Genomic DNA, 57,671 nt, shown 5'->3' on the forward strand with positions numbered 1-57,671 from the left:
AAGAATGTCTGTCATTTTCCTTCTTTTATCGCCTTTCTAATTTTTTACCAAAATTAAATTATGTAAAATAATTACTAGAATAAAAACCCTTTAATCAAATTAACTACTTGTTCATTTTGCGGCAAGGAAGAATGATGGGCGTCTTTGCCTACGATGACGACCTCTCTGTGTGAAGCAATCTTTCCTTTGTAAATCAAGCTCCCAGCCTCTACACTGCTTTTATGAACAATTCCGTCACCATCTCGGAAAAAAATTCCCAAAATCGACAAATGCTGAAGCTTTTTAGGGAGTTTTCCCTGGTTAGATACAAAGTCATCTAACATCGCAACTCGATGATTGAGATTCTTCTTGTTTAGATTATAAGGACTGCCAATAGTCAGGAGCTTTTCCATCTCCAACTCAGAATGGTTTGCCAGGTATTGCTGCAGGAATACTGTATAAATTAGACCACCGTTAGAATGCCCCAACGCCTTGAAGCTGTTAAAAGAGTACTTCTCTCGCAAGACAGTCAAGGCAGCATCAAACATGGCCGCCTGCTGCTTGATGTTTTCATAACCATCGCGATTATTTTGAAAGCCAACCACAAAAATAGGATTTCTATCCTTCCGCTTCAAATGCCCTCGGTAAGTCATGTGTCCGTCATTCCAGACTTTAATACGAACCAGACTATGACATGGATGCTGATTTCGGTTAATTTTTTTAACCATTCGATTAAAACGATTCTCAGTCGCCGAACTACCTGGAATCATGATAATAGGACATATTTCGACCTTGCTGGCAGGAAGATGAGAAATAGGGTGGGAAGGCAGCTTATTTAATAAATTTTGAAAGGTTTTAGCAAGTCGATGAATCAATTGAGTCAAAAAAGGCTTCATTCTAGTCTCCGTATCTGAATCTGATATTTCCAGAAACAAGCCACATAACGGATTTATGTAGCTTGTTATTTTCTCTTTGAAAGAAATATGCTAAATTACTTTATTTCTTAATTACATTATTTAACTTAAATTGCTTTCTATCTGAAACATTTTTTCTTTAGGTTTATCTTCCCCTAATAATTGATTATTAAAAAAATTAGCCATTGGAAGAAAAAAGTCTAAATCTAAATGCTTTCCATTAACGACTGGTATTTTTAACTCAATATTTCCAATTTTAATAGAAGAGTTTTTTCCTTGAAGGGATTTTATAGTTACTATTTCATCTAAATTAATTTCTGGTATATTCTTAATAGTTGAAAATACCATTGATTGACGAACTATATCGTAAACATTTACTTTACGCATACTCTTTAGAAGATGAGTTCGAGCGTTATAAGCGTATCCTGAAACAAGTAAAGCAGTAAAAAATTCAAATGGATTCTCTTGGTAACCTTTTTCTAATACATCAATTGCTGCTTCAACAGCTAATTTTGAATGATAAAGTTGCCATCCTAACGCATCTGAATAACCTGCGTTCCCTGCAAATTCGTTTTTTATTTGAGCTATTTCCTTTTTTACTCGTTGAATATAGTCTTCGCTATTTTTCATATAAGCAGAAATAGCACGTTTGTTACCAAAGTTTCCTGCTCTTCTAAATCCGTAGCGTCTAACTTTTAGAGAAGTTTCTGCATTATCATTATTTTCTTGATATATAGCTGAAAAATCTGTAAAAACACTTAACGAACTATTTATATCAATTAAACTATAAAGCTTTTCAGTAGGGACTAATAATCCAAAAGAAGCTAAAGTAAGTTCTTGAAACCATTTCTCATTTTGGTAACCAGCTTGTACAGCAATTGAATTCCAGTAATGAACATCACGATGCGTATGTCCACTAATTAACCAATATCTGTTATCTGGCTCAGGCTTATAAATACTAGGATAGGGGGGTTCTTCTTTTGGGAATAAAGCAAGAGTCTGCCACCAAGAATCTATTGCGTTTTCAGCGAGTGAATCCATCGGCCAGTGTGTTACTATGAATAGTGATTCGTTTTTATTTAATCTAGTAATTCTCTTATTTGCAAAATCACACCAGTCTTTATTAAGTTTTTTAAGAGTTTCTATATCGAAATTTTTAACTTGAGTGCAATCTGGTACGCGGTTTTCTAAGTCTTTGATTGTTGCAGTTAATAACCAATTTGAATCATTTTCATCAATGTATTCAAATAAGTCATAAACATCTGCTATGCGATTCAGGTCTAGGACTGTATAATTTAAATTAGTGAAGCCAGTATCTCCGATAAATACCAAATCACCTATCTTGTACTCTCTACCAGTAAGGAGAAGGCGACAGAATTTATTTCTCTCTGTTGCCATTGAAGCTTGCTCAATACATTCAACCCATGTTCTCTTTTTATCTGAATAAGTCCAATAATCGTGATTTCCTAAAACTACAAAAGATGTAATCTGAGCTTTTTCAAGAATTTGTATGAAATCAAGCGTCTCAAAGAAATCATCAAAAAAATCTCCAGCTAAAACAAAAATATTTCCTTCTCTGTTTGAATATAGTAAATCAATAAAAAATTTTATATTTTGTTTAATTTTATTTTTAGAATATTGATAATCTCCACTTTTCAATACTTCTTCCATATATTTGAAATGAGCAATAGGATCATTCTCTAATTTTATTAATTTCTGTTTTACATACCCTGGAAGTGCTTTTTTATCAAAATGTAAATCACTCAATACATAAATATCAGGTTTTTCATTCATAATAATCTCCTAAATTTATAAAACTAAATCCTAACTAAGTTAATAAAGAAATTCTTCTCCTACTTCCGCTTCTTCTTGTTTTTCTTCATTTGCTTGGCCATCTTGTTCATACTGCGGCGCATTAGAAATTCTCCAGCCTTCCCTTTGAGGCCGCCACCAAACATTTGGCTCATATCCGGCATGCCGGCTCCTCCTAAGCCTGACATATCTGGTATACCGCCTTGGCCCATCATGCCTTCAAGAGCTGACATGTCGGGCATTCCTCCGCCACCAGGCATGTTCTTAGGCATATTGTTTGGATTGAGCCCCATTTGCTTCATCATCTTGCTCATATCGCCTGACAGAACGCCCTGCATCATCTGCTTAGCTTGATTGAAGTCTTTGATAAATTTATTGACATCGACGAAGCTGTTACCTGAACCATTGGCAATGCGACGGCGGCGGCTAGGACTCAGTAAGTCAGGATTTTCCCGCTCAGCCGGTGTCATAGAGGATACGATAGCACGCTTGCGGGCAATTTCTTTCTCATCCACTTTGATATTCTTGAGGGCGGGATTATTGGCCATGCCTGGAATCAGCTTGAGCAAATCCTCCATAGGTCCCATACCTTGCACCTGATCCAGCTGATCAATAAAATCATTGAAATCAAAGGTGTTTTCCCGCATCTTTTCAGCCATTTCAAGCGATTTTTTCTCATCGTATTCTTGAGAGGCTTTTTCGATCAAAGTCAGCATGTCCCCCATGCCCAAAATCCGGCTGGACATACGATCTGGGTGGAAGGTTTCGATATCAGTAATCTTTTCACCGGTACCAGTAAATTTAATGGGCTTACCAGTAATCTGACGGACAGACAAGGCTGCACCGCCACGGGTATCACCATCAATCTTAGTCAGGATAACCCCAGTCACTTCCAGTTGGCTGTTAAATTCGCGAGCAACATTAGCCGCTTCCTGACCAATCATGGCATCTACAACCAAGAGGATTTCATTCGGATTAGCCAGCGATTTGACATCAGATAGCTCCTGCATGAGCTTTTCGTCAATCTGAAGGCGCCCAGCCGTATCAATCAGGACATAATCGTTGTGGTTGGCTTTTGCCTGCTCCAAACCTTGACGGACAATCTCAACAGCTGGAACTTCCGTACCCAAAGCAAAAACTGGTACATCAATTTGCTGTCCAAGTGTTTTCAGCTGATCAATAGCCGCCGGACGGTAAATATCCGCCGCAATCATGAGCGGACGAGCATTTTCTTCTTTCTTGAGCTTATTAGCAAGCTTACCAGCAAAGGTAGTCTTACCAGCCCCTTGCAGACCAACCATCATAATAATAGTCGGAATCTTTGGTGACTTGATAATCTCAGCAGTATCAGAGCCTAGGATAGTTGTCAGTTCTTCGTCAACAATCTTGATAATCTGTTGCGCTGGATTGAGGGTGTCGATAACTTCATGACCGACAGCGCGCTCACGGACTTTCTTGATAAAGTCTTTGACAACTGGCAGGGCAACGTCGGCTTCTAAAAGGGCCAGACGAATCTCTTTGGTCGCTTCTTGGACATCACTCTCTGAGATTTTTCCTTTTCTGCGCAGATTTTTAAAGACGTTCTGCAAACGTTCCGTTAAACTTTCAAATGCCATTTTTTATTTCTCCTAGTTTCTATTTCAATCAATTCAGTGGAAATTTTCCAAAACGTGTTAAACAAGCAAATTCCTCAGCAGAGACTTCTTTCATAATCTCATTTGGGTAGCCCCAGCAGCTGAAGCCTTCTTGCATTGCCTTAGAAAGATCGTCAGGGGAGATGATTTGTACCCTGGCAGGAAAAGGTTCTTCCGACTCCAACAACCAGCAAGACATTCCCTTGTAGATAACTTGTTTAGCCATAGTCACTCCCTATTGTCAATACCAGACAGAATCCCGATCTGCTCCTGCAGATAGCTGTCGTCAGGGTATTTCTCTGTAATCTGGTCAAATATCTGACTTCTAACAATATAGTCCGAGTACATGTGCAGCTTTTTCTCATAGTCTTCCAGAATCTTCTCCGTCCGTTTAATATTATCATAAACGGCCTGACGGCTAACACCAAACTCCTCAGCAATCTCAGCCAGACTGTAGTCATCCGCATAATAGAGCTCGATATAGTTCATCTGCTTGTCAGTCAAAAGCGCCGCATAAAACTCAAAGAGAGCATTCATTCGGTTTGTTTTTTCAATTTCCATAAGAAACATTATACCAGAAAAGCGTGATAAACTCTAGTCCGACAAGGGAAATAAACACTCGAAATATGAGATTGCAAAACTTCAATCAGCTTTTTCTTCTGTGTAAAAAACAAGTAAAAAACTCTTAGTGATAACCAAGAGTTTTGCAATAATTAATTGTTTTCCAAATAAAATTCAAAACGATCGCCAACATACTGACTTTTTACATATTCAAAAGCTGTTCCGTCGTCAAAGAAAGAAATCTGAGTCAGTCCTAATATAGCATGGCCACGGGGAATATCAAGGTAATTGGCGATTTTCTCCTTTGCCAGCCGAGCATAGATAGTCTGCTGGGACTTGCCGATCTTATAGCCATGTTCCTGCAAGGTCTGGAAGAAATGACTAGTCACCTCTTCTTTTTTGAAATTCTTAATGAACTTCTCTGGAATTGAAGCCACCTCGTAGACCACCGGCAAATCGTCAGCGTAGCGAACCCGCTCCATCCGAATGACATTTTCCGTCTTATGGATGCCTAGCTTCTCCACTTCCTGCTCACTCGGCAGGGTACGCCGATAAGAAATAAGCTGGCTGGATGGCGTTTTGCCTTGCGCCTTCATGATTTCTGTGAAGCTGGTGGTGCCGCGCATTTTCTCCTGAACACGTGTACTGGCAACGAAGGTGCCACTCCCGACTCGACGCTCCAGCACTCCCTCCTCAACCAAGAGTGTGATGGCTTGACGCAGCGTCATACGGCTGACTTTAAAAGTTTCGGCTAGATCTCGCTCGCTGGGCAAGCGCTCCCCAATCTCCCAAACGGCATCGTCGATGTCCTTCTTAATCTGATCATGAATTTTGATATATGCGGGTAACATGTTGGCTCTTCTTTCTTATTTGGTACCTTCCTTTATTTTAGTACCAAATACTTCAAATGTCAAACTAAATGATAAAGATCAGCTCTCAAATGCTTGCTTTTCTCACGATTCTAGCTGTTTAGCCAAATAAAGACTCATATTCGTTTTTTCATCACTCTTGCTCCTTATTACCTTGGAAAAATTCCTTTTTTGTGATAAAATGAGGGGAAAAGATTACTTCTTTTAAGAAAGGGAACTGATGACAACTAGAACTGAATTGCAAGATGTCGAAAAGATCATCGTGCTTGATTACGGCAGCCAGTACAACCAGCTGATTTCACGCCGCATTCGTGAAATAGGTGTTTTTTCTGAGCTTAAAAGCCACAAGATTACCGCTGATGAAGTCCGTGCTATCCAGCCTGTCGGGATTATCCTTTCAGGAGGTCCAAATTCTGTATATGAAGACGGCTCTTTTGATATTGATCCGGAAATTTTCGAGTTGGAAATCCCGATTTTGGGGATCTGCTATGGTATGCAGCTTTTAACTCACAAGCTAGGCGGCAAGGTTGTCCCTGCTGGTCATGCTGGAAATCGAGAATATGGTCAGTCGACTCTGTCACATACTGCTAATTCCTGCCTTTTCAACGGTACGCCTGAAAGCCAGTTAGTTCTTATGAGCCACGGAGATGCAGTAACAGAAATTCCTGCTGACTTTGTCCGTACTGGTACTTCTGCTGACTGTCCTTTTGCAGCAATTGAAAATCCTGCTAAGAAAATCTACGGCATTCAGTTCCACCCTGAGGTTCGTCATTCGGAGTTTGGCTATGATATCCTGCGCAACTTTGCTCTGAATATTTGTGGAGCCAAAGGCGACTGGTCTATGGATAACTTCATTGACATGGAAATTCAAAAAATCCGCCAAACCGTTAGTGACAAGAAGGTGTTGTTGGGGCTTTCTGGTGGTGTAGACTCTTCTGTCGTCGGTGTTCTCTTGCAGAAAGCAATCGGTGATCAACTAATCTGTATCTTTGTGGATCATGGTCTTTTGCGTAAAGGCGAAGCAGATCAGGTCATGAATATGCTGGGCGGCAAATTTGGGTTGAATATCATTAAGGCAGACGCTGCTAAACGTTTCCTTGACAAACTAGCCGGTGTCTCAGATCCAGAACAAAAACGTAAAATCATCGGAAACGAGTTTGTCTATGTCTTTGACGACGAAGCCAGCAAACTGAAAGATGTGAAATTCTTGGCTCAAGGGACTCTCTATACAGACGTTATCGAGTCCGGAACTGACACCGCTCAGACTATCAAGTCTCACCATAACGTTGGTGGTCTGCCGGAAGACATGCAGTTTGAGCTGATTGAGCCACTGAACACGCTCTACAAGGATGAAGTGCGTGCCTTGGGTACCGAGCTTGGTATGCCTGATGAAATTGTCTGGCGCCAGCCATTCCCAGGACCAGGACTTGCTATTCGTGTTATGGGAGAAATCACTGAGGAGAAATTAGAAACTGTCCGCGAATCTGATGCTATTCTCCGCGAAGAAATTGCAAAAGCTGGTCTTGACCGCGACATCTGGCAATACTTTACTGTTAATACTGGCGTCCGATCTGTTGGGGTCATGGGAGACGGCCGGACTTACGACTACACAATTGCGATTCGCGCTATCACTTCTATCGATGGTATGACAGCTGATTTTGCCAAGATTCCTTGGGAGGTTCTGCAAAAAATCTCTGTTCGTATCGTCAACGAAGTAGACCATGTCAACCGCATCGTCTACGACATCACCAGCAAACCACCTGCAACTGTAGAGTGGGAGTAACAAACAAATCTTATTTTAAATGATAACTGTAGAAACAAACAAGGCTAGAACTAAAATGTTCTAGCCTTGTTTTAATACAGTCTTGGAATTAACCGCCAAACAATCCTTTAAAGAAGTTGACGATGGCATTCCAGATATTAGAAAAGAAATTACCGCCTTCTTGAATGAGGCCGTTTGCATCAAAGTTGAGGTTAATATTGTTAAAGGTATCCCCTGCCTTTGAAACAATACTGTCTTTCAAGTCACTAAGGGTCTTCGTAAAGTCAGAATCTGTAATGACTCCACTGTTTGAAAGATTAACAGCGAAATTCACGATGAGGTTGATTTGGTCACTGGTCACTGACTGAGTCAGACCGTAGTTTTTCAAGGTTTCTTCAACAATTTTACGGACATCATCTGCTGTCAGATTGCTGTTGTTCTTCTTAGCATTGGCGATAGCCGCTTTGATATCAGCCAGAGCCACGTTGAGCTTGTCTGCGTCATAGCCTTCCTTACCTGTGTTTTCAGCATTGATACCAGAAAGGGCAGCCAGTTCTTCCTGTGCTAGGTTTTTATTTTCCTGAGGAATGGTCGCTCCATTATCTTCCAGAGAGTAGTAAATCCCTGCCAAGGCGCTCTCACCTGTTACCGGAATTGGTGCCGCAACGGTAATCTGCGCGTGCTGAACACCCAGAGTAACAGCTGCATTGCGATACATATCTTCTGTAACCTTAGTGATGTTTTGCGGAGTGACAATTTTCACCTCTAACGGCTTATTGCTGCCTAACTTCTGGATTTTTACAGAAGAATAAAGCTGTAGGCTAGGGTCGTTGGCAACATCCATAATCTTAGAGTAGACTTCCGGTGTCATGGTCTTAAGTGGCTTGCTGTCGCTAGATGAATTGTAGCCCAGCATCTGCAAGGTCTGCTGTTTTTGGCTTTCATCTAAGGAGTAACCCAGCACATACTCTGGCTGCACGTATGTCTCATCAATGACTTTTTGAACATTTGAATCGGCAGCTGCGGTCGATACAGTAAACAGAGTAGCCAGCAAGGCTCCTGCTGTCATTAAAGTTTTTTTGAATTTCATATTTTTTCCTCTTTTCCCCCCGCTATAGTTTCCCAAATTCTATAGCTTTTTTATAGAGCAAACTTTTTATCTGAGTGCCTCGAATTTCTGTTTCTTGAGCTTGTGAATTCCGCTCCTTTTGATGTTCAGAGGGCTTCAGTTGAGTTGCTGCAATGATGGAGTTATTATTATCTCATCCATTGAGGGCTTGAGATAATAGATACATTTTACAACATTTCTCAAAGAAGTTCAAAGAAAAAACAGTCACTGAATTTATGTGCCAGTAACTGCTCTTTTCTACTTTTTCCAAAGGAAGTCAATTAGTAATTCGTCTACTTCTGGATTCTCATGCAATTGGCTGTGCTGAGCCAACTGACCTGTGATTTTCTTTTCCTGGTAAGATTTAGCATTTTCAATCAGAAGGTATTTGAGACTGCGAGAAGAAATATTGAGGACAGAACCGTCGGATTCATTTTTAAAATCACCGTAAATGTTCAGAACATCTACCTGATCTTGCGGGTAAACTTCTCGTAATCCCAGTAGATTTTGATAAGTCTGGCTCATAGCACTAGGCTGGCCAGTTTGGTCATCTAAGATACTCAAATCTTCAGGCAAGTCCCTTCCTTCCAGACCATTAACATGGTTGGCAATATTGACCTGCTTTTGCAGCTCGGGCAGCTTTTCATCCTGACCGTTCTCCAGCATATAAAAGAGGATGGACATATTCCCCATCGAATGACCTACCAGATTCATCTTATCAAAGCCATAAGTTTCTTGTAGCTTGCGAATCACAGCTGCTGCATACCTACCATCTTGAGCGTAGTCGGCATTGCGGTTATCTTCATAGTTTACCTTAATAATGGGATTGATAGCACCTTTCGGTATCTCTCCTAATAAGCTTACTTGCCCATTTTTACTGACATTTGCTGTGATAATTGTCTGAGTGACTCCAGCCTTTTTGGCAGCCTCTGTCATATGGTTTTCAGCATTAGAGCTGGATCCAAAACCGTGGAAAAACAAGGTTGGCGTTGTTGACTGCACATATTGTTTTGTATTGAGGCTAGTGGCTTCTTTATGGTTGTAAAAAGCTGTTAGACCGGCAATTGTCACCAAAACCAGAATGAGGAGCTTAAAACCAAGTTTCTTGTTCATTTTTCATTCCTTTTTATGATAGATGTACAAAATTATATCATGTATCTATCATGGTTACAAATATCTGGATTATTACTTCACCATCAAAAAAAGAAAGAAGCTTGAAAACTTCTTTCTAAAACCATTTTAAGAGGCGCATGATGTGCATGTTCATCTTGACCTGACGGGAATAATAATAATTACCGCCGTTGATATAGAGTTCTGGACCGTGGAAAATTGAAATCAGGTTATAGTAGCCGTAGGTCTTGCCAGTTACATTTCCTAAGCTTGGTGCTACTACATCTTTGGAATATTTTTTAGCCAGCTCCAGCGTATTTTCGCCACCGTTTTTAGCAACGTAGTCGATATAAGCCTGACCGAAATTATAGGCTTGTACTGCTGTCCAAACATCCACCTTTTTCTCGCTGGCCAACTCTAGGTTATCAGATAAGGTCTGAACTCCTTGGCGAATACTTTCTTTGTTGTCCGTGATGGCATTAGTCTGACCAGTCGCGCTTTCACTGGACTGCATGACATCGGTGTCTTTTCCCTTGGTCTCTGTATAAATCATGGCCAGTACCAATTCCTCATTGGCCGCCGTATCCTGTTCGTCCAGCACTTCTCTGACCAACGTCTGATACTTCATGACCTGCTTGACATCATGATGAACCTGATAAATCTTGTAGCCGGCAAAGAGCACGAAAAGGACTAAAATCAGTCTTCTTAGAAATTTAAACATTATTTATTTTGGATATCCTCGATGTTCTTAATCAAAATAGAATAGGTTCCGTTATCGTTCTGGATAAATTCTACCGACTCTGCGTCCTGATAGATATTATTAGGAACGATGAGTTCAATTCCATTTGAAAGGGAGAGTTTCTGATTTTCGAACTTTTTCTTCTGGCGGCTGCTATCAATCTCATCAAACTTGACTGGCTCAGGAATAGCTTCCTTGACTTGGTCAATAAAGGTAAGTCGGGCAGTTAGATTGCTGTCAAAAAGATCATCGGCTAACTTTTCAGGCGACAGTTCGTCATTTTCTTCCAAATTTTTGAAAATACTGGATTTGACCTTGGACTGGAACTGAAAATCGTCTTTATTAAAACTTTCGGCAACCTTCTGAGCTGTCTTCTCAAGCGCTTTAATTGATTTCTTGGCTGAGATTGTCGGATTGACCTGCAAGAGATTATCTGACATATAATTGAGAAAGGCACCGTTATACTTGATGCGCTTTTCAATCAGATGGTACTTGCGAGATTTGAGATTGATGACCAAAGCCTCGTCTGCTCCCGTACCAAAGCCAGGCAGATTGTTCTGCGTCAGCTTGATAGGATTGTCTACCTCACCACCCAAGTGGGTCAGAGTTTCCCGCAGAGCGATTCGCAGAAAAGCAAAGTGCTCCACACCTTCTTTGTCAAACTGAACAAAAATCAGATCGTTGGTTTTCTGGTTTTCACTGACAGAAAACTCCTCCTGCCAGAGCTTGGCCACTGTCACTGATGTTTCCAGTAGGTCGTCTGAAAGCTGGGCTAAAAAGACGTTTTCGGGATCGAAAACACCTGTTTTAGCATCGTCAGAATAGACCCGCTCAATCTTCTTGCGCAGGTATTCTTCAATCTTGGGAGTAATGTTGAGAAACTTATCCGCCAGCAGTAGTTCGGTATCAGCTGGGCTGAATTGATGAATAATCGCTTTTTTTACGTAAATATCCATCTTAGTTCAAGCCCTCATAGAGTGGAAAAGCGTCCGTCAATTCGCGAACTTCTGCCCGCACCTGATTCAGCACCGCTTCGTTTTCAGCGTTTTCCAGAGCCTTGATAATAAGCTCGGCTACCTTGATACTTTCTGTTACACCAAAGCCTCGAGCTGCAATAGCTGCTGTACCGATACGAATTCCGCTAGTCTTAAACGGTGACAAAGTCTCGTAAGGAATGGAGTTTTTATTAAGGGTTATATTGACTTCATCCAAGAGATTTTGAGCTACTTTCCCATTTTCTACAACCTTAGTGACATCCACTAAGAAAAGGTGATTTTCAGTACCATCAGAAATCACACGGAACTTGTCATGCTGACGGAAGACTTGGGTCATGGCTTGGGCATTATCCAAAATCTGCTGGGCATAAACCTTGAAAGCTGGGTCAAGCACTTCTTTAAAGGCAACTGCTTTGGCTGCAATGACATGCTCCAATGGCCCGCCTTGAATGCCTGGGAAGATGGCTGAGTTGATTTTCTTAGCCAATTCTTCATCATTGGTCAAAATCAAGCCACCTCGAGGTCCGCGCAAGGTCTTGTGGGTCGTTGTTGTCGTGATATCTGCATAAGGAACAGGGCTTGGATGGAGGCCTGCCGCGACTAGTCCAGCGATGTGGGCCATATCGACCATGAGCTTGGCGCCTACAGCGTCAGCGATTTCACGGAATTTTGAAAAGTCAATGATATGAGAGTAGGCTGAAGCACCCGCCACAATCAACTTAGGCTGTACTTCCTTGGCTTGCTGGAGGATAGCATCAAAGTCCAGCAATTCTGTTTCTGGATCAACGCTATAAGATACAAAATTATAGGTTTGGCCAGAGAAGCTGACTGATGCACCATGAGTCAAGTGGCCGCCGGCAGACAGATCCATCCCCATAACTGTATCACCTGGCTCAATCAAAGCCATATAAGCTGCACAATTTGCCTGGCTGCCTGAGTGAGGCTGAACATTAGCAAACTTGGCACCAAAAATTTCCTTGGCGCGTTCAATTGCCAGACTCTCAATCACATCCACTACATCTGTTCCACCATAGTAACGGCGACCTGGATAACCTTCGGCATATTTATTGGTCAAAATAGAACCTTGAGCAGCCATGACAGCTTTAGAAACGACATTTTCTGAAGCAATCAGCTCAATATTATGCTGTTGACGTTCTTCTTCTTTAGCAATAGCTTCCCAAATCTCTGGGTCAAATACTTTGTAGTCTTCTTGGTCAAAAATCATAAGGTGTCTCCCTTCTTTTGCGAAAATAGGACCTTAGGTCCTAAAAGTTAAAATTTTATATCATTTACTTGGGCGAGAATATCCTCGCGAGTAATCGCTCCCTGGCGTAGAATAAGTGCCTTTTCTCCAGACAAGTCCAAAATTGTTGAATCCTGACCTGTCAAAGCGGCATCATCTTCTACTCCTGAGACCTCCTCTTGAAAATCCATCATAATCTGCTGGAAAGAAGTTCCACTAGCTTTTCCAGAAAGATTAGCGGATGGACCAATCAAGGGACCATACTTACGAATCAAGTTCAACGTAACTGGATGTTTAGGAATCCGAAAGCCCACGGTTTCCATACCTGAGTTTATCCAAGTCGGCACTCGGTCGTTGGCTTGAAGGATAATAGTCAGCGGTCCAGGTAGAAAGGTTTGATAGAGTTGCTTCAGATAACTGGGCTGATTCTTGGAAAAGGCATAAATCTCTTCCAAGCTAGCCACATTGAGATTAAGAGCCTTGTCACGAGGTCTTCGTTTTAATTCGTATACTCGTTCCACCGCCTCTTGATTCAAAGCCTGGGCAAAGAGGCCATAAACAGTTTCTGTCGGCAGGACAACTGCTCCACCTGCTGCCAGAGTCTTTTCTATCTTATCCATTGTCCATCGCCACCATTCTATCTTTGCCAAATTGATCTTTCAGAACTCGGATTTGTTTTTGAGGGAAGGACTTCTTCAGCAATTCTCTGACGCTATCTCCTTGTTTGTAACCAATTTCCAGATAGATTTTTCCTTTTTCTGTCAGATAGTCCCCCGCCTGCTCTGCTATTTTCCGATAGACGGCACAGCCATCCTCCTCTGCGAAGAGGGCCATGTGAGGTTCTGAGGTCAAAACATTAAGTCCAACTTCATTCTTATTCGCTTCTGAAATATAGGGTGGGTTGGAGACGATGATGTCAAATTTTCCTTGGATTGAATCCAAGCAATCAGATTGGACAAAAGTGAGGCTGAGTCCGCAGGACTGAGCATTATCCGCTGCCAAGGAAAGAGCATCTTTCGAAAGATCTGAAGCAGTAATCTGCCAGTCTGGACGGCTATTTACCAATGCAAGAGCTATGGCTCCGCTACCCGTTCCTATATCCAAGACAGAAAGAGAACTTTCGGGATTTTCTGACAAAATCAGCTCCACCAGCTCCTCCGTCTCAGGCCTTGGAATCAGAACCCGCTCATCAACCTTGAGAGTCAGGCCGTGAAAGTCACTGCTCCCAATGATATACTGGGCTGGCTTATGAGCAAGAACCTGCCCTTGAATTGCTTTTAGCTGTTCACGGTCTTCCAGACTGACTTCTGTCCGAAGTTTGAGAACGAAGTCGGTAAAGGAGAGCTTATTGAGAGCTCGATAAACGAAAGACAGGCTTTCTGCTTCTTCTCCTGCTGCTACTAGCTCCTGCTCTAGATCTGCCAAATATTGAGCCAATGTCATTATTTATTCAACTCTTCTAGTTTTTGCGTTTGGTCATAGAGAACCAGAGCGTCAACGACTTCATCCAGTTTGCCAGCTAAAATCGTGTCTAGCTTTTGCAGAGTCAATCCGATACGGTGGTCTGTCACCCGGTTTTGCGGGAAATTATAGGTGCGAATCCGCTCCGAGCGATCGCCAGTACCAATCGTTGACTTGCGCTCTGCATCTTGCTCATCTTGAGCAATTTGAGCAAAGTGGTCTGCCACGCGAGCTCGGATGATTTTCATAGCCTTATCCCGGTTCTTCTGCTGGGTACGCTCTTCCTGCATTTCAACCTTGATATTGGTTGGCAGATGGACGATACGAACCGCAGTCGCAACCTTATTGACGTTCTGTCCGCCAGCACCAGACGCGTGGTAGATATCCACCCGCAAATCTTTAGGATCAATGTCATATTCTACTTCTTCGATTTCTGGCATCACCAAGACAGTAGCTGTTGAGGTATGAACGCGGCCTTGGCTTTCGGTTACAGGAACCCGCTGTACGCGGTGAGCGCCAGATTCATACTTAAGCTTTGAGTAGACCGACTGCCCCGAAACCATAGCAACCACTTCCTTGATCCCACCTACACCATTGTAAGAAGCTTCCATAACTTCGAAGCGCCAACCTTGGCTTTCAGCATATTTTTGATACATCTGCAAGAGGTCTCCTGCAAACAATTGCGCCTCATCTCCTCCCGCTGCACCCCGGATTTCAAGGATAATATTCTTATCATCGTTTGGATCTTTTGGTAAAAGGAGGATTTTTAGTTTTTCTTCGTATTCTTCTTTTTCAGCCTTGGCATCCTTGAGTTCCTGCTTAGCCATTTCCTCCAAGTCCGCATCACCAGAGGCGTCTTTAATCATTTCTTCAGCGTCTGTGATGTTTTGCAGGACTTTTTTATACTCGCGGTAAGCCGTCACTGTATCGCGAGTGCTGGCTTCTTCCTTAGAAAGCTCCATAAAACGCTTGGTATCGCTGACCACATCTGGGTCGCTTAGGAGTTCACCAAGCTCTTCGTAGCGATCTTCAACCGCTTGTAACTGTTCATAGATGTTCATAGATTTTTCATCATCTCCTTTGTTTCTATCGTTGGATTACTTAATATCGGGGTTAAAATAGTGCTTGCGGCAGACTGAGATATAGGTCTCATGACCACCAATTTTAATCTGCTCTCCGTCATAAACCGGCTTTCCGTTATCAGTCCGTAAAACCATGGTGGCCTTACGAGAGCAATATTGGCAAATGGTTTTAATCTCCTCAATCTTGTCAGCTAAGAGCAAGAGGTGTTTGGAGCCTTCAAAGAGTTCATTGCGAAAATCATTTTTCAGACCAAAAGCCATAACCGGAACATCCAGCTCATCCACCACTCTAGCCAAATCATAGACATGATGGCGTTTCAAGAACTGAGCCTCATCAATCAAAACGCAATAAGGCTTCTCAGGCAGCTGCTGGATATAGCCAAAAATATCCGTCTGGTCTTCAATAGCTATTGCATTCCGCTTCATGCCAATACGACTGGAAACAACCCCAAAGCCGTCTCTTGTATCGATAGCCGAGGTCATGATGACTACGCTCTTGCCTTGTTCTTCATAATTGTGGGCCACTTTTAAAATTTCAATGGTCTTGCCCGAATTCATCGTGCCATATTTGTAGTATAACTGAGCCATAATTTAAATCTTTGCTAATTCACTATCTCCATTTTTACTTCACATTATTTTACCATAATTCACTACTCTTTAAAACCTCATTTGTGATAAAATAATAATAACGAAATAAAGGAGGCAGAAAATATGCCATTTGTTAGAATTGATTTATTTGAAGGTCGTACTCTGGAGCAGAAAAAAGCTCTTGCCAAGGAAGTAACTGAAGCCGTTGTCAGAAATACAGGCGCACCTCAGTCTGCTGTCCATGTCATTATTAACGATATGCCAGAAGGAACCTACTTCCCACAAGGTCAAATGCGGGAAAAATAAAAAAGACAAGCCAGCAGTTTGTGAAGATATAAACTGCTGGCTTTTTTCTATGAATGAATTCTACTGTTATCTCTTTTATTCTCAAATTCTTTAATTAATTTTTGATACCAATAAAAACTATCTTTTCGAATCCGCTCTAGACTACCACCTTCTTCCTCATCACGGTCTACATAAACAAATCCATAACGCTTGCCATAGCCGTTGAGCCATGAAAGTAAATCTGTGAAAGACCATGTACAATAGCCGATGACTTGGCAACCATCTTCTATGGCGTCTTGTACAGCTGTAATATGCTTATCAAGATATTCAATCCGATATGGGTCATGGATCTTTCTATCTTCTGTCAAGGTGTCATACTCTCCTAGCCCATTTTCAGTTATCATAATCGGAATGTCATATCTACTGGTAATCCGTCGTAAAGCAATTCGCAAACCAATTGGATCTATTTCCCACTCCCAGCTAGTACGCTCTAAGTGTTCATTTGGCACATGCTTAAACTGGTCCGGCTCTCCAGCCTCAGCATTCGGTACATTAGCAGCAAAAGTATGGGATTGGTAATAGTTGACGCCTATGAAATCTGGACGGCCTGCTTTTAAAATATCTAAATCTCCTTCTCGGATATCTAATTCTATACCGAATTGATTTTTCAAATAAGCTAGAGCTGTCTTTGGATAACGTCCCAATAGATAAGCATCCATCCAGTACCAAACATTAACATCCAAGGATTTCTCCATGGCTAGAACATTTTCTGGCTGATTATCCAGAGCATAGAGGACAGGAAAAGCAAAGCTTGGACCGATTTGACCTTTTATTTTTAAATCATGGAATCGTTTGATAATCGTCGCATTAGCTAAGTTGACAATGTGATTGACTTGATGCATTCGCTTGATGTCTTTAATCCCTGGCGGGAAATAGCCATCTCTGTAGCCTAGTCCAACAAAGACATTTTGCTCATTGAGTCCAATCCAATATTTCACTCGATCTCCAAAGTTTTTGAAGAGAATCTCTGCATAATACAGGAAATCGTCGATTATCTTTCTGGATTCCCAACCGCCGTACTCATCTTGCAGTACTTGAGGCAAATCCCAGTGATAGATCGTGATAATGGGTTCGATATTATATTTGAGAAGTTCATCAATCAGATTTGAATAAAACTCAATCCCTTTCTGATTGACCTCTCCTCGTCCCTCAGGCAAAATACGGGTCCAAGCAATAGAAAATCGATAAGCTTTCAGACCCATTTCTGCCATCAGTTTAACATCTTCTTTATAGTGATGATAATGGTCCACAGCCACATCGCCTGTAGTGTTTTTAAAGGTCCTATTAGGCTGGCGAACAAAGACGTCCCAGATAGATAGACTCTTACCATCTTCATCCCAAGCTCCTTCAACTTGATAGGCAGCTGAAGCCGATCCCCAGAGAAAGTCTCTGGAAAATTTTGTTACATCAATCAAGCTGCTGCACCTCCTTTGGCTTCTATTGCTTCCGCTTCAGCTTCTTGCTTAACCAATTGCTCTTCGTATTTCTTGAAGAATGGATAGTAGATTAACATAGCTGGTAAAATCAAGATATAGTCCCAAACAAAGTTTTGCCAACGAAGGGTGGTTAGATAGTTACTAAAGCCCATTGGCAACTGAGCGCTGACAACAATCCAAGCTGGAATGATAAAGCCTGTTTTGTAAGCAAAATAAGTCAAAATCATCATAATAGGCACATTGAGTACATAAGGGATACAAAGAATTGGGTTGAACATAATTGGCATACCAAATGTTACTGGCTCGTTGATACCAAACCACCCAGGAATGAGTGAAATCTTTGATACGGCACTGATTTGTTTAGATTTTGATCGTAAGCCCATCAGGACCAGGGCCCATGTATTTCCTGTACCACCAACCAAGGCCATAGAAGTATAAAGCAAGACTGGGAAGAATTGCATTGGCTGACCGTTCGCATGAAGAGCAGCATTGGTTGTTGCCGCTTGAATCCCAAGCGGAGAAATGATTGGAATAATGATGAGGGTACCATGAATACCGAAGCACCAAAGAATCAGCGCTAACATACAAAGCATCACAATACCTGGAACAGATGATACAGCGCCAAGCGGTGCACGCAAGAGAGCCATAAAACCAGACGGAACATTATAAGCTCCTGCTGTCAATGCTCCAATTCCAACATTCAGCAAGAGGAAGAGAGTGATGGAGAAGAATACCGGCAGAATAGAGCCGAAACTATCTTGCAGGAACTGCGGCACAACATCAGGCATCTTTATTTTAATATCTTTTTCATAACAGAATTTTTCAATCTGTACAACGACAAAGACAATAAAGAAGCTGATAAACATACCTTGTGAGCCAAGGTAGTCTAATTGCAGGCCGGAGAATTCTTCAGTATCAACAAAAGCTCCTGCCACAAGCATGAAAGTAACTGCTGTATCAACAGCTGCCATAATAGGGGATTTTAATTTCAAATTCTTAGCATAATGATAAGCAAAGAAGATAGCAACCCAGATAGAAATAAAATCCATTGAATAACGGAAAGGCAAGGTCAATGTATTATACACTGCATCCCCTGTTTTGAACCAACCTAGAGCTGTTTCATTTCCAATCGCAGCTAAGACTTGAAATAAGGAACCCACGGTAATCAATCCCAAGAGAGAGCCCAATCCAGCTTGTAAAGACTGTATAAACACATTGTTGGCCAGTTTATAACCAATTTCCTGGAGCTTGGTCATGAATTTACTGTTAAAGAATTTTTCCATCAGAAAAACCTCCTTAAGATATTGCTTTAATTAATTGAAAGATATTCTTACAATCTCCCATTGCATAATCCATAGCTGGGATGGTGGCAACAGGTTTTGAAACTGTCTCTTTGACAGAATCAAGTTTATAAGAAACCTGAGGACCTAATAAAATTACGTCATAGTCCTGAGCATAATCTTGATAGTCCATCAATCCGACCGCTTTGATATCGAGGTCAATACCTTGTTCACTTGCATATTGCTCCATTTTTTTCATCAGGATGCTCGTGGACATTCCGGCTGCACATATTAATAAGATTTTCATTGTTTTTCTCCTTCTCGATTGGAATACAGCTCAATCATCTCAGTGATAAGGTCAATGGCCAAGAGACTCGTCATAAAATGATCTTGTGCATGAACAAGCAGTATACTCAACTGATGACCGTTTCCTTGTGCTTCTTCCTGCAATAAATCCGTTTGGGAATGATGGGCCTTTAAAATTACACTATTTGCCTCATCCATTAATTCCTTAGCTGCATCAAATTCTGCTAGTTTTGCTTTTTTAAGTGCTTCAAAAGCTAAGGATCGGGCTGCACCAGAATTGGCAATTAAGGACATGGCAATAATCTCCGCTGAACTATTCCATTCTTCCATACAAACTCCTCCTTTCAATTTGACTTCTTACCCAAAGTTTACTATAGCTCTATTCTACTGTCAAAAGCGTTTATATTGTCTTAATATACAGTTTTCTAGCTTAGTGTATCCATTTTCAAATGCCATTCATACTCAATTTATTATAAAAAATTTAAAGCAATAGTTTCTTACGTGCTTTACCTCTGCTACTCTGCTATTTTCAAGTAGGTCCCTTAATATATTTTAGAACCTATCGTAAAATTAGTGTATAAAAATTAATCGTTTTTTATGATAATGTATAACACAAAGCTAAAGAGTATAAAAATTCATTAAAATCCGTCTCTTTTTCCTCAGGGGGTTACTTTCCGCAAGGGCTTATTATATACTTAATTTATGAAGATTATTAGAGAACTTCAAGTCACTTCAGATGAATTTTATGACTTCTTGGAAAGCGAGTTTATGAATCAAATCAATCAAACTGACAATCAAACAAAAAAGATAGATAGGTTAAAGAAAGGACTTCGTTGCTCAAAATTGTCAGACAATGTCTATACCAAGACTGATTATGAGATTCTGGACTATCGTCGCCATGAAACCTACGTCATTCAAATCTCGTCCCACAGTGAAAAAACGATTACTTCCTACAAGACCAAGCCTTGCTCAAAAGGGCTTGAGGTTACGCTAGAACAAGAACAAAATAAATTGACAAAAAATTCAAAAAGCAAGCTCATCAAGTGGATGGGAGAGCTTCTCTACTTTGGTCGCCTTTCGGAAAATCTTTATAAGATTCAAGGGGAAATTGAGAAGGCTAGAAAAGTGAAAACTCAGTAAAAAGCAAATCCGATCCATACCTTCTTTTCTGCGCCCAGATTTTTTATGACTCGCAGATATCCAGATAGTTCAAGGAGTAGATTATGAAACAAGGCATCACACCTCAATATTGGAAACAAGAAAACAACGGTCGCTATTTCACTAAAGAAACTCAAATATTCAGCCCTCTACCTATTTTGACCGACACCTTACTGGCTCATCCAAAAGTAAGAAATGATGGCCAGCTGGCTTTCCCTGCCATTCATTTCATAGAAGGGATTTCCCGAGAAGTCGGACAAGAGGTTATGCAGTCCTTTTCACTTCCCTATCCATCCAACCCTGAAGCGCACATCGTAAAGGTTGCTCAAAACGGTATTTTCGTTTATGCCTTATCCCAGCGTGGCTTATTTTATGGGGCTATTTCAATTATCCAAATGTTGAAGGATGGCTACTTGCCTTATGGCTTGGCCTACGATGAACCCGTCTGTTCCGAGCGTGGCCTCAAGGTATTTTTACCGTCTCGTAAGAATATGGATTTCTTCAAGCAATTTGTGGATATGCTTGCTTTCTTCAAGTACAATATCCTCATGATTGAAATCGGCGGTGCTATGGAATATAAAAAACACCCTGAAATTAATCAAGAGTGGATTAAATATTGTGCTGATATGGCTGAATACTCTGGCAAGACCAAAGAAATCCAAGACTATACCTTCCCTTGGTACAAGAATGCCATTCACATGGAAAATGGTGACGGGGAGTTTCTAAGTCAAAACGATGTGAAAGATCTGCTCCTCTACTGTAAGGAACGATTTTTTGAAGTGATTCCTGAGGTTCCCTCTCTTGGCCACTGTGACTACCTGATGCTTGGCCACCCTGAAATCGCAGAAATCCCTGAAGATCCTTATCCGGACACTTACTGCCCATCAAATCCCGCCTCTTATGAACTCCTCTTTGATGTTCTGGATGAAATCATTGAGGTCTTTGAACCTGAAGTCATCAATATCGGACATGATGAATACTATTCAATTGTTATGTGTGAGCGCTGCAAAGGAAAGGCTGGAGCAGACATCTTTGCAGAGGACATTATCAAGATTTATGACCACCTCAAGCAGAAAAATATCCGAACCATGATTTGGGGAGACAAGTTACTGAAAAACGCTATCGTTCCTGATGCAGGGCCTTTTGGTGGAGCAGAAATCATCATGTACACTCCCCAGTTCAAAAAAGATACAGGCACAAAAGTTGGCATTATGCCGGCAACCTGGCAGGCCATTCACCAGATTCCCAAAGATGTCGAAATTCTCCATTGGCTCTGGAGTTTGGATGAAAAACTGGAAGATGAAGTTTTAGAAGAAGGCTTTAGCATCCGTTATGGTAATTTTGAAGGCTATCTCTTTCCGCATTGGGCTGAGCATTTGAAGAAGGGGAGCAAGGGAGCTATCATCTCCAACTGGAGCACTTTAAATGAGGTAATCCTGCAGAGAAATGTCATTTTCTTCGGCTTGGCCTATGCTTACGAGATGTTTTGGAATCATGACTATCGCGATGAAGACTATGCGACTATCCGTGATAAAACCTTATCATATCTCTTCCATTACCACTATCCTGACCTGCAAAACCACTCGCGCAGCCTTGAAGCACTGGCGCATCCTAGCTGGATTGAAATTGGCTATGCTACTGACTATTTTGTGGAATACCAATGGTTTGTGGACGGTGTCTTCCCTGAAATGGAAACCTATCAAATCGGCAATATCCTTCTAACCTATACCGATCAGACAGAGGTTGCTGTTCCAATTATCTTTGGAGAAAACATTGGCAAAACAAGTGTTGAATGGGATCGGACTACCAATACCAACCCTCTACCTGGCGAACCCATCTATAAGGTAGATGAGCAATTATTTGAAGTCTCGCTTAGCACCAAACCTTATCAAAAAGAGCAACAAACTTTCTTCGCATTTCCTATTCAAAACCCTTATCCTGAAAAGGAATTGAAGAATGCAGAGGTTCAAACAGAAGCTGACAAAGATTGTCAAATTTTTGTTGATCAAATTGCCTATTATCACTAAACTTGAGGCTTATTTCAAGCTATCAGATAGAAATAGCGAAATTTATGAGGAATCAGAATCATCCAATTCAAAAAAAGCAGAAACTTTCTAGATATCAGGTTACTAGACATACTGATTGCTTATCCTATTTGAAAAAAAGGGAGGTGGGAGAGTGAGTGAAAAGAAAACATTTCTGAAACAATTCTTACGTCTCAGCCTACCGTTTTCTCTTCAATTTCTACTGGCTAGCGCTGTCAATCTAGCTGATGTTGTCATGATTGGACAGCTAGGGGAAAAACAAATCGCAGCTGCTGGCGCTGCCAACCAGATTTTCTTCCTCTTGACTATTGTACAGTTTGGTATTGGTAGCGGAGCTTCTGTCTTCATGGCCCAATATTGGGGAGCCCAGCGAATTGCTGATATGAGAAAAACCTTGGGATTAGTTTATATGCTGAGTGGAATCATCTCCGTTTCCTTTACCTTAGTCGCTTTACTCTTTCCCAAGCAACTGATTGGCTTTTATATCCATGATACCGAAGCTATTCAGTTGGGTGCCCAGTACCTATCTATCGTCTCCTGGACCTACCTGATGACAGCTATCACAACCTCCTTGGCCACCATGTGTCGTTGTAGTAACGAAGTTTTCTTACCAACTCTTGCAAGTCTCCTATCCATGGCGACCAATATCATTGGCAATGCCGTCCTTATTTTTGGACTGATTGGATTTCCTAAACTTGGACTGGTTGGTGCTGCTATTGCTACCTTTATTGCTCGATTGCTGGAGCTTTGCTGGTTAGTATTTGGTGTCTATCGAACAAGGATGGCTGGAGCAGCTAGCATAGCTGAACTCTTTGCTTTCCACAAAGACTTCGTTTATCAATTTTTGAAAAAAACCTTGCCAGTCGTCTTCAATGAAGGAGCCTGGTCTCTTGGAACATCAATTGGCTTGGCCATTATCGGGCTATTAGGTACTGAAGTGGTGGCCTCCACCCAGATTGCTAGCGCCATTGCCCAAATTGGATTTGTCTTCGTACGCGGTGCGGGAAATGCCGTAGCTGTTATGCTAGGCAATACTATCGGAGAGAATCAAATAGAAAAAGCCTTACAAGATGCCAAGCGCTTCTTACTTCTATTACCTCTCATCGGACTCATCGTCAGCGTCCTACTCATCTGGGCCATGCCTTTAGCGCTGAAACTCTACAACTTAAGCAATCAGACAGAACAGCTAACCATCTTGATGATTCAGTTAAATGCCCTGTTGTTTATCCCAAAAGCTTTTAGTGTTGTTTTAATCGTCGGGATTTTACGTAGCGGAGGCGATACCAACTATGCCTGCCTGCTAGATATTTTACCTGTTTGGCTCTTCAGCATTCCACTTGGCTATGTCCTAGTTAGCCTGCAGGCTCCCATTTGGCTAATCTTTCTTGTGATAAATGGCGAAGATATTCTCAAACCAATCTGGGGCATCCCTCGTGTCTTCTCAGGGAAATGGCTGCATAATCTTGTGCAAGAGCACATGTAAAAAAGCATCTAAATCACAACATTACCACAGAAATCGGAAATGTAAATCCCGACTAAAAAGGTATTGAGAGTTAGGTGCTTTTTATTAGTTTGCGACTCCAACTTACAATTTTATAATTTGCGCAACATCTGAATTAAAACACTGACCTCTACGTCATCTATAAGAATCTTAAAGTTTCGCTCCACTGTTCGGATGATTTTCCTAATGTGCTTATAGTCATCAGGGAATTTTTCGATAACACCAGCAATTTCTTTACTGCTCTTCTTCAGGCATTCTCCTGAAAGGGTTCGCTCCACCAGACACGCAATATGAACAAACAAGCCTATTGTTTGCTCCTCTGTCAGCTGATAATAAAAATCAAATTCATCTAAAATAGCAGGAAGAATCTTTTTAATCTTAGCTAAGGAAGTATAGACAAATTGCTCTTCTAAAAATTGGTAAACTTTCTCATAATCGTAGCTATTTACAGAGGTCGGTACAAACATCAATAATTTATCTAGGTGCTCCTTGGGCTGCTCAAAAACATCTTTAATAGAAATGAAAGGGATACCCATAATTTGGGGGTCGAAAGTTCCAACAAAAGCATGGACTTGATAGGTCTTTCTTAAAGCCATCACTTCCTCAATCAACATCTCCTTATTGGCAACTGACAAAGCAATGACACGGTAACCCAACTTTGAATACTGATCAAGATAGTGCTTTAGCTGAAGAGAACCGCCCTCGCTAGTATAACAGAGTGTAATGATGATTTTTTCCTGGTCCCTATTTTTATACAGCTGATTCATTTCCATATGAAAAGCGTGAAAGACACTGTCAATATCATTTTCTATCAAACAGCGCCGTGCAATCCCCATGCCAATCATAGTAATGGGAATTTCAAATTCTCTGATTTTAATCAGAGTTTCTTCTCGAATTTTATCCAGCATTTCCTTAATCGATCCCATATCATAGAGGACGATGACCCCTAAACCTTGGTCTAGCTCCTCAATTTGCTCTTTTAATTTACAATAGCTTTCCTCTAGAGATTCTTCTAATAGAATATCAAAGCCATACACTTGGCTATTTTTAGTCAGCATCTTGGTTGACTCAGCCAAGGACTTGGCAACCCCTTTACCATGCAGAACGTAGAGCAAGATAGGTCGTAGACTATCTTGTTTCTTTTCGGATTCAATAATAAACATAGTTAGGATGACGATTTCATCTATCGGAACAGCTAGTTGAAATCTTGTTTCTAGCTGCCTAGCAAATTTAGAACATTGTGCATACTCTATTGGATAATCCCGAATCACTTTCACAATAGCATCATTATCCAACTGCCGATTTAAAGACCCTTTCTGCTTAAGCATCGCATTGACATGAAGGCTGATGCCGTAATATGCCGTCGAATTAAGCTCTATATTGAGTTCTTTTTGAACAGATAGAACAAAGGCTTGTACCAACTGGATTACTTCAGCAGAAACAATCGTCTCAAGCTGATTAAGATTTTCCAACTCATCTTCTTTCTTAACAAAAGGTTTGTATTCAATATAGCTTTGAATATAGTTTCTCACTGCCTCAAAAACATCATCCTGCTCAATGCCTCTTTTTGATAACTGAGAATATTCTGATTTAATTTTGTTATATAAATCATCCGACTCTTGCTCTGGAAAATCCAGCAATCCCAACTCCTTATCATAAATCAGCACCTTACGTTTGCCAATCAATTCATCGATTTTAACTACATTATGACCACCTAAATGCCGAATTCCTTGATAAGGAATGGGCAAATCGTCATTACTGAGTGTTAAATCTTTTAGCTCTGACCTCAGACTTCTTACAAAAGCATTGGCGCAAGCTGTTCGAACTGCATATTCTAATTCTTTTATATTGCTAATATTCGCTGATAGGATGAAGGAATGAATGACATCACGCGGCACTTGAATATCATGCGCAGAATTCTTTGATTCGATAGCTAAAAAGTAATTTAGTAACTCTAGCTTTTCACTAATCGGTCGATTCGGATAAGAAGGCAGCTGGATTACAACAGGAAGTTTATTGGATAAATGTTCAGATAGCTTAGCATTACTTCCGATAATTACCAAACCTTTCTTCTGACGTCTCTTTTGTTCTCCTTCTCTGTGATTCAGCCAGGAAATCAATCTATTTTGATCCGCCGAAGATAGAACTTGTATGTTATCTATAAATAAAATTCCTTCTGCCACTTTCTCAAATACAGACTTCGTCACCTCTGAGCCAAATAACAACTTCAGCAAATCATCCAGAACATCAATATAGTCTAAGCAGTTAATTTTTTCAAACAACTGAGGCTTACTAATCGCTTGATTGTGAATGGCAAACTCCATCATTTTATTAACGAAGTGAGTTCTACCAGCACCGACCTCGGATAAAATAAGTACAGGAAGGGCATAATTGGGGTATAAAATAGCTGCCTGTGCTAACTGGATGGCTGTTCGCAGGCTGCCATTTTCACCTATAATGCTTGGAAAATCCAAAGGATTTTCTACAAATACCTCTTTTAACTTGTATTGAACTGGCCGTGTATTTCCTTTAACGAGTATCCCTTCTTTTACCAATTGATTCAAAATAGTGCTCACATTTGAGCGTTGCATTCCTAAAGCAGCAGCAATTACTTTCGTTTCAAGTCCTTGCTTATTATTCTTTAGTAATTCTTGCTCTAGATATTCTAAGACTAGTGTTTTGGCAACCTTCATATTCTACCTCACTGATATTTTTCTCCCATTATCGTCATTCAATTTATCTTATACCGCAGCTTTATTCACCCACTTAGAGCCTTAGAAGTTACTCCCTATCATCCTGTCATTTCCTTATCAAACCTTTATAAATTTGAAGCAAGAGGATAACAGAATACATAAAGGCCAACTGTTAATGAATGATATAAACAGCTGGCCTTTTTCTTTATCATTCAGGAATGAAATTCACCATTCATTCTTCTATCAGAAAACCAAGTCGTAAGGAGACTCCAACTTGTCCGCTAGACTGGCTAGAAATTCCGCTGCGGGCTGACCATCTACGACTTGATGGTCAAAAGTCAAGCTGAGCGGCAGGAATTTCTGCTCGTAGACCTGTCCTTGGCTGTCAAGAGCCAGCGACGTTTGCAAGGCACCAACTCCTAAAATGGCTACTTCTGGTGTATTTAGGATAGGAGTGAAATATTCAATGCCTGCTCCCCCGAGATTGGTAATACTGAAGGTTGAACCTGAGTAAAGAGCTGGATCCAAAGTTCCTTTACGAGCTTGATTGGCTTCCGTTTTGATAGCTAAGCCCAAGTCAGCCAGCGTTAGCTTATCCACGTGACGAATGACCGGAACCACCAAACCATCACTAAGCGCCGTCGCGATACCAATATGAATATCTTCTACTTCCTGATATTGACCATTGAAATACCAAGCATTGAGCTGAGGGTGATCTTTCAACGCCTTGGCAACAGCCTTTGTAAGCAGAGTCGTGATGCTGATTTCGCCATTTTCTAGTGGAGAAGCGACCTTATCCTTCATATCCTGTCTAAAGGCTATCAGTCGACTGATATCCACCTTACGATGCAAGGTCACCTGAGCAGATGCCTGGAGACTATTCATCATCCGCTCTGCAATAGTCTTGCGCATACCTATCAATCCTGCACCATAGTCAACTTGAGCAGCATGCTGAAGGACTGCTGAGCTACTTTCAGGTGTTTGGTTTGGAAGCGCCTCTGGTTTATAATTTTCCACATCTCGTCGGGTAATACGGCCATTGCCTCCCGTTCCTGAAATCAAGGAAATATCATATCCTTTTTCCTTAGCAATCTTGCGGGCAAGAGGAGTGATGAAAATACGTCCATGTTCACTGTTTCCGACAGAGTTGGAACTTGCTGCCACAGTTTTTTCAGCTAGCTCTGGCTCTGAACCAACTGCTCCCTTATCACTTTCTGATTTATTCGCAGAGACTTCTTCTGTCTCCATACCTAGAACAGATTCTCCCGCTTCACCAATCCATGCAATTACTTTCTTGCAAGGGACAGTATCGCCCGCCTGACTGATAATTTTTAAAATCACTCCTGCACTTGGCGCCTCTACATCGCTGGTCAATTTTTCAGAACTGATTTCCAAGACAGGCTGACCAGCAGCTACGGTGTCGCCTTCCTTGACCAGCCAGTTATTTATCAGACCTTCGGTCATTGTTAAGCCTAGCTTAGGCATTACAATTTCTGTAGCCATACTTGCCTCCCTTCTATCTCTTCAGATCGTCAATCAATTCTGCAGCAACAGTCAGAACCTTATCAGCATTAGGGATATAGAGCTGCTCCAGATTCACAGCAAATGGCACTGGCACATTTGGTGCGCAGACGCATTTTACCGGACCATCAAGATAATCAAAGCATTTATCAGTCACTACAGCTGCTATATCCGTCGCTGTATTATTGTGAGGGTTGGATTCATCAACGATAATCAGTCGTCCAGTTTTCTTGACTGATTCAAAGACAGTCTCCTCATCCCAAGGAGCTACTGTTCTCAAGTCAATCACTTCGACCGAAACACCATCTTTTTCCAAGCGATCCGCTACCTCATAAGCAACATAAAGCATTTTACCGATAGTAACGATAGTGAGGTCTGTTCCTTCACGGCGGACAGCAGCCTTTCCGATTGGAACTGTATAATATTCTTCTGGTACCTCTCCCTTGATACCATAGAGAGTCTTATCTTCTGAATAAATCACGATATTGTCGTCTTCAATGGAAGCCAGCAGTAACCCTTTAGCATCATACGGAGTTGCTGGAACAACTACCTTTATGCCAGGTATAGATCCAAAGAGACCGTAATATGAACCCGAGTGCTGAGCTGCAGCCGAAGCTCCTGCCCCATGCATGGTCCGCATTGTCATCGGAACCTTGGCCTTACCGCCAAACATATAGCGCATTTTTGAGCCTTGCCCCAGAATGGCGTCAAAGCAGAAACCGATAAAGTCATTGAACATCAGCTCCGGTACTGGACGCAAGCCAGTCAGAGCCATTCCAACAGAAGCTGACACGTATCCGTGCTCTGAAATCGGAGTATCAATCACCCGTTCTCGGCCATATTTTGGCATAAGCCCTTTGGTTACACCCATTACACCGCCCCAAGCATCTTCGTTTTCTTCTTCCAAGTGCTTGATTGTTACACCGCCAGCAATATCTTCTCCCAGAAGGATTACGGTGTCATCTTTTGCCATTGCCTGATCCAGCGCTTCATTGATTGCTTTCATAAATAACAGTTGTCTAGCCATTTGATCAACCTCCTTCTATCAATCAGCAAATACATCTTCCAGCAGAGAGTCGGGACGAGGAATCGGACTGTCTTGAGCAAATTTGATAGCTTCTTCCACATCCTTTCGAGACTCTTCTAAGATGGCATCAAGTTCCTCTTCAGTCAAGAGGCCATGCTCGATAGCGTAGTCACGGAAGACGTCCAGAGCATCCACATCAGCCCAGTCTTTTTCTTCACCTTCCAAAGCCTTATACTTCTGCTCATCCCCTTCAAAGTGACCATGATCGCGATATGTTACAGCCTCAATCAAGGTAGGACCTTCCCCTCTACGAGCCCGCTCTACAGCTTCCTTGGCTACTTGGTAGACAGCGAATAAATCCTTACCATTAACCCGAACGCCGGGCATATTATAAGCAGCCGCTCTCTCAGCAATGGTGCCAGACGCTGAAGAATACCATTGCGGTGTCGATTCTGCAAAGAAGTTGTTTTCATTGACAAAGATAACTGGCAGTTTCCAAATTGATGCCATATTGAGACATTCGTGGAAATTCCCTTCATTGGCCGCACCATCACCGAAGAAGCAGACAGCTACACTGTCGGTTTTCAAGTACTTGTTGCGCATTGCTGCACCGGTAGCTAGACCAAAGCCTCCACCAACCATACCATTGGCACCGAGGATTCCCTTGTCCAAGTCAGCGATGTGCATAGATCCGCCTTTTCCTTTTCCAAGTCCAGTCTCCTTGCCAAAAATTTCTGCCATCATTCCCTTTAAATCACCGCCCTTAGCAACACAGTGACCGTGTCCTCGGTGAGTACTGGTAATATAGTCCTGGTCTGTCAGATTGGCACAGACACCCGTAGCGATCGCTTCCTCTCCAGCATAAAGGTGAACAAAGCCAGGAATCTGTCCTGCAGCAAAGAAACGCCGTGTATTTTCCTCAAAATTTCGGATATCCCACATGGTTTTATACATGGTTTTGGCTTTTTCTTTGGAAATCTGCTCCACCTCAACTTCGGTAGCATCATGGACTTTTAAATCGACTAGCTCTGATACAGCCCCTTGGCTTCTTGTTTTGGTCAATCGTTGTGGTAAATCTTTATAATTTGACATATTTTTACCTCCTCATTAATCGTCCTGAACGAGTCTTTTAGCGACTTCTTGTATTAGTTCTGATGTGGTCGGATGAGCAAAGACCGTTTCAAGAACTTGATCCAGCGTTGCTTCAGCCTGCCTCAGCAAAATCAAATTCTGCAGAAGATCTGTACCGTTCGGACCGACGATGACTGCACCTAGCAGAAGATGGTATTGCTTTTCTGAGATTAGCTTGACATAGCCCTCCGTCTCACCTATAGCAATAGCCCGCCCATTATAAGAGAAAGGCAGCTGCTCGACCAGAACATCATAGCCGGCCTGCTCAGCCTCTTCCTTGCTGAGACCAAAAGAAGCCACTTCAGGATTGGTGTAGAGTGAACGGGGAACACCTAGCGGATCAACTGCTTCTTCAGCTCTCCGGCAGATAGCTCGCACAGCTTTTATCCCTTCTGAACTAGCTACGTGAGCCAGCATATAAGATTCCAAGAGATCACCGATAGCATAAACATGCTCTTTGGATGTTTCGTAGTATTGATCTACCTTGACAAAATTCCGATCTGTCAAGGCTAATCCAATATCCTTGGCTAGCTCTAGGTTTGGTTTGCGGCCAGTAGCGACCAAAAGATGGTCGAAAGCAACCTGCTCGTTCTCAAGTAAGACAGAATTAGCAGTTACTTCCTTTATCTGCGCTCCCTGATAAATCATCACCCCCATTTTCTTTAGTTTCTTTTGAATCACATGTCGCGCTTCTGCTTCTTCAGTCAAAAGGATTTCCGGCGCAACCTCAATAACAGTGACAGCGACACCCAGAGGAGCCATAGCGAAAGCTAGCTCAATTGCGATAACGCCACCTCCGATAATGACTAACTTCTCAGGAAGCTCCCTCAAGTCAAAAAACGTATCCGTCGTTAGATAGTCAACCTGTTCCAATCCCTTGATAGGAGGCACAAAAGGATAACTGCCAGTAGCCAAAATCACATCTTTGCCACTGATTTCTTTACCATTGACGGAGAAAGTTCGGTCTTTGACAAACTTGGCCTGCCCTTGGATATATTCAATACCTAAAGACTTAAAGCTAGCATGAATTCCAGATTGCAAACTGGCAACAACCTGATTCTTTCGGTCTACCAATTTCTCAAAATCAATCCTTTCAAGCTTGCTCTCAATGCCATAACGCCTAGCCTCCTCCATTGTCAGCAACCAATGACCGTGCTGGAGATAAGCCTTAGACGGTATACATCCCACATTCAGGCAGGTTCCGCCGATAGACTTCTTTTCTACTACGGCCACCTTCTTGCCCAAACGAGCTGCTTCTTCAGCAGCCACATAACCACCCGGTCCAGCACCGATAATCAAAACATCATAAACAGACAAAACACTCCTCCTTTCATAAAATGCAAAGGGTGCTCCAACAATCAAAATGATTGCTGTCGGCTATAGATACAAAAAGCATCTTATTATTTTTCGTATACCTAAGACTCATTTCAAAATCTCAGGATACAGTCTGCTCAGAAACTATGAACCTCCTTTCATCATTTTCTTTGCCTACAAATAGTAAGCGCTTACTTTTTAGAAGAAACTTATACCAAATAATTAAACTCCTGTTGCCTATCCTTCAAACTGACTTGAACTGTCATTTCAGTTGTTTCCTTATTTTCGACCAAATAACGAGCCAAAGGCGTTTCTAGATAGCGCATAATGCTTCTTTGAATAGGACGAGCACCAAACTCTGGTTGGTAGCCTTTCTGGGCTAAAAAAGCGTAAACTTCTTCGCTCAGATGAAGCTGAATCTTCTGATGTTTCAACCTTTCCTGAAGTTGCCGAACCATAATTTTTACGATATTGATCATATCTTCTGTCCTCAGAGGATTGAAAATAACCGTTTCGTCAATCCGATTTAAAAACTCTGGTCTAAAGCTATGTTGAAGCAAAGATAGAACTTCATCTTGCGTTTCAGCAGTCAGTCCCTGTTTACTTTTGAGACTTTCCAAAATCTGCTGGGAGCCAATATTGCTTGTCATAATCAAAATAGTATTTTTAAAGTCAATAGTACGGCCTTTAGAGTCTGTCAAGCGTCCTTCGTCCAAGACTTGCAGTAGTGTGTTGAATACATCCGGATGGGCTTTCTCAATCTCATCCAGCAAGACAATCGAATAAAGCCTCCTACGAACAGCTTCTGTCAGCTGTCCTCCCTCTTCAAATCCTACGTAACCTGGTGGCGGACCAACTAAACGAGCTACGGCATGTTTTTCCATGTACTCAGACATATCCAGCCGGACCATTTCCAGCTCATTACCAAACAGCCGCTCAGCAAGGGATTTTGCCAGAGCAGTCTTCCCGACTCCAGTCGGCCCCAGAAATAGAAAGGACCCAATAGGACGCTTGGGATTTTGAATTCCTGCTCTCGAGCGCAAAATAGCCTCCGAAACCTTTTGAACAGCTTGGTCTTGCCCTACAATTCTCTGGCGCAGGAGCTTGTCTAGATTTAGCAGGTGTTCGCGTTCATTGTCCATGATTCCCTGCACTTTGATTCCTGTTATACGCTCTACGATACTAGCTATATCTTCACGACTGACGTCTGGTCGTTCAGTTTGCGCTTGACCTAGCTGGATTTTCTTAACAGCACACGCCTCATCAATCAAGTCCAGTGCCTTATCAGGCAAATAACGATCTGACAGATAACGAATTGAAAGACTGATTGCTGCCTGCAAAGCTTCGTCCGTCAGCCTAACTCTGTGAAAGTCCTGATAATTCTCCCGCAGTCCTTGCAGAATTGCCAATGCCTTATCTTGATCGGGCTCCTCAATGCGAACCCGCTGGAAACGCCCTTCCAGAGCTTGATCCAGCTCGAAGCTTTCTCGATAAGCAGCAAAAGTCGTTGTGCCAATGATATTAATCTGACCCTGAGCCAAGAGTGGCTTTAAAAGATTGCCTGCATCAAGAGAACCCTCTGTCCGCCCTGCCGTCACGATTTGGTGGATATCCTCAATATAAAGAATAATCTTCCCCTTAGCAGCCAGCACCTCATCCAAAACAGCCTTAAAGCGCTCTTCAAACTCTCCTCTATATTTAGTCCCGGCAATCAGTCCGCCTAGATTTAACTTAAAAACTTCCTTGCCCAGTAAATGTTCCGGAACATCATCAGCAAGCAGTCTGCAAACAAACCCCTCCATTACTTTAGATTTCCCAACACCTGGAAAACCTAAGAGAATGGCATTGCTTTTCTCTTTCCTACACAGCACACGGATAATATCGTCAATTTCGTCTTTTCGACCAATTACCTGTCTATCGGTCTGGTCAGCCAACCACTGATTAAAGTTAGTTGCATATTTGCTCAGGGCTTGATAGCGACTCTCCTGACTGGAAGAGACTGCTCGTTTGCCTTGGCGAACCTTATTCAACTTTGCTGCAACTAGCTCCTTATCAATTCCTGCCTGTTTTAAAAAGACAGTTATCGGATTTCTCTGCTGATGAAATAGACTGAGAATCAGGTGCTCTACTGTTACCACCTCGTCCCTCAGTTCCGCCCTCTCAGCCTCTGCATCATCCAAAAGATTCTTGAGACGTTGACTATACTGACGTCCGTAGTGACTCGTGTCCGTATGTGAAAACACAGGAATCTTGGCTAGTTCCTGATTGATGACACTGATAAATTCATTAATATCAAGGTCCAGATCGGCATAGAATTCCAAGGCAAAAGCCTGGGGCTGGGTCAGCACTGTCCAGACATGCGGAATGTCCACTTGATAATTGTGTTTTTGAATAGCTAATTCCTTTGCAGCATTTAGTACTTCTTGCAAAAGATGGGTATAGTGTTCGGTCATATAGTTTCCTCGCTTTTCTACTGAAAACCAAAGTCAACTGCAAACAATATTTTAAAAATTAACCTATTTTAACAAAAACTTAACTTGATAATCTTATGTCTATTATATCATTTTCACAATCAATATACTAGAAAATATGTAAGCGTTTTAACGTTTTAATCTAATTTTAACAAAAGATTGTGAAAAAAAGAGTATTGACTTATCCTAAAGGGACAAACCAACACTCTTTAATTTGTAATATTTTTAGCCAAATGATTAAGCCGCCACTGAAAGAGAATACCGCTCATCACCAAGCTGGCAATGAGACCAATCCAATATCCATAAGGGCCTAAACTAGTATAGTGATCTAAGAAGAACCCCATGGGCAGCGAAACTCCCCAATAGGCAATCAAACCTAAGTAAAATGGCACCTGAGTATCCTTATAGCCCCGAAGAATGCCCTGCAAAGGAGCCGCAAAAGTATCTGCCAACTGGAAAAAGAGGCTGTAGGTCAGAAAAACAGATGTCATACGGATAAACTCGGCATCCGATCCATAGAGAGCAGCCACACGGTCACGTAAGATATAGAGAAAGAGAAAGGTAAATCCAGCAATTCCCAAGGCCGTCAGCCGCCCAAGTTTACAGAATTTCTTAACATCGTCAGGACGATTGGCTCCAATTTCATAAGAAACAATGATGGACATTGAGGTTGAAATACTCATAGGAAAGGCATACATTAAGTTTGAAAAATTCATGGCCGCCTGATGGCTGGCAATGATTAGTGACGAAAACTTAGCCATGATCAGGCCAACAACCGAGAAAATCACGACTTCAGCAAAAAACGTTCCGCCAATAGGCAGTCCAAGTTGAATGCCTTCGATTAAGCCTTTTTTGTCTAGCGGTCGAATCTTCCATAGCTCATAGGCTCGAACTTTTGGATGTTTGGCTGCTACTAACAAGGATATGAGGAGCAAACCCCAATAAGCCAAAGAAGTCCCAAGTCCAGCTCCAGCTCCGCCCATTTCTGGAAAACCAAATGCTCCGTAGATTAGGGCATAATTAAAAGTGCCATTCAAAGGTAAAAGTAAGAGCATGAGATACATGGAAAGCTTGGTCAACCCCAGAGCATCAAACAGAGAACGAATGGTGCTAAAGAGTAAAAGAGGAATAATACCAAGCGCCAGATACCAGAGATAGTTCTTAGCTACTCCTTCTACCAAGGGCTCTAAGCCAAGGTGGGCCAAAACCAGAGGAGCGCCCATAAATACCAAGGCAAATAAAATTAGCGATAACCCCAAAGAAAGATAAATAAATTGATAAAAGTCTGAAGCAATCTTTTCTTTTTTTCCCTGTCCTAAATGATGCCCGATTATGGGTACCAAGGCCGAAACAATCCCTATCAGCAGGTCGAAAAATGGAATCCAAAGACTAGTTGCCATGGAAACACCAGCTAGATGCAGAGTGTCATACTGGCCAGTCATGGTCGTATCGACAAATGAGGCTGAAAAATTGGCCAGTTGGTAGATCAAAATTGGCAAAAAAATAGAAATAAAGAGCCGCATCCGCTGATTTAAATTATGAGTTTGGTGCATAGAAATCCCTCAAAAACTTTTTCTAGCCAAGTAAAATCAATGAGCTTAGATTTTTAAAATATCAACTATCTTTACTATACTATAAGCCAGACAGATAGTCAAAAGGAAAAGGAAATCATATATCTGCCTCAGTAAAGACAACCTGCCCCTTCTCAAAACCTGCGATTCGCGCCAAAGAAAGGACACGATAACCGGATGTTTCCAAAAGTTGACGGCCATCCTGAAACGATTTTTCAATGACAATGCCAACTGCTTCAACCTGCGCTCCTGCTTGCTCAATAATGGTAATCAATCCCTTGGCGGCCTGACCATTAGCCAAGAAATCGTCAATAATCAGCACCTTATCATCAGAGTTGAGAAATTTCCCAGCAATCGAAACGGTCGAAGTCATTTGCTTGGTAAAAGAATAAACTTCGGCCGTCAAGATCCCTTCTGTCATCGTGATGTTTTTGGCCTTCTTAGCGAAAATCATTGGTAGACCCAGCGCCTCTGCTACATAGACAGCCGGAGCAATACCAGAAGCTTCAATAGTTACTACCTTGGTAATTCCTGCATCCTTTACTGCCTCCGCAAAGACCTGGCCAATCTCTTTCATCAATGAAAAATCAACCTGATGAGTCAGAAAAGAGTCAACTTTCAGGATATTTTCACCTAACACTTGTCCATCCCTGAGAATCCGTTCTTCTAATTTTTTCATTTCCCCTCCTTTTCACGAACCATCTTGATTCTAGCATAAAAGCACGGATATTCGTGCTTTTCGTTTACTCTTTTTCGTTTTTATTCTCGGTCTTTTCTTCTTCTCCAGCATGATTGACTGCTTTTTTGAATTCTGAAAACATTTTACCGATAGATTGCCCCAGTTCAGGCAGGCGCTTTGGTCCGAAAATGAGCAGGGCTCCCAGAACAATAATGATTACCCCAGGTACTCCGATATCTTTTAAAAGTCCCATTAATTTCTCCTCGTAGATTTTCTTTGATAAATGATGCGGCTAAGCAGGATGCTGACTTCATAGAGCAAAATCAAAGGCACTGTCATAGACAAGTCGCTGATAAAGTCGGCCGGTGTCAGGATAACAGCTAAAACCAGCAAAATGAAGTAAGCGTATCGTCTATATTTTACCAAAAATTTCGGATTGAGCAAACCGATAGAAGTCAGAAAGGACACCAGAACCGGCAACTCAAAAAGGCAAGCAATCGGAATAGTGGTATGAAAGACGAAACTAAGATAATTCTGCGCTGTCAGTCGTGTCTCAAAGAGGCCCTCACCCAGCGACAGCAAAACCTGCAAAATAGCTGGAGTCACAAAGTAAAAGCCGAAAGCCAGTCCCATAACAAAACAGAGAAAGGTAGCCGGGATATAGGCGAAAACAGCTCGTGCTTCATTGGCCCGTAAAGCTGGTCGAATAAACTCCCAGACCTGATAAACAAGAAATGGCAAGGTTAGGGAAAAAGCGACCAGACTAGCCAGACTGATATAAATCCAAAGGATATCATTCGGCCCCAGCACCAGCAGCTTCTGCTCAAAATTACTAGTCAACCATCGATAAATATAAGCCGAAAAAAGCAAGCTGGCCAGAAAAACTACGAAGAAGCAAGCCAATACCGCTAGAAAACGCCGTCTAAACTCTGTCAAATGCTCAATAATAGTCTGCTCTTTTTTATCCATGCCGCTGCTCACTTTTCTGATTTTTCCAGCTAACATAGACCACCAGCAGGATAAAGAGCGCCTGACTAACTACCACTTCTAGGCTTGGATAAATCCCCATCCAGTCTACAGTCACAAAGCCATTGATTAAGTGAGTCGGTAGAATATTGGTCAGCTGAAGGGCATGGATGCTGACGCCCAGCATTTTAAAGGCCAGAGCATAGATTAGCCAAGTCAGCCAGAAGAAAATGCTGTGTGGCTTGAGAAGACCCGAAGCCTTGCTCATAATAAAGGCCAACAAGACCAAGACCAAAATAGCCAAGCCGATTCCCAAAAGGAAATCAGTCATAGTGATGCGCGGCAAAATTCCTGCATAAAAGAGGATGGTCTCAGCCCCTTCACGGAAAACTGCCAGAAAGCTAAGTGCAAACATGGAAAGAAAACTGCCTGTGGCTGTTACAGCCTTCATTTGGCTTTCCATAAAGTCATTCCATTTCTCGATAGATGCCTTGCTGTGCAGCCAGATACCAACCAATATCATCATGGCGACAGCGAAAATTCCCACTGCACCTTCAATAATTTCACGATTGGATCCGGAAGCAACTGCTGGGAAAAGAAACTGCAACAAAGCTGCAATCACAGCGCTGGCTAGAGCTCCACTCGCTGCCCCGGCATAAACCCATTTGAGCCCTTTTTTCATCTTAGAGGCTTTCAGAGTCGTTATCAAAGCCATGACAATCAAAAGCGCTTCTACACCCTCACGCAGTAAAATCAGCATAGCATCAAAGAAATGATAGGAAGCTGTTGTGTCAATCTGGGACAGCTCACTAATCAAGGATTCTAGCTGCTTTTGATATTTCTCTTCGCTTCCCTTGACCATAATAACAGGCGTCTGATTCTCAACCTTGGTATAAAGCGAAGGATTGTTGACACTGACATCTCCTTCAATCGTTGGCCAAATAGTGATGAACTCTTTCATCTTGGCAGCAGCCTTTTTATCATCTCCGCTTTGAAAGAGACTCAAGGCTTCCTCTAGGAGCTTAATTCCATCTTTCAGCGTCAGATTACCAGCAGTTTCTTGGACTTTCTCGCCTTTGACAAAATTATCAATGGCTGTTTTCAAATCATCAAAAGAAGACTGAATCGTATCAAAGTCAGTAGGCTCCGTCTCAATGGCACTGCGCAGGAATGAAATAGCTGTTTCTACCTTGCCGTAATGGGCTGTGCTGTTGTCTCGCACTACGCTTTCATTGGTGGTCCAGGTGCTATTCATCTTCTTGTATGCTTCTCTTGTCGCTTCTAAATCCTTAGCGCTAATAGCCTTTTGTAGATTTTCAAATTTTGGCTCTAACTTACTGAGAAGCTTCTTTTTCTCAGCCTCTAAGTCGACTGGATTCTGCTCTTTCTCAAATTTCAAGAGGGCCGAAGAGATTTGTGTCAGCTTCTCCTCCGTCACCTGACCCGATAAATCTAGTGCCTTACTTACCTCTTGTCCCGCTGCTGAGTCATGATTAGTCACCTTTTCAAAGTCAGTCTTGATTTCTCCGACTAGCTGCTTGGCTTTTTCCTGGTCCTTCTGCTTGACTGCAGTGCTGGCATCAGTGATTTTGACGAATAAACTGCTGTAGCTATCATCCGCTAAAACCGGCTTAGCCCAAAAGACCAGCATGAGCCCAAATACCAAGAGACTTTTATTCAAATAATTTTTGACCAATGTACTCTCCTTTTTTCACTCCGCCAAAGCAGGCAAACAAGCCACTGCCAATATGTGTGACATATTCATTCATCTTATCTTGAGCGCCTAGATTAGTCAGAACTTTGACAAAGCTATCTGGATCTTTCTGGAAGGAAAGAAAGAGTAAGCCTGTGTCAAATTGACCGGTAGTTTCATCAATCCCATCCGAGTACGAATAAGACCGGCGGTATATGGGTTTATCAACCTCCTTGGCCAGACGGACATGTGAATCCTCTGGCAGCAGGTCCAAGTCAACCTCGTCAAACTCGTCTTTCTTGCCAAAAGGCGCTCCGCTATCTTTATAGCGGCCGAAAGTGTTTTCCTGCTCCTGCAGATTGGTCCGGTCCCAGGTCTCAAGGAACATCTGTATTCGGCGGACAGCCATGTAAGAGCCGCCCTGCATCCAGTCCTTGCTGTCGCACCAAATGACCTTGTCAAAATCTTTTTCCTTGGTCACATTGGCTGTGCCGTCCTTAAATCCAAAGAGATTACGAGGCGTTGACATCCGGTCTCCGATAGCAGCAAAGCCTGACTGACTCCACCTCATAGTGATGGCATTTCTCCCCTTGCGGACCAAATTGCGGACCGCATGAAAGGCCACCTGCTCATCATCTGCACAGGCTTGGATGACAATATCGCCACCAGTATATTTTTCTTTAAGCTGCTCCTTTGGAAAAGGCGGCAAATCCCGAAAAGCTTTTGGTCGTTTGTCTGACAAGCCCATTTTTTTCAGAAAAGAGGCTGAGACACCAAAGGTCAAGGTCAGTCGATAAGGGTTGAGACCAACAGTTTCTCCAGTATCCGTTGGCGGCAAAAGAGCATTAGAATTATCTTTTTTGACCAATTCTCCATCTACTAGCTTCTCGCTGTAGGCCGTCCAGTCCTTAAAGAGCTGGATAATGGACTCCCTATCTGTCGTATGCAAATCCAACACAACAAAGTAGATATTCTTCTGCATTGGAGTTGTGATCCCCGCCTGATGCTCCCCGTAAAAGCTGATTTCTTCCTCACCGTCAGCGAATTTCTTATCTTCCTTGGCCTGATTAGCGAAAAAAGCAGATGCACCAGAGACACCCAGTGCAAGACCAGCGCCTCCAATCCCTGCTTTTTTAAGAAATTCACGACGATCCATCTTTTTATTAAACCATTTTTCGTCGTTTGTCATATGATTACTCCCCGTTTAGAATGACTCCCATTTGTGAAAGAGGCTCACCCAGTTTGGTCACTGCTTCTGCCAACTCTTTGGTGTCTTCCTTTGTCAATTCTGTATAGAGCTTGTAGTTTTCCGAGTCAGTCATGTGCTTGTCTAAAAGACCATTGACGTTTTTAAACTCAAGTTCCAGGGTCTTGACAAGTTTCTCGTCCTTATCCTTAATCAATGGCTTAAAGAGCTCAAAAATCTTTTCTGCTCCTTCAATATTCGCACGGAAATCATAGAGATCTGTATGGGAGAATACTTCTTCTTCACCTGTAATCTTGCTGGTCGCTACTTCATTGAGCAAGTCAACAGCACCTGTCAGCATCATATCCGGTGTCACTTCAACCGTTGCGATTTTAGCTTTTAGCTCCTTTATATCATTGACCAGCTGATCAGCATAGCTTTCAGTTCCCTTGGTTGTGTTTTGCTCCCACATGATTTTTTCAATACGGTGGAAACCAGACCAACCTTCTTCGGTCTTGTTTTCGTCCACATAGTCGACTAAGCGGAAGTCAATTTTAACATCTGATTCACCAAAGCTCTCAGCAATCGGCTCCGAGCGCTCATAGGCCATACGGATAAGTGGATATTGCTTTTTAGCCTCATCTAGTTTGCCTTCTTTAAGGGTGTCACGAAACTTCTCCGTATCTGTCAGGAGCTGATCGATTTGTCCTTGGACAAAAGATTTGTAATCCGCCGTCGCCTTGTCCAATTCTTTCTGATTGACAGCCGTTTGGCTGCTGGACGCTTGACTGCTTGAGCCAGTCTTGTTTGAAGAGTTGTTGGCTGCACAGCCAGTCAGTAAAATTGCCGTTGAAAATAGGACGATGCCAAGTTTTTTCATGGTGACTCCTTTGTTTTCTCTCCTAGATAGAGATTATTTCCTGTAAATTATACCAGTTTTTCTCTTATATTTCAAGAAATTGTCTGACAATTTAATCAAAAACTCTATATTAAGACCATTAAAGCAGCTCTTCTTTAACTTTCCCGATTTCCGTCTTTTTCAGCACCAAGTAAATCGTATCTCCCAGATAGAGGCGCGTGCTACCATTGACCGTTTGAGTCTTTCCCTTGTGGACATTCATGGTAATCAAGACCCCATCAGGCAAGTTTAGCTCATGCACCTGCCGACCAGCAATCTTTTCAGAAACAGGGATTTCAATTAAAGTAGTATCTCCCTGGTCCTCGATACTGTCTGGCAACATTTTTTCCAGCATGGCTTCATAGACTGGCGCTCCTTTTAGCAGATCCATGATAATGTAAGCAGTCAGAGTGACCAGTCCCAGCGGCATGAGATTACGGATGTCACCGACCATCTCTGTGACCAGAATCATGGCTGTCAGTGGAGCCTTAGAAATGGCACCGAAGTAGCCACTCATACCCAGAATAATGAAAATCGGAAATTGCTCCTGAGAAATCAAACCTAGCTGCAGACAGATCGCCCCCATTGCTCCGCCCAGAAGTGAACCCAGAGCTAGAATAGGCAGGAAAATACCACCTGGCAGCCCGCTTCCGTAACTCAGCATGCTCCAAACAAAACGCAGAACAAAAAACAAGAGCAAGGTTCCCACAGTATAAGGACTAGCGGTCAAAGATAAAATCAACTGATTGCCCCCGCCTAGCAAGTGAGGCAGGAAATAACCAATCGGAAGAATCAAGGCAAAGGCCAGAATGGGATAATAGGCTTCTGAAATCTTAAACAAGCGACCAAAAAACTGATAAACTAGCTGAATGTTTAAAATGACTTTCTCATAAATAAAGCCTGACAAGCCCAGCAGCACCCCCATGACTAGGTAAATCCAATACTGCTCCAGTCTCATAACTAGAATATTATCCGGCATGTCCAGCACTGGTGTTAAGCCAAACATGGAGAGCGAGACAAAGTTAGCGACTAGACTGGCCGCCAGCGTAGAGACCCAGAAAAAGCGTGAAAAATGACGGTAAACTTCTTCTACTACGAATAGCAGACCTGCTATTGGTGCATTAAAAGCTGCTGCTAAGCCTGCTGCTGCACCGCTAGCAATGAGCGCTCTCTCCTCAGCGGCACTCAAATTCAGAAATTTAGAGACGCCTTTGCCGCTCATAGCACCCAACTGAATACTTGGTCCTTCTCGACCTAACATCAGACCGCTTGAAATGGCTAAAATCCCCAATACAAACTTCTTCCAGAGAACACTCCACCAAGAAAGCGACATCAGACCTTTCAGCTCTGCTTCAACCTGCGGAATCCCTGAACCCTTGATATTTTTCTCTGACTTTACCAAGCGAGCATTGAGCAAGACGATGAAAGCATAAAGGAACACCAAGGCCAGTAACCAAATCATAGACTGCTGACTCCTATGGTAGACATCCTGCACTAAGTGAAAGATTTTTTCAATCAGAAAGCGAAAAACGCCCACCACCAGTCCAGCAAAAATCCCAACTAAAACACCTCGCAAAACCTGGGAAATAATCGAATGAGTTGCGAAATTAAATTCTCTCTTGATGTCGTCCTCTTTCGAGATAGACTTTTTTGCCATTCCCAATCTCCTCTAACTAGTTGCTTTACCAATATTCTAGCACAAAGCAGGCCTGATAAACAGATAAAATATAAATTTCTTCTTTCAGTTTTCTTTTTACAGGCTCTACAAAAAAGTCTGGAAATTATTCCAGACTCATTTTCTTATTTTGCTTTCAAAGCTGCTTGAGTAATGTAGTTGTATGGTTTGTTGAAGTGTGGCAGGAAGAAGAGATCCAGCAAGGCCAATCTATCAATTGTAACCTTTTCCTGAATAGCCAATGAGAACATGTGAATACCCATAGACATATCTTCTCTAGAAACCATCTGAGCTCCAAGAACTACACGAGTGTCCTTATCATAGACAATCTTAATTGTAACATCATGATGCTCAACTTTTTCAAGGAAGGTTGGTTTTTGAGTATCTTTAAACTCAACCACAGCTGGGCTATAACCAAAGCGTTTTGCTTTTTCTTCTGTCAGACCAGTTGAAACCATCTTCAAACCAAAGATTTCGATACCGTTAGAACCTTGAACACCGTTAGACTCCAATTCATGACCGCAAGCATTATGAGCTGCTACGATACCAGAGCGCAGGGCGTTAGAAGCCAAGGCGATGTAGTTTGTATCGTTGATAGAGTTATCGTAGACAGTCGCACAGTCACCAATTGCATAAACATCTTTGATGCTAGTTTCTTGCTTCTTATCCACCAAAAAAGCACCATTGCGGAATGTTTCCAACTTGCCAGCACCAAGACCAGTGTTTGGACGGAAGCCAACTGCCAAAACAACCATATCTACATCATAACTAGCCTTATCCGTTACAATGCGTTCTACCTTGCTTTCACCTTCAATAGCCTGAACAGTTTGACCAAGGGCTAATTGAACACCATTATCTTCAAGATTTTGGCGCATCATTTCAGACAAGTCGTGGTCATAATAACCAGCCAAGCAAGTATCCACAACGTCGATCAGAATCACTTCTTTACCAAGGCGTTTGAAGGCTTCTGCCAACTCAACCCCAATGTAGCCAGCACCTACTACTGCCACACGTTCGATATGTTTGCTCTTGTCTTGCAATTTCTCAATAACATCTGCAGCATTTTGATACAATTTAACAAACTGCAGATTTTCCAAGGTTGACTTAAATTCCCGACTGTTAGGATCCATTTCAGCACCTTTAATCGGAGGCAGAATTGGCTGAGAACCTGTTGCCAAAATCAATTTGTCATATGACTCTACATGCTCTTTACCGTCTACAATAGCTGTAACTTTTTTCGCATCATAATCAATTGACTCAACTGGTGAATTCATATAAACTTTTGCGCCTTTTGCTTCAAAAGTTTCTTTATCTGCATAAAAAAGTCCATCTGGCTTGCTGATTTGCTGTCCAATCCAAAGGGCCATTCCGCATGCCAAGAATGAAATGTTTGAGTTTTGGTCAAAAATAACTACTTCGTTTTCTGCACCATAATTGTCCAACATTGTATTAATACACGCTGTACCTGCGTGGTTTGCACCAACTACAACGATTTTACTCATAAGAATAGTCCTACCTTAATTTATAATTTACTAGAACAGTATATCATCTCCTGTGAGCGTTTACAAGAAATTTGCTCGAGATTTTCAAAAATTCTTATACAGCCTAAAAAGCTATACCACCGCTGTCTCATCGCTTCGAAAATACAGCTTTATGCGAAAGTTAATTTTCTGAAAATATAACAATTTTAAGATTGTGAAACCGGTATCTTTTTGATATAATAAGGTTAGAGAGGTTAATTTTAGAAAGGTTGTGATAATGTGGACTTTGCTTCTCGCTCACTCCATTTGATGGGGAGTACGATTTGCATATCTCTCTGTCATGAGCGAGCGGAAATACTCTTAGATGAGGCGGTTCAACTGCTTCATCTCTATAAAAATCGCTTCAGTGCCAATGATGAAGACTCTGAACTTATGACTATCAATCATCTGGCAGGAATTGAAAGCGTCTCAGTTCACCCAGAACTTTTTGAGCTGATTGAGCTGGGGAAATATCACAGCCTAGCAGAAGGCAGCCACTTAAATATCACGATTGGCCCTCTCGTCCAGATCTGGCGGATAGGATTTTCAGACGCCCGTCTCCCAAGTAAGGAGGAGATTCAGCATGCTCTGTGCTTGACTGACCCAAACTTACTTGAGGTGAATCCAGAAAATTGTAGTGTTTTTTTGACTAAGAAAGGCATGAAGCTGGATTTAGGTGCCTTGGCTAAAGGCTATATCGCTGATAAGATTAAGGACTATTTGCTGAGTCAGGGAGTGACTTCTGCTCTTATCAATCTTGGTGGCAATGTCCTAACGATCGGGCAAAATGCAGTCAGCCAGCGTGCCTGGCGAATTGGCATTCAAAATCCCAAGTTGTCACGCGGCAATCACTCAGCTATACTAGCTGTCACCAATCAGTCAGTGGTTACATCAGGAATCTACGAGCGAACCCTTACGGTTGAAGGGCAAAACTACCATCACATTCTGGATCGCAAAACAGGTTATCCTATCGAAAATCAATTGGCTAGTCTGACCATTGTTTCAGACAAGTCGGTAGATGGCGAAATCTGGACGACTCGTCTATTTGGTGAAAGTCCGACATCAATTCTGTCCCAGATTGAACTGCAAGCAGGGATTGAAGCATTGATTATCACCCAAGACGATCAGCTCTTCTGTAGCTCAGGCCTTTTAGAGCAGATAATTCCTGCTTCTTAATTCTCAAAAGTGATGAATTTGCTGCCTCACTATGCGATAACTCTATCGCTCTAGCTTTTATAAACAATGCCCATTTAAAAACGCCCTCTTTTTCTTCAGGTTTTTACTTGCCTCAAGAAAAATAAATGCACTTACGAGGGATTTGTATCTCCATTTCAGAAAGGAAATTTTATGTTAAAACTTATTGCAATTGTTGGAACAAATTCTAAACGTTCTACAAACCGGCAACTTCTTCAATATATGTCTAAGCACTTTGCTGACAAGGCTGAAATCGAGCTGGTAGAGATTAAAGATATCCCAATGTTTAATAAACCTGCAGACAGAAACGTGCCTGAATTGGTATCAGAAATTGCCGAAAAAATCGATGCAGCGGATGGCGTACTTATTGGTACACCTGAGTACGACCACTCTATTCCAGCTGTGCTCATGAATGCTCTGGCTTGGCTTTCTTACGGAATCTATCCACTGCTGAACAAGCCAGTCATGATCACTGGTGCTTCTTATGGTACACTTGGCTCCTCTCGTGCCCAGCTGCAGCTCCGTCAAATTTTGAACGCTCCAGAAATCAAGGCAACTGTTCTTCCAGATGAGTTCTTGCTTTCGCATTCCCTTCAAGCTTTTGACCAAAGCGGAGACTTGGTAGATCTTGACGTTGTCAAAAAATTGGATGCTATCTTTGATGACTTCCGTATCTTTGTCAAAATTACTGAAAAATTGCGCAACGCACAAGAATTGCTTCGCAAAGATGCTGAAGAATTTAACTGGGAAAAATTGTAAGATAGGAGACCGAAAGAATGAAATTTGTTGGAATTGTAGGATCAAACTACGAACAATCATATAACCGAAAATTGTTGGAATTCATCCGCCGTCAGTTCAAAATTAAATTTGAATTGGAAGTCTTAGAAATCGATGAAGTCCCAATGTTTAACCAGGATGAAAAATGGGATGAAAGCTTCCAATTGCGGTATTTGTATAACAAAATCACACGTGCGGACGGTGTCATCATCGCAACCCCTGAGCACAATCATACTATCAGCGCTCCTTTGAAGAGTCTCTTAGAATGGCTCTCTTACGAGGTTCATCCTTTCGAAAACAAGCCAGTCATGATCGTCGGTGCTTCTTACTATGATCAAGGAACTTCTCGTGCTCAAGTTCACCTGCGTAAAATCCTAGACGCTCCTGGTGTCAATGCTTACACTCTTCCAGGCAATGAGTTTTTGCTAGGCAAAGCCAAGGAAGCTTTTGACAATGATGGCAATATCACCAACGAAGGAACTGTGAATTTCCTTGAAACATGCTTAGATAACTTTATCAAATATGTAGAGGTCGTTTCAAAATTGAAAAAACCAAAACCAATCGAACCTGAAGACTTAGACTGCGGGAAACCAATCGCTACGACAATTACAGAAGTTGATCCAGATGATCCAAAATGGGTAGAAAAAGTCGCTGAAATCACTGGTGCTGTTTCTGGTGATACTTATGTCAAACTCGACCATGGTATCTTGACCGTTAATCAAATTGATATGTTCTTAAAAGCTATGCCATTTGAATTGACATACGCTGACGATAACAACCAATTCCTTTACTACAACAACGCCCACCAAGACCCAGACACCATGTTTGCCAAACGTGTGCCACCTCAATCAGGTAGCCGCATGTCAACCGTTCATGGTTCTCTTCCACCAGCTCGGATGAAAAATGTAGAGTGGGTTATCGGAACACTTCGCAACGGAAATCAAGAATACGTACGTACAATCGTCCCAGGTTCACCTGCAGGCGTTATCAATACCCACAACTACCAAGCTATGTACTATCCTGACGGATCATACGCAGGTATCAATGAAATCGTCTTTAATTTCCAACCATGGCTTGACTGGTACTTAAAAGAAACTGGTCAACGTTTGGTTGGAGGCAGCGGATCATTTGCTCCTGCCGGAGGTCATGGAGACGCAGACGCTACTTCTGGTGCTTCTGATGCCGGAGGTGATGGCGATGGAGGCCACGGAGGCGGAGGAGCCGATGCGACATCAGGTGCTAGCGCTTAATTACCTTACAAACAAAAAAGAATGGATGATAAGTCCATTCTTTTTTCGCTTTATTTCATTTCCTTGAAAGCTGCTTCTGCATCAGCATTACTGATAGCACCAAACTGGATTTTTCCGATTTTCCCTTGACTGTCAATGAGGATTTCAGTTGGGATGCTACGAATCTGATAGGCTTGGAAAATTTCTCCTGAAGTGTCAAATAGAACTGGTACATCTTTATAACCTTGTTCTTGAAACCATTTTGGGAATTCCTCGGCAGATTTCTCTCCTTGCAGGCCTGGTGCTACAACTGTCAAGATTTCGAAATCACGGTCCGTTTTACCAGCTAACTCGACCAATTCTGGCATACTCTTCTTACAAGGTCCGCACCAAGAAGCCCAGAATTTTAGATAAACCTTCTTGCCTTTATAGTCAGAAAGCTTGACTGTTTTTCCATCCATAGATTGCAGAGTAAAGTCAGGAGCCTCTTGACCGACAGCTGCTTGGGTGACTATACTTGTCTGAGCGGTCTCACTAGACGAGCTGCTGGCTGTGGGCATAGTGATAGGCTTCTCTTCCTGTTCCGAACAGGCTACCAAAAAGACCACTGCTGACACAGTTGCTAATAAAGTAACGATTTTTTTCATATTTCTTTCTCCTTTTTATCCAAAAAGTCCAGACAGGGCGTTGAGCTGTCCTAGCATCAGTAGAATTCCCATCAGAATAATCAGGGCTCCGCCGATTTTCTTCATCAGGCCCATATAAGGCTTGATTTTATTAAAATACTGCATAACAAAGCTAGACGCCAAAGCTAGGATTAGGAAAGGCAGGGCCATTCCTAAGGTGTAAATCAAGGTCAAAATTGCTCCCTGAAATGCACCATTCCCACCTGAAGCTGCTAAGGCTAAAACTGAGCTGAGGATTGGTCCAATGCAAGGAGTCCAACCAAAGCTAAAGGTAATCCCTAGTAAGAAAGCAGACCAAAAATGATGTTTCTGACCGTTCTTTTTGAAAGTCAAGCTCTTTTGAATCTGTAACTGGCGAATATTAATAAGCTCCATCTGGTGCAGACCTAGCAGAATGATGAGGCCGCCCATCACATAACGAAAGGTCGAACTGTAAATAATAGTTCCTAAAAATCCAGCCCCAAACCCTAGCAAAAAGAAGACTGTAGAGATGCCTGCAATGAAAAAAAGTGTTCTAACCATGCCTTGCCAAGCAAGCTCCCGGCCAAATACTTTTAGAGTCTTGACCTCCTTGGCATCCAATAAAATGCCAATATAAACCGGCAATAAGGGAAAAATACAAGGGGAAAAGAAGGACAAAATACCCGCTAAAAAAACTGAAACAAAAAATAAAGGTGATTCCATTTTCTCTCCTCTAACTACTTACGTAGAATATACATTCACTTATCATTATAAATGAATCTTGTGGATTTTTCACAAATCTGCTACGGTAATTTTCTTGCAAACTCATGAGACTAGGAAAAGAGAAAATTTCGTTTGATGAAAAGCAAAACCAGTGCATTTTTTCAAACAGTAAAAAGCCGGAGAAAATCCTACCAGCTTGAATATTTTAAAACTTAATAGACCTAATCATCTGTAACTAGCGGCAAATAAAGACTAATCTGGGTAAATTTATCCGGTTCGGACTGGATTTCCATATGGTAGTCGTCTCCGAACTGCAATCTTAAGCGTTGATCAACATTTTTCAGACCGACACCACCTAAGCGAAGGAGAGTCGCATCCATAGAGGCGTTGACATCAAAGCCTCGGCCGTTATCATAGATAGATAATATCAGCTGCCCCTCTTCTGCTGCCGATGTCACCCGAATTATGCCATGTCGGTTAATTTCCTTGATGCCATGGTAGATGGCATTTTCGACCAAAGGCTGAAGTACCAGCTTGGGCAGTTTATAATCAGCTATAGATCCATCCTCTTCAATCTCATATTGGAGCTTGTCGCCATAGCGCTGCTTCTGGATGAAAAGATACTGACGAACGTGATTAATCTCATCTCTAAGAGAAATCTGTTCATGCCCTTGATTAAGCGCCAAGCGGAAATACTGAGCAAGTGATTTTGTTACCTCGACAACACGCTTGCTGTCGTTAAATTCAGCCATCCAGACAATCGTATCTAAGGTATTATAAAGGAAATGGGGGTTGATTTGAGCCGAGAGAGCTCGGAGCTCATAGCGTCGAACATTTTGTTCTTCAGTCTTGACAGCTTCCATCAGTTGTTCAATCTGATCCAGCATTTTATTGAACTGCTGAGCCAAGTCAACTAACTCTGGAGAACCCTTTGCTTCTGCCCGAAGATTTGAGTCACCTGCCCCAATCTTCAGAATGACAGCCTGCAGATTCTGCAGAGGCTTAATCCACAAACGCAGAACAAACCAAATACCAGTCAAGCACAACAGGAGTGCTAAAATGCCCATTCCCACAAAAGAATAAAGCATCTGTGACTGAAGCATCTGCAATTGCTCTAATGAGGCGACGCCAATTAAAGTCCAGTCGCTGTCCGCGATATCAATCTGATAGACAAACGCCTGTTTCTGGTCTGCGTAACCGTCCTTGACCGAGATATAGGGCTGCATAGCTTTCATTTCCTGACTAGAGGAATAAACACTCTTCTTAGGATGATAGACAAATTCATGCTGGCTATTGACAATAAAACTAAAGCCTTTCTTGCCTAGCTGAAGCCGATCAAGATAGGCTTTGAGACTGTTATAGCCGATATCCAGACGCAAAACACCCAGATTCTGCCCTGCGTCATCCACCACTTCCTGAGTGACGGAAACAACCCACTTCTCCTTCTCAGATGACAGAGATTCTTTCCGAGCAGGAGTCAAGACAGGCATGGCTCTGGTATGAACAGCTTCCTGGTACCACTTTTCACTCATCATATCAGAAGATGTCTGCATGCTGATTTGAGAATCTGTCGATACCACGCGCCCGTCCTTGGTAACCAAAACTGCCGACACCAAATCCGGATCTGTCTCAATAATGGTTTTCATCAAAGACTGAACTGACGTTTCGCTGTTTTCTTGATTCTGAGCAAACTTCCGAATCGTTTCTTCCTTACTCAGTGTAGATGTAGTTTGCTTTAATTTTTGCAAATAGGAAGCAATGAACTGGCCGCTTTGCTCCATACTATTACGCGTCGTCCGCTCTGTCAGCTGTCGAATAGTCCCCGAGCTAGTCTGATAATAAAGACTCCCAACAACCCCCAAGAGTAAAAGAACCAGCAGAAAAATATAGACAATCAACTGGATAAGAAGCGGATATCGTTTCATTTCTCCTCTCCTTTTTTAAACTGCCGGGGTGTCAGCCCAACCACCTGCTTGAAGCGCTGAGAAAAATAGTTCATATCTTCAAAACCTACCTGTTCTGCTATTTCATAAATCTTCAAATCTGTAGTTAAGAGTAAGAGTTTGGCTTTTTTCATCCGCTCTTGGATCAGATAATCCTGAAAGGGCAAGCCTAGTTCTTTTTTGATAAGAACACTTAGGTAGGACGGACTAAACCCTAATTGGAAAGCCAAACTTTTCAGACTTAATTCTGAATCAGCTAGACGCGCGTGAATAGCCTCTTCCAACTCAGAGCGTTGCCCCTGATCGACCAAGTTTTGAATCTGTGCTTTTTTACGTTCTTTATCGAGCTTGGTCTGCAGCTTGGCCAACATTTCCTCAACATCATCTTTGGAAAATGGCTTGAGAAGATAGTCATCTGCACCTAGCTTAATAGCCGTCCGAGCATAGTCAAAATCATCATATCCAGTCAGAAAAACGATATGGCACTTAGGAGCCTGGTCTCTGACTAGCTTGGCCAGTGCGAGGCCGTTCATCTGGGGCATATTGATATCGGTCAGCAGGATGTCAGCAGGATTTTCCTGAAATTTCTGCCAAGCTTCTATTCCATTTTCAGCTTGGGCAATGACTTGCATACCAAACTGTTTATAGTCTACCAAGGACGCAATCCCTTGTCTTACCAGATACTCATCCTCTACAATCATAATTGAATACACAAGATTCAACTCCTTATTTATACTGGATTTATTATAGCAAATTTTCAATCAAAATGCTCTTAAACATAATCCAAAAGATAACCGTAGCCCTTCTCCTCCATCTCAGCTTTTGGAATGAACTTGATTGACAGACTATTGATACAATAGCGCAAGCCGCCCTTGTCCTTAGGACCATCAGTGAAAACATGACCCAGATGTGAATTTCCAACCCGACTACGAACTTCCGTTCGAGTCATATTGAAACTCTTGTCTTCCTTGTAAGTCGCAACATCAGGACTGATTGGACGGGTGAAGCTGGGCCAACCGCAGCCTGAGTCAAACTTATCCTTTGATGAAAAGAGAGGCTCTCCCGTCACCACATCCACATAGATACCAGCATCGAACTTATCCCAATAGCGGTTAGAAAAAGCCCGCTCTGTGTCATTCTTTTGTGTGACTGCGTATTCTTTTGGAGAAAGCTTAGCCTTAATCTCTTCATCGCTAGGCTTAGGATAGCGACTAGCTTCGATAACTGGGTAAGCAGCTTGATTGACATCAATATGGCAATATCCATTAGGATTCTTTTTTAGGTAATCCTGATGATAATCTTCTGCCTTGATAAAGTTTTTCAAAGGTTCTTTTTCAACAGCCAAAGGCTTATCATATTTCTTAGCAATCTCATCAAAGACTTGATTAATAGTATCAAGATCAGCTTCGTCCTTATAATAAACACCTGTTCGATACTGGGTGCCTTGATCATTTCCCTGCTTGTTTTTAGAAGTTGGATCAATGATGCGGAAATAGTGAAGCAGAATTTCTTTTAGCGAAATTTTCTTGGCATTGTAAGTGATGTGAACAGTCTCAGCGTGACCAGTTTGAGAGACCAATTCATACTTGGTTGTATCACCTTTACCATTGGCATAACCTGACACTGCATCAATTACACCAGGCACGCGAGAAAAGTATTCTTCTACTCCCCAGAAACAGCCACCGGCAAGATAAATCTCCCGCTTGTCCTCTTCCTTAACGTCTTCTTGCTTTTGTTGGGATACAGCCTCTGTCTTGCTCATAGAGGCTTTCTTGATCTGCTCAGGAGATGATTGCTTACCATTCCCCGCAATCACATAGACCAGTCCAAAGCAGACAAGCAAGCCAAGCATAACCAGAAGAATTTTCCATTTTCCTTCCATGTTTATTGCTCCTTTCTACTTGATTTCCTTTAGTGTTTTCTCAATATCTTCCTTGCTCATGTAGCCAATATGTGTCTTGGCAAGTGAACCATCGCTGCCAACAAAAAGAGCAGATGGATAAGAGCGTATAACATACTCTTTCAGCAATTCTCCCTTGGTGTCCATGAGAACTGGGAAGTCTTTGTAATCCAAAGACTTGTACCATTCCTTGAAATCATCAGCAGACTTTTCTCCATTAAAAGTCGGAGACACCACCGACAGGACAACATAATCTTTTCCTGACTGCTCCTTAGCCAAATCATTGGTATCTCCAAGTGTGGATAGACAGATAGAACACCAAGAAGCCCAAAATTTTAGATAGACTTTCTTACCTTTGAAATCAGACAGCTTGTAGGTCTTGCCATCTACTCCTTGCAGACTAAAGTCCTTAGCCATTTTTGTAGCTTGGTTAGAATTTGACTTGCTAGTCATGGAACTTTTATCATTTTTAGAAACTTCCGAGTTCATCTTCTGATTTGAACAGGCTCCCAAAAAGCCGACACAAAGCAGACTGACAGTCAATATCGATAACTTCTTCATCGTTTTCTTTCCTTTCAAAATAAGGAGAAAGCCGACAAAACTGACGACTTTCTTTCCTATGGTGGAATTCTTATTTGTCAGATGACATTTCGGATGAATCTTTCATGTCATCCTTCATGCTTGAATCACTTGATTTCATATCATCTTTCATATCAGACTTATTGTCGGACATCATAGAAGAATCCTTCATATCATCCTTTTTCATTTTATCATCAGACATGCTGGAGTCTTTCATATCCTCCTTCTTCATATCGTCTTTCTTCATCATGCTACTGTCATCCATCTTCTTCATATCAGAATCTGATTTTTGATTAGAGCAGGCAGCTAGGACAAAGATACTAAGTGCAGCGATTGTAAGTGTAGTGATTTTTTTCATGATGTGTCTCCTTTAATTATATAATTTTTATCCAAATAATGATGCTAAAACGTTTAGATTTCCAAGCATTAGCAAAATTCCCATGAGAATAATGAGTGCACCGCCGATTTTCTTAAGCGTTCCCATATAAGGTTTGAGTTTCGCAAAGCGCTGTAATACCCAGCCAGAAGCCAAAGCCATGGCTAGAAAAGGAAGGGCTAATCCAAGTGTATAAACCAACATAAGCAAGCCTCCCTGAAGAGCGCCGTTGCCTCCTGAAGCTGCAATAGCTAAGACAGAACTCAGAACAGGTCCTACACAGGGCGTCCAACCAAAGCTAAAGGTAATACCCAAGAGAAAAGCGTTAAGAAAATCACTTCTTTTACTATTCTTTTTAAGTTGGATGCTCTTTTGCTTTTGCAGCTGCTGAATGTTAATAAGACCCATCTGGTGGATTCCCAGTAGAATGACAATCCCGCCCAGAACATAGCGAAACCAAGGGGCATAGAGGACTTGCCCCAAAGCACCAGCTCCGTAGCCCAAAACTAAGAATACAGTTGATAAGCCAGCTATAAAGCAGAGCGTCTTAGCTAGACCATACCAGGAAATGTCTTTTCCCATAAACCGAACCGTTTTCGGCTGATCCGAATCCAGCAAAATCCCCACATAGACTGGCATAAGCGGTAAAATACAGGGCGAGAAAAAAGATAGAATCCCCGCCAGAAAAACAGAAATAAAGAACAAAAAACTTGTTGCCATTTCAAAAACCTCTCTATCAATTTCTGACTCTAGTATAAAATAAAAATCCCCCTAAAAATAGGGAGATTGATTTGAAAAAACTTGAATTTGGTTTTATCTTTGCTAAATCAAGAGTTAAAAATGTTTATCACTTATTGTGGATTTATGTTAAGTTGAGAGTAAATGTAAAAGTGCTTCCTAGGCCACACTGGCTTTCGACCATTATTTCTCCACCCAGCTGATGAGCCAACTCACGAGCAATAGCAAGGCCCAGACCATGCCCACCTGTCTTCATATTACGAGAAGTTTCCACACGGTAAAGGCGTTTAAAAATCTTATCCAAATCCTCAGGAGCAATACCCCGTCCTTCATCCTTCACACTGATTGTCAAGATTTGATCAGTTAATTGAGCCTCTATCTCGATTTTAGTTCCAGGGTCGGAGTACTTAAAGGCATTATTTATCAAGTTGACCAAGATACGGGAAAGTTTATCGTAATGACTCTTAATTTTTGCTGACTCGGGAGACACTTGAATGTAGATGTCCCGCTCCTCCCGCTCAATCAATAGTTGAAATTCACTCATGACCTCAATCAATAGCTGGTCTAGAAAGACTATTTCAGCTTCTCCATCTGATTCTATTCGAGGCTGGGCATTAAGAGCCAAAACATCCAATTCTTCCACCAATTTATTCAAATGCTCTGTCTGACGGCTAATTGTGGTCAAGTAATGAATCTGCTCCTCTTCTTCGATCACTCCATCTAAAATCCCCTCCACAGTCGCCTGAATAGAGGTAATGGGAGTTTTAATATCGTGAGAAAGTTGGGCAATCATCATTCCTTTTTCTCGTTCACTTTCATCAAGCGACTCAAACGTTTCTTGCAAATTATACGACATATCGTTAAAAGCCTGACCCAACTCTTGAAATTCGATAGGGCCCTTGGCGTCAATCTCTGCACTAAAATCTTTGTCAGCAATATTCTGAGCCTGTTTTTTCAGATGCCGAAGGGAAGAAAATACTGGCGATAAAAGAAAGAGACTGACTGCCGCTCCTATAAAACTAGCAATCAATGTCATTCCAACTAGGAAATATATCTCGCTTTTTACAATCAACATTCGCTGGACTGCCCAGAAAACGAGTAAAATCGTTAGTAGGCTAGAAATTAGGTACCCTACTAGAATGTAACTTTTTAATTTCATTTTCCACCTCGTGATCTTTCCATTTTATACCCAAGACCCCAGACAGTTTTGATGGCAGGAGTGTTTGAACTGGCATACTTGGTCAATTCCTGTCTCAGAGCATGGATATGAACATTAAGTGTATTGGTATCATCCACGAAGTCTTCCTGCCACACCTTCTCATAAAGCTCCGTCTTTGAAAAAACTCTCTCAGGATTACTAGCTAAAATCCAAAGCAATTCAAAGGACTTCACTGTTAATTCCAAAAAAAACTCCCCGATACGAGCCTCATGAACCACATGATTCATCATCAAGTCACCGAGCTCAATTTGTTCGATCTCACCTCCACGATGAAGTCGGCGCAAAATATTATTGACTCTTAGAACTAGCTCGCGTGGACTAAAAGGTTTGGCTATAAAATCATCTGCTCCTAAGCTCAACCCGTAAATTTTGTCTTGCTCGCTGGTCTTAGCCGTTGTAAAAAGAAAAGGTTGATCAGGTACTATATACTGAACCTCACTGATAAAGTCATAGCCGTCCATATTTGGCATCATAATATCCGTGATGATCAGGTCAACAGATTTCTTTCTGAAAAGCTCTAATCCCTCCACGCCATCTCGAGCCACTAAAACTTGGTAGCCAGCCTGCACAAGATAGCGCTTTTTGATATCCAGAATATCCATCTCATCATCAACAAGTAAAATTGTCTTTCCCATTGCTAATCTCCTCATAAAAACAGTGTTATACTGGCTTTAGTATAACACTATTTTTAGTAATTTTTAAATGATTTGAACCTTACTTAATCTTTTTGTCTTTCTTTCAAACCTAGAAAGCCAAGAATTCCTGCCAAGGCTAGCCCAAAGAAACCAATTGTTGCTGTAGAAGTCTGGGCTTCACCAGTTTTTGGTAACGAAGGCTTATCATTTTTTTTCACCATATCTGCCATCGGATTAGAAGTGGGATGTTTCTCCTTCAGATCAGTTATACGGTGATCCACTTCTTTCATACCCTTAGCTGTTCTCATAGAATCTGTTGTAGAAGGTTTCACATTCATTTGTTCTTGTTGATATGGTTGTGCAGACATTTCTTTTCCATACAGCCGAATTATTACTTGGCGAGTTGCGATAAGATTAGTCAAATCTGGTTTACCATCTTTAGCGCCATAGACTTTGACAGTCGCTTGGTAAGCATGAGTGCCATTAATGCGAAGTTGGTCAAGAAGGGCTTGTCCGTCTTTACCTGTAGTATTGCCGTTCAAATCCACTTCGTAGAAGTATTGACCTTTCGCCAAGCCTTCAAGTGGCAAGAGGGCTGGATTGTTCGCTTTGCCATTGTCTGACCAAGGAGCTTTGTCAGAAGATTTGAGTAAGAGACGCGTCAACATGCCGTCTCCACCGAAAGCTTCATATGGAATAACTTGATTAACACCTGCCAAGAATGGACCAGGAACGTTTGCCTTTTCTAAATAGCTGGCTGGGACATCAATATGGTCTTTGATATTTTTAGTGACTGAGTCTTTGACTGATTCTTTTGAAACAAGGCCATTTAAACTAACAGTTACATTTTTTGTTGCTACAAGATTGGTCGAATCTGGTTTACCATCTTTGGCACCATAGACTTTGACAGTCGCTTGGTAAGCATGAGTGCCATTAATGCGAAGTTGGTCAAGAAGGGCTTGTCCGTCTTTACCTGTAGTATTGCCGTTCAAATCCACTTCGTAGAAGTATTGACCTTTCGCCAAGCCTTCAAGTGGCAAGAGAGCTGGATTGTTCGCTTTGCCATTGTCTGACCAAGGAGCCTTGTCAGAAGATTTGAGTAAGAGACGTGTCAACATGCCGTCTCCACCGAAAGCTTCATACGGAATAACTTGATTAACACCTGCCAAAAATGGACCAGGAACGTTCGCTTTTTCTAAGTAGCTGGCCGGAACATCTACCGAGTCCTTAGTATTTTCTTCAACTCCTTTTCTAACTTCATCTGGAGTCGTTACCGATTGAGAAGTGGTCGCTTCACGATCTTGGTTTGAAACTTCAACAAGAGTTGCCTCCGGTTTAGCTTCTTCTTTTTGATTGCTAACTTCTGCCATAGTCTGTTCTTTTTTTGGTTTTACCATTTCTTCCTTAGGAGCTAGGCTAGACTTATCTAGAGAAATAG

The 57,671-nt window shown here is 42.0% G+C and carries 54 protein-coding genes (2 of these 54 cut by a window edge); 8 read left to right on the forward strand and 46 right to left on the reverse strand.

Annotation, left to right across the window (positions count from 1 at the left end; all coding sequences use genetic code 11):
• From J1C81_RS06105 to J1C81_RS06135, 7 genes are all read right to left on the reverse strand, one after another.
• A protein-coding gene (locus tag J1C81_RS06105) for a MepB family protein (RefSeq protein ID WP_002915204.1) crosses the window boundary here: on the reverse strand, nt 1–15 show its beginning. Its footprint begins 426 nt before the window's first position; only the first 15 of its 441 coding nucleotides appear in the window; its start codon is at nt 13–15; its stop codon lies off the left edge, out of view.
• Between the two features lie 59 nt (nt 16–74).
• A complete protein-coding gene (locus J1C81_RS06110) occupies nt 75–875 on the reverse strand; it encodes an alpha/beta hydrolase (RefSeq protein WP_002915205.1) in 801 nt (266 codons plus the stop codon).
• Nucleotides 876–995: 120 nt separating this feature from the next.
• Complete coding sequence (locus J1C81_RS06115) at nt 996–2,687, reverse strand: metallophosphoesterase (protein ID WP_002915206.1); 1,692 nt, start codon at nt 2,685–2,687, stop codon at nt 996–998.
• A 59-nt stretch (nt 2,688–2,746) separates the two neighbouring features.
• Nucleotides 2,747–4,321, reverse strand: coding sequence for a signal recognition particle protein (ffh, locus tag J1C81_RS06120; protein ID WP_002915207.1), 1,575 nt, complete (start codon nt 4,319–4,321; stop codon nt 2,747–2,749).
• Between the two features lie 28 nt (nt 4,322–4,349).
• Nucleotides 4,350–4,565 carry a hypothetical protein gene (locus J1C81_RS06125; RefSeq protein WP_002915216.1) on the reverse strand — a complete coding sequence of 72 codons (216 nt, stop codon included), beginning with the start codon at nt 4,563–4,565 and terminating at the stop codon, nt 4,350–4,352.
• Between the two features lie 2 nt (nt 4,566–4,567).
• A complete protein-coding gene (locus tag J1C81_RS06130) occupies nt 4,568–4,900 on the reverse strand; it encodes a putative DNA-binding protein (protein WP_032907526.1) in 333 nt (110 codons plus the stop codon).
• A 152-nt stretch (nt 4,901–5,052) separates the two neighbouring features.
• Nucleotides 5,053–5,751 carry a GntR family transcriptional regulator gene (locus J1C81_RS06135; RefSeq protein WP_002915219.1) on the reverse strand — a complete coding sequence of 233 codons (699 nt, stop codon included), beginning with the start codon at nt 5,749–5,751 and terminating at the stop codon, nt 5,053–5,055.
• A 238-nt stretch (nt 5,752–5,989) separates the two neighbouring features.
• Between J1C81_RS06135 and guaA the strand changes: the two genes are divergently transcribed.
• The gene (guaA, locus tag J1C81_RS06140) at nt 5,990–7,552 is read left to right on the forward strand and encodes a glutamine-hydrolyzing GMP synthase (protein ID WP_002915226.1); all 1,563 of its coding nucleotides are present in this window, start codon (nt 5,990–5,992) and stop codon (nt 7,550–7,552) included.
• Nucleotides 7,553–7,640: 88 nt separating this feature from the next.
• On the opposite strand, the gene J1C81_RS06145 is transcribed toward guaA, so the two are convergent.
• From J1C81_RS06145 to J1C81_RS06185, 9 genes are all read right to left on the reverse strand, one after another.
• On the reverse strand, nt 7,641–8,621 hold the full coding sequence (locus J1C81_RS06145; protein WP_002915227.1) for a DUF1002 domain-containing protein: 981 nt from the start codon (nt 8,619–8,621) through the stop codon (nt 7,641–7,643).
• 276 nt (nt 8,622–8,897) lie between these two features.
• A complete protein-coding gene (locus J1C81_RS06150) occupies nt 8,898–9,752 on the reverse strand; it encodes an alpha/beta hydrolase (RefSeq protein WP_002915228.1) in 855 nt (284 codons plus the stop codon).
• A gap of 115 nt (nt 9,753–9,867) precedes the next feature.
• Nucleotides 9,868–10,470, reverse strand: a complete 603-nt coding sequence (locus tag J1C81_RS06155; RefSeq protein WP_002915229.1) for a lysozyme family protein — start codon at nt 10,468–10,470, stop codon at nt 9,868–9,870.
• Nucleotides 10,470–11,444: a nucleoid-associated protein gene (locus J1C81_RS06160; protein ID WP_002915230.1), complete on the reverse strand. Its 975-nt coding sequence runs from the start codon at nt 11,442–11,444 to the stop codon at nt 10,470–10,472. Before J1C81_RS06160 ends, J1C81_RS06155 begins: the two co-directional genes overlap by 1 nt.
• A 1-nt stretch (nt 11,445) precedes the next feature.
• Entirely contained in the window at nt 11,446–12,708 is a 1,263-nt protein-coding gene (glyA, locus tag J1C81_RS06165) for a serine hydroxymethyltransferase (RefSeq protein WP_002915231.1), read from the reverse strand.
• 47 nt (nt 12,709–12,755) lie between these two features.
• Complete coding sequence (locus tag J1C81_RS06170) at nt 12,756–13,346, reverse strand: L-threonylcarbamoyladenylate synthase (protein ID WP_002915232.1); 591 nt, start codon at nt 13,344–13,346, stop codon at nt 12,756–12,758.
• Nucleotides 13,339–14,169 carry a peptide chain release factor N(5)-glutamine methyltransferase gene (gene prmC, locus J1C81_RS06175; protein ID WP_002915234.1) on the reverse strand — a complete coding sequence of 277 codons (831 nt, stop codon included), beginning with the start codon at nt 14,167–14,169 and terminating at the stop codon, nt 13,339–13,341. The genes J1C81_RS06170 and prmC overlap by 8 nt, the downstream gene beginning before the upstream one ends.
• Nucleotides 14,169–15,248: a peptide chain release factor 1 gene (prfA, locus tag J1C81_RS06180; RefSeq protein ID WP_002895522.1), complete on the reverse strand. Its 1,080-nt coding sequence runs from the start codon at nt 15,246–15,248 to the stop codon at nt 14,169–14,171. The genes prmC and prfA overlap by 1 nt, the downstream gene beginning before the upstream one ends.
• A 36-nt stretch (nt 15,249–15,284) precedes the next feature.
• Nucleotides 15,285–15,857: a thymidine kinase gene (locus tag J1C81_RS06185; RefSeq protein ID WP_002912422.1), complete on the reverse strand. Its 573-nt coding sequence runs from the start codon at nt 15,855–15,857 to the stop codon at nt 15,285–15,287.
• A 105-nt stretch (nt 15,858–15,962) separates the two neighbouring features.
• On the opposite strand from J1C81_RS06185, the gene J1C81_RS06190 reads away from it, so the two are divergent.
• On the forward strand, nt 15,963–16,163 hold the full coding sequence (locus J1C81_RS06190; RefSeq protein WP_223310287.1) for a 4-oxalocrotonate tautomerase: 201 nt from the start codon (nt 15,963–15,965) through the stop codon (nt 16,161–16,163).
• A gap of 47 nt (nt 16,164–16,210) precedes the next feature.
• Here J1C81_RS06190 and J1C81_RS06195 read toward each other — a convergent pair whose 3' ends face one another.
• From J1C81_RS06195 to J1C81_RS06210, 4 genes are read right to left on the reverse strand one after another with little or no spacing between them, the layout of a single operon-like run.
• Nucleotides 16,211–17,617, reverse strand: a complete 1,407-nt coding sequence (locus tag J1C81_RS06195) for a glycoside hydrolase family 1 protein (RefSeq protein ID WP_002915237.1) — start codon at nt 17,615–17,617, stop codon at nt 16,211–16,213.
• Nucleotides 17,614–18,921, reverse strand: a complete 1,308-nt coding sequence (locus J1C81_RS06200) for a PTS sugar transporter subunit IIC (RefSeq protein ID WP_002915238.1) — start codon at nt 18,919–18,921, stop codon at nt 17,614–17,616. Before J1C81_RS06200 ends, J1C81_RS06195 begins: the two co-directional genes overlap by 4 nt.
• Before the next feature lie 13 nt (nt 18,922–18,934).
• Nucleotides 18,935–19,225 carry a PTS sugar transporter subunit IIB gene (locus J1C81_RS06205; RefSeq protein ID WP_002915239.1) on the reverse strand — a complete coding sequence of 97 codons (291 nt, stop codon included), beginning with the start codon at nt 19,223–19,225 and terminating at the stop codon, nt 18,935–18,937.
• A complete protein-coding gene (locus J1C81_RS06210; protein WP_002915240.1) occupies nt 19,222–19,554 on the reverse strand; it encodes a PTS lactose/cellobiose transporter subunit IIA in 333 nt (110 codons plus the stop codon). Before J1C81_RS06210 ends, J1C81_RS06205 begins: the two co-directional genes overlap by 4 nt.
• A 372-nt stretch (nt 19,555–19,926) precedes the next feature.
• Here J1C81_RS06210 and J1C81_RS06215 point away from each other — a divergent pair, with 372 nt between their 5' ends.
• From J1C81_RS06215 to J1C81_RS06225, 3 genes are all read left to right on the forward strand, one after another.
• Nucleotides 19,927–20,364, forward strand: a complete 438-nt coding sequence (locus tag J1C81_RS06215) for a DUF3284 domain-containing protein (RefSeq protein ID WP_002915241.1) — start codon at nt 19,927–19,929, stop codon at nt 20,362–20,364.
• An 83-nt stretch (nt 20,365–20,447) separates the two neighbouring features.
• Entirely contained in the window at nt 20,448–22,409 is a 1,962-nt protein-coding gene (locus J1C81_RS06220) for a family 20 glycosylhydrolase (protein WP_002915242.1), read from the forward strand.
• 115 nt (nt 22,410–22,524) lie between these two features.
• Nucleotides 22,525–23,910, forward strand: coding sequence for an MATE family efflux transporter (locus tag J1C81_RS06225; RefSeq protein ID WP_002915244.1), 1,386 nt, complete (start codon nt 22,525–22,527; stop codon nt 23,908–23,910).
• A 110-nt stretch (nt 23,911–24,020) separates the two neighbouring features.
• On the opposite strand, the gene J1C81_RS06230 is transcribed toward J1C81_RS06225, so the two are convergent.
• The 15 genes from J1C81_RS06230 to nox all read right to left on the reverse strand — a co-directional run bounded on the left by J1C81_RS06230 (nt 24,021) and on the right by nox (nt 44,255).
• The gene (locus tag J1C81_RS06230) at nt 24,021–26,621 is read right to left on the reverse strand and encodes a PRD domain-containing protein (RefSeq protein WP_002915245.1); all 2,601 of its coding nucleotides are present in this window, start codon (nt 26,619–26,621) and stop codon (nt 24,021–24,023) included.
• A 243-nt stretch (nt 26,622–26,864) separates the two neighbouring features.
• Nucleotides 26,865–28,124, reverse strand: a complete 1,260-nt coding sequence (locus J1C81_RS06235; protein WP_002915246.1) for a dihydrolipoamide acetyltransferase family protein — start codon at nt 28,122–28,124, stop codon at nt 26,865–26,867.
• Nucleotides 28,125–28,137: 13 nt separating this feature from the next.
• On the reverse strand, nt 28,138–29,169 hold the full coding sequence (locus tag J1C81_RS06240) for an alpha-ketoacid dehydrogenase subunit beta (protein ID WP_002915247.1): 1,032 nt from the start codon (nt 29,167–29,169) through the stop codon (nt 28,138–28,140).
• An 18-nt stretch (nt 29,170–29,187) separates the two neighbouring features.
• Nucleotides 29,188–30,261, reverse strand: coding sequence for a thiamine pyrophosphate-dependent dehydrogenase E1 component subunit alpha (locus J1C81_RS06245; protein WP_002915248.1), 1,074 nt, complete (start codon nt 30,259–30,261; stop codon nt 29,188–29,190).
• Between the two features lie 15 nt (nt 30,262–30,276).
• Entirely contained in the window at nt 30,277–31,617 is a 1,341-nt protein-coding gene (gene lpdA / locus J1C81_RS06250; protein WP_002915250.1) for a dihydrolipoyl dehydrogenase, read from the reverse strand.
• A 206-nt stretch (nt 31,618–31,823) separates the two neighbouring features.
• Nucleotides 31,824–34,067, reverse strand: a complete 2,244-nt coding sequence (locus tag J1C81_RS06255) for an ATP-dependent Clp protease ATP-binding subunit (RefSeq protein ID WP_002915252.1) — start codon at nt 34,065–34,067, stop codon at nt 31,824–31,826.
• A 227-nt stretch (nt 34,068–34,294) separates the two neighbouring features.
• A complete protein-coding gene (locus J1C81_RS06260) occupies nt 34,295–35,638 on the reverse strand; it encodes an MATE family efflux transporter (RefSeq protein ID WP_002915254.1) in 1,344 nt (447 codons plus the stop codon).
• 115 nt (nt 35,639–35,753) lie between these two features.
• Entirely contained in the window at nt 35,754–36,335 is a 582-nt protein-coding gene (locus J1C81_RS06265) for a xanthine phosphoribosyltransferase (RefSeq protein WP_002915256.1), read from the reverse strand.
• 64 nt (nt 36,336–36,399) lie between these two features.
• Nucleotides 36,400–36,588, reverse strand: coding sequence for a twin-arginine translocase TatA/TatE family subunit (locus J1C81_RS06270; protein ID WP_002906601.1), 189 nt, complete (start codon nt 36,586–36,588; stop codon nt 36,400–36,402).
• Nucleotides 36,588–37,304, reverse strand: coding sequence for a twin-arginine translocase subunit TatC (gene tatC, locus J1C81_RS06275; protein WP_032909720.1), 717 nt, complete (start codon nt 37,302–37,304; stop codon nt 36,588–36,590). The genes J1C81_RS06270 and tatC overlap by 1 nt, the downstream gene beginning before the upstream one ends.
• Nucleotides 37,297–38,997 (reverse strand): FTR1 family protein, encoded by a 1,701-nt coding sequence (locus J1C81_RS06280; RefSeq protein ID WP_002915260.1) that lies wholly within the window; start codon nt 38,995–38,997, stop codon nt 37,297–37,299. Before J1C81_RS06280 ends, tatC begins: the two co-directional genes overlap by 8 nt.
• Nucleotides 38,975–40,183, reverse strand: coding sequence for an iron uptake transporter deferrochelatase/peroxidase subunit (gene efeB / locus J1C81_RS06285; protein WP_002915262.1), 1,209 nt, complete (start codon nt 40,181–40,183; stop codon nt 38,975–38,977). Before efeB ends, J1C81_RS06280 begins: the two co-directional genes overlap by 23 nt.
• Nucleotides 40,184–40,187: 4 nt before the next feature.
• On the reverse strand, nt 40,188–41,060 hold the full coding sequence (gene efeO / locus J1C81_RS06290) for an iron uptake system protein EfeO (RefSeq protein ID WP_002906605.1): 873 nt from the start codon (nt 41,058–41,060) through the stop codon (nt 40,188–40,190).
• A 118-nt stretch (nt 41,061–41,178) separates the two neighbouring features.
• Nucleotides 41,179–42,735 carry a ClC family H(+)/Cl(-) exchange transporter gene (locus tag J1C81_RS06295; RefSeq protein ID WP_002915264.1) on the reverse strand — a complete coding sequence of 519 codons (1,557 nt, stop codon included), beginning with the start codon at nt 42,733–42,735 and terminating at the stop codon, nt 41,179–41,181.
• Nucleotides 42,736–42,878: 143 nt separating this feature from the next.
• A complete protein-coding gene (nox, locus tag J1C81_RS06300) occupies nt 42,879–44,255 on the reverse strand; it encodes a H2O-forming NADH oxidase (protein ID WP_002915266.1) in 1,377 nt (458 codons plus the stop codon).
• Between the two features lie 258 nt (nt 44,256–44,513).
• Between nox and J1C81_RS06305 the strand changes: the two genes are divergently transcribed.
• The 3 genes from J1C81_RS06305 to J1C81_RS06315 all read left to right on the forward strand — a co-directional run bounded on the left by J1C81_RS06305 (nt 44,514) and on the right by J1C81_RS06315 (nt 47,494).
• On the forward strand, nt 44,514–45,449 hold the full coding sequence (locus J1C81_RS06305) for an FAD:protein FMN transferase (RefSeq protein ID WP_002915268.1): 936 nt from the start codon (nt 44,514–44,516) through the stop codon (nt 45,447–45,449).
• 171 nt (nt 45,450–45,620) lie between these two features.
• Entirely contained in the window at nt 45,621–46,226 is a 606-nt protein-coding gene (locus J1C81_RS06310) for an NADPH-dependent FMN reductase (protein ID WP_002900396.1), read from the forward strand.
• A 17-nt stretch (nt 46,227–46,243) separates the two neighbouring features.
• Nucleotides 46,244–47,494 carry an NAD(P)H-dependent oxidoreductase gene (locus tag J1C81_RS06315; RefSeq protein WP_002915271.1) on the forward strand — a complete coding sequence of 417 codons (1,251 nt, stop codon included), beginning with the start codon at nt 46,244–46,246 and terminating at the stop codon, nt 47,492–47,494.
• A gap of 50 nt (nt 47,495–47,544) precedes the next feature.
• Here the strand turns inward: J1C81_RS06315 and sdbB are convergent, their stop codons facing one another.
• The 11 genes from sdbB to J1C81_RS06370 form a co-directional block, all read right to left on the reverse strand.
• Complete coding sequence (sdbB, locus tag J1C81_RS06320; protein WP_002915272.1) at nt 47,545–48,120, reverse strand: thiol-disulfide oxidoreductase-associated lipoprotein SdbB; 576 nt, start codon at nt 48,118–48,120, stop codon at nt 47,545–47,547.
• 15 nt (nt 48,121–48,135) lie between these two features.
• Nucleotides 48,136–48,843 carry a thiol-disulfide oxidoreductase-associated membrane protein CcdA2 gene (gene ccdA2, locus J1C81_RS06325; RefSeq protein ID WP_002915273.1) on the reverse strand — a complete coding sequence of 236 codons (708 nt, stop codon included), beginning with the start codon at nt 48,841–48,843 and terminating at the stop codon, nt 48,136–48,138.
• Between the two features lie 221 nt (nt 48,844–49,064).
• A complete protein-coding gene (locus tag J1C81_RS06330; protein ID WP_002915274.1) occupies nt 49,065–50,768 on the reverse strand; it encodes a cache domain-containing sensor histidine kinase in 1,704 nt (567 codons plus the stop codon).
• The gene (locus J1C81_RS06335; RefSeq protein ID WP_032909721.1) at nt 50,765–51,499 is read right to left on the reverse strand and encodes a response regulator transcription factor; all 735 of its coding nucleotides are present in this window, start codon (nt 51,497–51,499) and stop codon (nt 50,765–50,767) included. Before J1C81_RS06335 ends, J1C81_RS06330 begins: the two co-directional genes overlap by 4 nt.
• A gap of 59 nt (nt 51,500–51,558) precedes the next feature.
• Nucleotides 51,559–52,668, reverse strand: a complete 1,110-nt coding sequence (gene msrB, locus J1C81_RS06340) for a peptide-methionine (R)-S-oxide reductase MsrB (RefSeq protein WP_002915276.1) — start codon at nt 52,666–52,668, stop codon at nt 51,559–51,561.
• 15 nt (nt 52,669–52,683) lie between these two features.
• Nucleotides 52,684–53,247 (reverse strand): redoxin domain-containing protein, encoded by a 564-nt coding sequence (locus tag J1C81_RS06345; RefSeq protein WP_002915277.1) that lies wholly within the window; start codon nt 53,245–53,247, stop codon nt 52,684–52,686.
• 70 nt (nt 53,248–53,317) lie between these two features.
• Nucleotides 53,318–53,623, reverse strand: a complete 306-nt coding sequence (locus J1C81_RS06350) for a hypothetical protein (RefSeq protein ID WP_002915278.1) — start codon at nt 53,621–53,623, stop codon at nt 53,318–53,320.
• Between the two features lie 27 nt (nt 53,624–53,650).
• Complete coding sequence (ccdA2, locus tag J1C81_RS06355; RefSeq protein WP_002915279.1) at nt 53,651–54,361, reverse strand: thiol-disulfide oxidoreductase-associated membrane protein CcdA2; 711 nt, start codon at nt 54,359–54,361, stop codon at nt 53,651–53,653.
• A 142-nt stretch (nt 54,362–54,503) separates the two neighbouring features.
• Entirely contained in the window at nt 54,504–55,538 is a 1,035-nt protein-coding gene (locus tag J1C81_RS06360) for a HAMP domain-containing sensor histidine kinase (protein ID WP_002915280.1), read from the reverse strand.
• Nucleotides 55,535–56,233, reverse strand: a complete 699-nt coding sequence (locus J1C81_RS06365) for a response regulator transcription factor (RefSeq protein ID WP_032909722.1) — start codon at nt 56,231–56,233, stop codon at nt 55,535–55,537. The genes J1C81_RS06360 and J1C81_RS06365 overlap by 4 nt, the downstream gene beginning before the upstream one ends.
• An 83-nt stretch (nt 56,234–56,316) precedes the next feature.
• Nucleotides 56,317–57,671 carry the 3' portion of a YSIRK signal domain/LPXTG anchor domain surface protein gene (locus tag J1C81_RS06370; protein WP_002915283.1) on the reverse strand. It continues 274 nt past the right edge of the window, so the window shows 1,355 of its 1,629 coding nt (coding positions 275–1,629); its start codon lies beyond the right edge, outside the window — the gene reads right to left on this strand; the stop codon is at nt 56,317–56,319.

Source organism: Streptococcus sanguinis (genome assembly GCF_050225395.1).
Taxonomy (GTDB): domain Bacteria; phylum Bacillota; class Bacilli; order Lactobacillales; family Streptococcaceae; genus Streptococcus.

What these genes read in the sequence shown, in the direction of transcription:
- J1C81_RS06115 (WP_002915206.1), bottom strand. Translation starts at nt 2,687, where the DNA reads ATGAATGAAAAACCTGATATTTATGTATTGAGTGATTTACATTTTGAT.
- prfA (WP_002895522.1), bottom strand. Translation starts at nt 15,248, where the DNA reads ATGAACATCTATGAACAGTTACAAGCGGTTGAAGATCGCTACGAAGAG.
- efeO (WP_002906605.1), bottom strand. Translation starts at nt 41,060, where the DNA reads ATGAAAAAACTTGGCATCGTCCTATTTTCAACGGCAATTTTACTGACT.
- J1C81_RS06145 (WP_002915227.1), bottom strand. Translation starts at nt 8,621, where the DNA reads ATGAAATTCAAAAAAACTTTAATGACAGCAGGAGCCTTGCTGGCTACT.
- J1C81_RS06330 (WP_002915274.1), bottom strand. Translation starts at nt 50,768, where the DNA reads ATGAAACGATATCCGCTTCTTATCCAGTTGATTGTCTATATTTTTCTG.
- ccdA2 (WP_002915273.1), bottom strand. Translation starts at nt 48,843, where the DNA reads ATGGAATCACCTTTATTTTTTGTTTCAGTTTTTTTAGCGGGTATTTTG.
- tatC (WP_032909720.1), bottom strand. Translation starts at nt 37,304, where the DNA reads ATGGATAAAAAAGAGCAGACTATTATTGAGCATTTGACAGAGTTTAGA.
- J1C81_RS06255 (WP_002915252.1), bottom strand. Translation starts at nt 34,067, where the DNA reads ATGACCGAACACTATACCCATCTTTTGCAAGAAGTACTAAATGCTGCA.
- glyA (WP_002915231.1), bottom strand. Translation starts at nt 12,708, where the DNA reads ATGATTTTTGACCAAGAAGACTACAAAGTATTTGACCCAGAGATTTGG.
- J1C81_RS06230 (WP_002915245.1), bottom strand. Translation starts at nt 26,621, where the DNA reads ATGAAGGTTGCCAAAACACTAGTCTTAGAATATCTAGAGCAAGAATTA.
- J1C81_RS06310 (WP_002900396.1), top strand. Translation starts at nt 45,621, where the DNA reads ATGTTAAAACTTATTGCAATTGTTGGAACAAATTCTAAACGTTCTACA.
- msrB (WP_002915276.1), bottom strand. Translation starts at nt 52,668, where the DNA reads ATGGAAGGAAAATGGAAAATTCTTCTGGTTATGCTTGGCTTGCTTGTC.
- J1C81_RS06295 (WP_002915264.1), bottom strand. Translation starts at nt 42,735, where the DNA reads ATGGCAAAAAAGTCTATCTCGAAAGAGGACGACATCAAGAGAGAATTT.
- nox (WP_002915266.1), bottom strand. Translation starts at nt 44,255, where the DNA reads ATGAGTAAAATCGTTGTAGTTGGTGCAAACCACGCAGGTACAGCGTGT.
- J1C81_RS06200 (WP_002915238.1), bottom strand. Translation starts at nt 18,921, where the DNA reads ATGGAAAAATTCTTTAACAGTAAATTCATGACCAAGCTCCAGGAAATT.
- J1C81_RS06365 (WP_032909722.1), bottom strand. Translation starts at nt 56,233, where the DNA reads ATGGGAAAGACAATTTTACTTGTTGATGATGAGATGGATATTCTGGAT.
- guaA (WP_002915226.1), top strand. Translation starts at nt 5,990, where the DNA reads ATGACAACTAGAACTGAATTGCAAGATGTCGAAAAGATCATCGTGCTT.
- ffh (WP_002915207.1), bottom strand. Translation starts at nt 4,321, where the DNA reads ATGGCATTTGAAAGTTTAACGGAACGTTTGCAGAACGTCTTTAAAAAT.
- J1C81_RS06155 (WP_002915229.1), bottom strand. Translation starts at nt 10,470, where the DNA reads ATGTTTAAATTTCTAAGAAGACTGATTTTAGTCCTTTTCGTGCTCTTT.
- J1C81_RS06360 (WP_002915280.1), bottom strand. Translation starts at nt 55,538, where the DNA reads ATGAAATTAAAAAGTTACATTCTAGTAGGGTACCTAATTTCTAGCCTA.
- J1C81_RS06160 (WP_002915230.1), bottom strand. Translation starts at nt 11,444, where the DNA reads ATGGATATTTACGTAAAAAAAGCGATTATTCATCAATTCAGCCCAGCT.
- J1C81_RS06205 (WP_002915239.1), bottom strand. Translation starts at nt 19,225, where the DNA reads ATGAAAATCTTATTAATATGTGCAGCCGGAATGTCCACGAGCATCCTG.
- prmC (WP_002915234.1), bottom strand. Translation starts at nt 14,169, where the DNA reads ATGACATTGGCTCAATATTTGGCAGATCTAGAGCAGGAGCTAGTAGCA.
- efeB (WP_002915262.1), bottom strand. Translation starts at nt 40,183, where the DNA reads ATGACAAACGACGAAAAATGGTTTAATAAAAAGATGGATCGTCGTGAA.
- J1C81_RS06345 (WP_002915277.1), bottom strand. Translation starts at nt 53,247, where the DNA reads ATGAAGAAGTTATCGATATTGACTGTCAGTCTGCTTTGTGTCGGCTTT.
- J1C81_RS06210 (WP_002915240.1), bottom strand. Translation starts at nt 19,554, where the DNA reads ATGGAAGAATGGAATAGTTCAGCGGAGATTATTGCCATGTCCTTAATT.
- sdbB (WP_002915272.1), bottom strand. Translation starts at nt 48,120, where the DNA reads ATGAAAAAAATCGTTACTTTATTAGCAACTGTGTCAGCAGTGGTCTTT.
- J1C81_RS06130 (WP_032907526.1), bottom strand. Translation starts at nt 4,900, where the DNA reads ATGGAAATTGAAAAAACAAACCGAATGAATGCTCTCTTTGAGTTTTAT.
- J1C81_RS06270 (WP_002906601.1), bottom strand. Translation starts at nt 36,588, where the DNA reads ATGGGACTTTTAAAAGATATCGGAGTACCTGGGGTAATCATTATTGTT.
- J1C81_RS06235 (WP_002915246.1), bottom strand. Translation starts at nt 28,124, where the DNA reads ATGGCTACAGAAATTGTAATGCCTAAGCTAGGCTTAACAATGACCGAA.
- J1C81_RS06110 (WP_002915205.1), bottom strand. Translation starts at nt 875, where the DNA reads ATGAAGCCTTTTTTGACTCAATTGATTCATCGACTTGCTAAAACCTTT.
- J1C81_RS06215 (WP_002915241.1), top strand. Translation starts at nt 19,927, where the DNA reads ATGAAGATTATTAGAGAACTTCAAGTCACTTCAGATGAATTTTATGAC.
- J1C81_RS06150 (WP_002915228.1), bottom strand. Translation starts at nt 9,752, where the DNA reads ATGAACAAGAAACTTGGTTTTAAGCTCCTCATTCTGGTTTTGGTGACA.
- J1C81_RS06185 (WP_002912422.1), bottom strand. Translation starts at nt 15,857, where the DNA reads ATGGCTCAGTTATACTACAAATATGGCACGATGAATTCGGGCAAGACC.
- J1C81_RS06350 (WP_002915278.1), bottom strand. Translation starts at nt 53,623, where the DNA reads ATGAAAAAAATCACTACACTTACAATCGCTGCACTTAGTATCTTTGTC.
- J1C81_RS06170 (WP_002915232.1), bottom strand. Translation starts at nt 13,346, where the DNA reads ATGGATAAGATAGAAAAGACTCTGGCAGCAGGTGGAGCAGTTGTCCTG.
- J1C81_RS06240 (WP_002915247.1), bottom strand. Translation starts at nt 29,169, where the DNA reads ATGGCTAGACAACTGTTATTTATGAAAGCAATCAATGAAGCGCTGGAT.
- J1C81_RS06265 (WP_002915256.1), bottom strand. Translation starts at nt 36,335, where the DNA reads ATGAAAAAATTAGAAGAACGGATTCTCAGGGATGGACAAGTGTTAGGT.
- J1C81_RS06125 (WP_002915216.1), bottom strand. Translation starts at nt 4,565, where the DNA reads ATGGCTAAACAAGTTATCTACAAGGGAATGTCTTGCTGGTTGTTGGAG.
- ccdA2 (WP_002915279.1), bottom strand. Translation starts at nt 54,361, where the DNA reads ATGGCAACAAGTTTTTTGTTCTTTATTTCTGTTTTTCTGGCGGGGATT.
- J1C81_RS06220 (WP_002915242.1), top strand. Translation starts at nt 20,448, where the DNA reads ATGAAACAAGGCATCACACCTCAATATTGGAAACAAGAAAACAACGGT.
- J1C81_RS06315 (WP_002915271.1), top strand. Translation starts at nt 46,244, where the DNA reads ATGAAATTTGTTGGAATTGTAGGATCAAACTACGAACAATCATATAAC.
- J1C81_RS06260 (WP_002915254.1), bottom strand. Translation starts at nt 35,638, where the DNA reads ATGCACCAAACTCATAATTTAAATCAGCGGATGCGGCTCTTTATTTCT.
- J1C81_RS06135 (WP_002915219.1), bottom strand. Translation starts at nt 5,751, where the DNA reads ATGTTACCCGCATATATCAAAATTCATGATCAGATTAAGAAGGACATC.
- J1C81_RS06245 (WP_002915248.1), bottom strand. Translation starts at nt 30,261, where the DNA reads ATGTCAAATTATAAAGATTTACCACAACGATTGACCAAAACAAGAAGC.